The sequence below is a fragment of the Acidobacteriota bacterium genome (assembly GCA_020853395.1).
In the GTDB taxonomy this organism is placed as follows: Bacteria; Acidobacteriota; Vicinamibacteria; order Vicinamibacterales; family SCN-69-37; genus JADYYY01.
In genome coordinates this window covers 1-56,928 of sequence record JADYYY010000021.1, presented here as the reverse complement: position 1 = coordinate 56,928, position 56,928 = coordinate 1, and the positions used below count along the sequence as shown (strand labels likewise).

56 protein-coding genes and 1 tRNA gene (1 of these 57 only partly in view) are annotated in these 56,928 nt (G+C 69.5%); 42 read left to right on the top strand and 15 right to left on the bottom strand.

Translation table 11 applies throughout. The annotated features are described in order from the left end of the window. The 4 genes from IT184_18885 to IT184_18870 form a co-directional block, all read left to right on the top strand. Positions 1-1,127 carry the 3' portion of a carbohydrate binding family 9 domain-containing protein gene (locus IT184_18885; protein ID MCC7010885.1) on the top strand. 1,489 nt of this gene lie to the left of the window's left edge, so the window shows 1,127 of its 2,616 coding nt (coding positions 1,490-2,616); its start codon lies beyond the left edge, outside the window; it ends in the stop codon at positions 1,125-1,127. 198 nt (positions 1,128-1,325) lie between these two features. After that, the gene (locus tag IT184_18880; protein MCC7010884.1) at positions 1,326-2,213 is read left to right on the top strand and encodes a dienelactone hydrolase family protein; all 888 of its coding nucleotides are present in this window, start codon (positions 1,326-1,328) and stop codon (positions 2,211-2,213) included. Between the two features lie 182 nt (positions 2,214-2,395). Then, positions 2,396-3,085, top strand: coding sequence for a hypothetical protein (locus IT184_18875; GenBank protein MCC7010883.1), 690 nt, complete (start codon positions 2,396-2,398; stop codon positions 3,083-3,085). 48 nt (positions 3,086-3,133) lie between these two features. Continuing rightward, on the top strand, positions 3,134-3,931 hold the full coding sequence (locus IT184_18870; protein ID MCC7010882.1) for a class I SAM-dependent methyltransferase: 798 nt from the start codon (positions 3,134-3,136) through the stop codon (positions 3,929-3,931). A 146-nt stretch (positions 3,932-4,077) separates the two neighbouring features. Here the strand turns inward: IT184_18870 and IT184_18865 are convergent, their stop codons facing one another. From IT184_18865 to IT184_18850, 4 genes are read right to left on the bottom strand one after another with little or no spacing between them, the layout of a single operon-like run. Continuing rightward, positions 4,078-6,162 (bottom strand): VWA domain-containing protein, encoded by a 2,085-nt coding sequence (locus IT184_18865; GenBank protein MCC7010881.1) that lies wholly within the window; start codon positions 6,160-6,162, stop codon positions 4,078-4,080. Between the two features lie 48 nt (positions 6,163-6,210). Further along, entirely contained in the window at positions 6,211-6,618 is a 408-nt protein-coding gene (locus IT184_18860) for a PIN domain-containing protein (GenBank protein MCC7010880.1), read from the bottom strand. After that, on the bottom strand, positions 6,618-6,935 hold the full coding sequence (locus IT184_18855; protein MCC7010879.1) for a hypothetical protein: 318 nt from the start codon (positions 6,933-6,935) through the stop codon (positions 6,618-6,620). Before IT184_18855 ends, IT184_18860 begins: the two co-directional genes overlap by 1 nt. Continuing rightward, positions 6,932-7,195: a hypothetical protein gene (locus IT184_18850; GenBank protein MCC7010878.1), complete on the bottom strand. Its 264-nt coding sequence runs from the start codon at positions 7,193-7,195 to the stop codon at positions 6,932-6,934. Before IT184_18850 ends, IT184_18855 begins: the two co-directional genes overlap by 4 nt. 411 nt (positions 7,196-7,606) lie before the next feature. Here IT184_18850 and IT184_18845 point away from each other — a divergent pair, with 411 nt between their 5' ends. From IT184_18845 to IT184_18820, 6 genes are read left to right on the top strand one after another with little or no spacing between them, the layout of a single operon-like run. After that, complete coding sequence (locus tag IT184_18845; protein ID MCC7010877.1) at positions 7,607-8,356, top strand: YebC/PmpR family DNA-binding transcriptional regulator; 750 nt, start codon at positions 7,607-7,609, stop codon at positions 8,354-8,356. Next, positions 8,353-8,913, top strand: a complete 561-nt coding sequence (ruvC, locus tag IT184_18840; protein ID MCC7010876.1) for a crossover junction endodeoxyribonuclease RuvC — start codon at positions 8,353-8,355, stop codon at positions 8,911-8,913. Before IT184_18845 ends, ruvC begins: the two co-directional genes overlap by 4 nt. Further along, a complete protein-coding gene (gene ruvA, locus IT184_18835; GenBank protein ID MCC7010875.1) occupies positions 8,910-9,506 on the top strand; it encodes a Holliday junction branch migration protein RuvA in 597 nt (198 codons plus the stop codon). The genes ruvC and ruvA overlap by 4 nt, the downstream gene beginning before the upstream one ends. Positions 9,507-9,508: 2 nt before the next feature. Further along, positions 9,509-10,531 (top strand): Holliday junction branch migration DNA helicase RuvB, encoded by a 1,023-nt coding sequence (gene ruvB, locus IT184_18830; GenBank protein MCC7010874.1) that lies wholly within the window; start codon positions 9,509-9,511, stop codon positions 10,529-10,531. Continuing rightward, the gene (locus IT184_18825) at positions 10,528-11,526 is read left to right on the top strand and encodes a ketoacyl-ACP synthase III (GenBank protein MCC7010873.1); all 999 of its coding nucleotides are present in this window, start codon (positions 10,528-10,530) and stop codon (positions 11,524-11,526) included. Before ruvB ends, IT184_18825 begins: the two co-directional genes overlap by 4 nt. 56 nt (positions 11,527-11,582) lie before the next feature. Next, the gene (locus IT184_18820) at positions 11,583-12,032 is read left to right on the top strand and encodes a transposase (protein ID MCC7010872.1); all 450 of its coding nucleotides are present in this window, start codon (positions 11,583-11,585) and stop codon (positions 12,030-12,032) included. A 283-nt stretch (positions 12,033-12,315) separates the two neighbouring features. Here the strand turns inward: IT184_18820 and IT184_18815 are convergent, their stop codons facing one another. Together IT184_18815 and glgX are read right to left on the bottom strand one after the other, a co-directional pair. After that, positions 12,316-14,757, bottom strand: coding sequence for an ABC transporter permease (locus IT184_18815; protein MCC7010871.1), 2,442 nt, complete (start codon positions 14,755-14,757; stop codon positions 12,316-12,318). Positions 14,758-15,059: 302 nt separating this feature from the next. Further along, the gene (glgX, locus tag IT184_18810) at positions 15,060-17,168 is read right to left on the bottom strand and encodes a glycogen debranching protein GlgX (GenBank protein ID MCC7010870.1); all 2,109 of its coding nucleotides are present in this window, start codon (positions 17,166-17,168) and stop codon (positions 15,060-15,062) included. A 100-nt stretch (positions 17,169-17,268) separates the two neighbouring features. Between glgX and IT184_18805 the strand changes: the two genes are divergently transcribed. After that, positions 17,269-17,724, top strand: coding sequence for a DUF4112 domain-containing protein (locus IT184_18805; GenBank protein MCC7010869.1), 456 nt, complete (start codon positions 17,269-17,271; stop codon positions 17,722-17,724). 35 nt (positions 17,725-17,759) lie between these two features. Then, positions 17,760-18,824, top strand: coding sequence for a tRNA preQ1(34) S-adenosylmethionine ribosyltransferase-isomerase QueA (gene queA / locus IT184_18800; GenBank protein ID MCC7010868.1), 1,065 nt, complete (start codon positions 17,760-17,762; stop codon positions 18,822-18,824). A gap of 123 nt (positions 18,825-18,947) precedes the next feature. On the opposite strand, the gene IT184_18795 is transcribed toward queA, so the two are convergent. Then, positions 18,948-19,024, bottom strand: a tRNA-Met gene (locus IT184_18795). A 114-nt stretch (positions 19,025-19,138) separates the two neighbouring features. On the opposite strand from IT184_18795, the gene tilS reads away from it, so the two are divergent. The 18 genes from tilS to IT184_18705 all read left to right on the top strand — a co-directional run bounded on the left by tilS (position 19,139) and on the right by IT184_18705 (position 32,292). Beyond that, on the top strand, positions 19,139-20,539 hold the full coding sequence (gene tilS, locus IT184_18790; GenBank protein MCC7010867.1) for a tRNA lysidine(34) synthetase TilS: 1,401 nt from the start codon (positions 19,139-19,141) through the stop codon (positions 20,537-20,539). Between the two features lie 29 nt (positions 20,540-20,568). Then, entirely contained in the window at positions 20,569-22,467 is a 1,899-nt protein-coding gene (ftsH, locus tag IT184_18785; GenBank protein ID MCC7010866.1) for an ATP-dependent zinc metalloprotease FtsH, read from the top strand. A gap of 124 nt (positions 22,468-22,591) precedes the next feature. Then, positions 22,592-23,392, top strand: coding sequence for a dihydropteroate synthase (gene folP, locus IT184_18780; GenBank protein ID MCC7010865.1), 801 nt, complete (start codon positions 22,592-22,594; stop codon positions 23,390-23,392). Next, positions 23,389-24,048: a histidine phosphatase family protein gene (locus tag IT184_18775; GenBank protein MCC7010864.1), complete on the top strand. Its 660-nt coding sequence runs from the start codon at positions 23,389-23,391 to the stop codon at positions 24,046-24,048. The genes folP and IT184_18775 overlap by 4 nt, the downstream gene beginning before the upstream one ends. Before the next feature lie 30 nt (positions 24,049-24,078). Next, a complete protein-coding gene (locus IT184_18770; GenBank protein ID MCC7010863.1) occupies positions 24,079-24,897 on the top strand; it encodes a TIGR00159 family protein in 819 nt (272 codons plus the stop codon). Continuing rightward, a complete protein-coding gene (locus tag IT184_18765) occupies positions 24,898-25,545 on the top strand; it encodes a hypothetical protein (GenBank protein MCC7010862.1) in 648 nt (215 codons plus the stop codon). It abuts the gene before it with no gap. Further along, entirely contained in the window at positions 25,542-26,879 is a 1,338-nt protein-coding gene (glmM, locus tag IT184_18760; protein MCC7010861.1) for a phosphoglucosamine mutase, read from the top strand. Before IT184_18765 ends, glmM begins: the two co-directional genes overlap by 4 nt. Before the next feature lie 13 nt (positions 26,880-26,892). After that, entirely contained in the window at positions 26,893-27,648 is a 756-nt protein-coding gene (locus IT184_18755; protein ID MCC7010860.1) for a pyridoxine 5'-phosphate synthase, read from the top strand. A gap of 49 nt (positions 27,649-27,697) precedes the next feature. Continuing rightward, positions 27,698-28,315: a tetratricopeptide repeat protein gene (locus IT184_18750; protein MCC7010859.1), complete on the top strand. Its 618-nt coding sequence runs from the start codon at positions 27,698-27,700 to the stop codon at positions 28,313-28,315. Beyond that, positions 28,312-28,587 (top strand): hypothetical protein, encoded by a 276-nt coding sequence (locus tag IT184_18745; GenBank protein MCC7010858.1) that lies wholly within the window; start codon positions 28,312-28,314, stop codon positions 28,585-28,587. Before IT184_18750 ends, IT184_18745 begins: the two co-directional genes overlap by 4 nt. A 15-nt stretch (positions 28,588-28,602) precedes the next feature. After that, positions 28,603-29,475 carry a class II aldolase/adducin family protein gene (locus IT184_18740; protein ID MCC7010857.1) on the top strand — a complete coding sequence of 291 codons (873 nt, stop codon included), beginning with the start codon at positions 28,603-28,605 and terminating at the stop codon, positions 29,473-29,475. Positions 29,476-29,494: 19 nt separating this feature from the next. Beyond that, positions 29,495-29,779 carry an ethanolamine utilization microcompartment protein EutM gene (gene eutM / locus IT184_18735; protein MCC7010856.1) on the top strand — a complete coding sequence of 95 codons (285 nt, stop codon included), beginning with the start codon at positions 29,495-29,497 and terminating at the stop codon, positions 29,777-29,779. A 19-nt stretch (positions 29,780-29,798) separates the two neighbouring features. Next, on the top strand, positions 29,799-30,068 hold the full coding sequence (locus IT184_18730; protein ID MCC7010855.1) for a EutN/CcmL family microcompartment protein: 270 nt from the start codon (positions 29,799-29,801) through the stop codon (positions 30,066-30,068). A gap of 3 nt (positions 30,069-30,071) precedes the next feature. After that, positions 30,072-30,344 carry a EutN/CcmL family microcompartment protein gene (locus tag IT184_18725; GenBank protein MCC7010854.1) on the top strand — a complete coding sequence of 91 codons (273 nt, stop codon included), beginning with the start codon at positions 30,072-30,074 and terminating at the stop codon, positions 30,342-30,344. Between the two features lie 9 nt (positions 30,345-30,353). After that, entirely contained in the window at positions 30,354-30,638 is a 285-nt protein-coding gene (locus IT184_18720) for a EutN/CcmL family microcompartment protein (protein MCC7010853.1), read from the top strand. 74 nt (positions 30,639-30,712) lie between these two features. Further along, positions 30,713-30,958 (top strand): hypothetical protein, encoded by a 246-nt coding sequence (locus IT184_18715; GenBank protein ID MCC7010852.1) that lies wholly within the window; start codon positions 30,713-30,715, stop codon positions 30,956-30,958. Between the two features lie 93 nt (positions 30,959-31,051). Further along, complete coding sequence (locus IT184_18710; protein ID MCC7010851.1) at positions 31,052-31,741, top strand: endonuclease III; 690 nt, start codon at positions 31,052-31,054, stop codon at positions 31,739-31,741. Between the two features lie 2 nt (positions 31,742-31,743). Continuing rightward, positions 31,744-32,292, top strand: coding sequence for a peptidylprolyl isomerase (locus IT184_18705; protein MCC7010850.1), 549 nt, complete (start codon positions 31,744-31,746; stop codon positions 32,290-32,292). On the opposite strand, the gene IT184_18700 is transcribed toward IT184_18705, so the two are convergent. Further along, positions 32,270-33,190: a DUF72 domain-containing protein gene (locus tag IT184_18700; GenBank protein MCC7010849.1), complete on the bottom strand. Its 921-nt coding sequence runs from the start codon at positions 33,188-33,190 to the stop codon at positions 32,270-32,272. The genes IT184_18705 and IT184_18700 overlap by 23 nt on opposite strands. A gap of 61 nt (positions 33,191-33,251) precedes the next feature. On the opposite strand from IT184_18700, the gene IT184_18695 reads away from it, so the two are divergent. From IT184_18695 to IT184_18655, 9 genes are all read left to right on the top strand, one after another. Further along, entirely contained in the window at positions 33,252-33,893 is a 642-nt protein-coding gene (locus IT184_18695; GenBank protein MCC7010848.1) for a radical SAM protein, read from the top strand. Continuing rightward, the gene (gene queC / locus IT184_18690) at positions 33,893-34,594 is read left to right on the top strand and encodes a 7-cyano-7-deazaguanine synthase QueC (protein ID MCC7010847.1); all 702 of its coding nucleotides are present in this window, start codon (positions 33,893-33,895) and stop codon (positions 34,592-34,594) included. The genes IT184_18695 and queC overlap by 1 nt, the downstream gene beginning before the upstream one ends. Further along, entirely contained in the window at positions 34,591-35,814 is a 1,224-nt protein-coding gene (locus tag IT184_18685) for an alanyl-tRNA editing protein (protein ID MCC7010846.1), read from the top strand. The genes queC and IT184_18685 overlap by 4 nt, the downstream gene beginning before the upstream one ends. Before the next feature lie 15 nt (positions 35,815-35,829). Further along, on the top strand, positions 35,830-38,139 hold the full coding sequence (locus IT184_18680; protein ID MCC7010845.1) for a hypothetical protein: 2,310 nt from the start codon (positions 35,830-35,832) through the stop codon (positions 38,137-38,139). Continuing rightward, on the top strand, positions 38,136-38,921 hold the full coding sequence (locus IT184_18675) for a DUF4159 domain-containing protein (GenBank protein ID MCC7010844.1): 786 nt from the start codon (positions 38,136-38,138) through the stop codon (positions 38,919-38,921). The genes IT184_18680 and IT184_18675 overlap by 4 nt, the downstream gene beginning before the upstream one ends. A 70-nt stretch (positions 38,922-38,991) precedes the next feature. Continuing rightward, the gene (locus IT184_18670; protein MCC7010843.1) at positions 38,992-39,999 is read left to right on the top strand and encodes a MoxR family ATPase; all 1,008 of its coding nucleotides are present in this window, start codon (positions 38,992-38,994) and stop codon (positions 39,997-39,999) included. Next, a complete protein-coding gene (locus IT184_18665; GenBank protein MCC7010842.1) occupies positions 39,999-40,907 on the top strand; it encodes a DUF58 domain-containing protein in 909 nt (302 codons plus the stop codon). Before IT184_18670 ends, IT184_18665 begins: the two co-directional genes overlap by 1 nt. A gap of 2 nt (positions 40,908-40,909) precedes the next feature. Further along, positions 40,910-43,051: a BatA domain-containing protein gene (locus IT184_18660; protein MCC7010841.1), complete on the top strand. Its 2,142-nt coding sequence runs from the start codon at positions 40,910-40,912 to the stop codon at positions 43,049-43,051. Between the two features lie 61 nt (positions 43,052-43,112). Then, positions 43,113-46,961 (top strand): DUF4175 family protein, encoded by a 3,849-nt coding sequence (locus IT184_18655; GenBank protein ID MCC7010840.1) that lies wholly within the window; start codon positions 43,113-43,115, stop codon positions 46,959-46,961. A gap of 21 nt (positions 46,962-46,982) precedes the next feature. Here IT184_18655 and dacB read toward each other — a convergent pair whose 3' ends face one another. The 6 genes from dacB to IT184_18625 form a co-directional block, all read right to left on the bottom strand. Beyond that, complete coding sequence (gene dacB / locus IT184_18650; protein MCC7010839.1) at positions 46,983-48,512, bottom strand: D-alanyl-D-alanine carboxypeptidase/D-alanyl-D-alanine-endopeptidase; 1,530 nt, start codon at positions 48,510-48,512, stop codon at positions 46,983-46,985. Beyond that, positions 48,509-49,876: a DUF4340 domain-containing protein gene (locus IT184_18645; GenBank protein MCC7010838.1), complete on the bottom strand. Its 1,368-nt coding sequence runs from the start codon at positions 49,874-49,876 to the stop codon at positions 48,509-48,511. The genes dacB and IT184_18645 overlap by 4 nt, the downstream gene beginning before the upstream one ends. Before the next feature lie 19 nt (positions 49,877-49,895). Next, positions 49,896-51,470 carry a GldG family protein gene (locus tag IT184_18640; GenBank protein ID MCC7010837.1) on the bottom strand — a complete coding sequence of 525 codons (1,575 nt, stop codon included), beginning with the start codon at positions 51,468-51,470 and terminating at the stop codon, positions 49,896-49,898. A 2-nt stretch (positions 51,471-51,472) separates the two neighbouring features. Next, the gene (locus IT184_18635; protein MCC7010836.1) at positions 51,473-52,249 is read right to left on the bottom strand and encodes an ABC transporter permease subunit; all 777 of its coding nucleotides are present in this window, start codon (positions 52,247-52,249) and stop codon (positions 51,473-51,475) included. Further along, positions 52,242-53,204 (bottom strand): ABC transporter ATP-binding protein, encoded by a 963-nt coding sequence (locus IT184_18630; protein ID MCC7010835.1) that lies wholly within the window; start codon positions 53,202-53,204, stop codon positions 52,242-52,244. Before IT184_18630 ends, IT184_18635 begins: the two co-directional genes overlap by 8 nt. Positions 53,205-53,364: 160 nt before the next feature. Further along, positions 53,365-54,033, bottom strand: a complete 669-nt coding sequence (locus IT184_18625; GenBank protein MCC7010834.1) for a PilZ domain-containing protein — start codon at positions 54,031-54,033, stop codon at positions 53,365-53,367. A 116-nt stretch (positions 54,034-54,149) separates the two neighbouring features. On the opposite strand from IT184_18625, the gene IT184_18620 reads away from it, so the two are divergent. Continuing rightward, a complete protein-coding gene (locus IT184_18620) occupies positions 54,150-54,416 on the top strand; it encodes a hypothetical protein (GenBank protein MCC7010833.1) in 267 nt (88 codons plus the stop codon). Beyond that, complete coding sequence (gene larE / locus IT184_18615) at positions 54,416-55,261, top strand: ATP-dependent sacrificial sulfur transferase LarE (protein ID MCC7010832.1); 846 nt, start codon at positions 54,416-54,418, stop codon at positions 55,259-55,261. The genes IT184_18620 and larE overlap by 1 nt, the downstream gene beginning before the upstream one ends. Positions 55,262-55,388: 127 nt before the next feature. Here the strand turns inward: larE and IT184_18610 are convergent, their stop codons facing one another. Then, positions 55,389-56,126 carry a methyltransferase domain-containing protein gene (locus IT184_18610; protein MCC7010831.1) on the bottom strand — a complete coding sequence of 246 codons (738 nt, stop codon included), beginning with the start codon at positions 56,124-56,126 and terminating at the stop codon, positions 55,389-55,391. 164 nt (positions 56,127-56,290) lie between these two features. On the opposite strand from IT184_18610, the gene IT184_18605 reads away from it, so the two are divergent. Continuing rightward, a complete protein-coding gene (locus IT184_18605; protein MCC7010830.1) occupies positions 56,291-56,869 on the top strand; it encodes an OmpA family protein in 579 nt (192 codons plus the stop codon). Positions 56,870-56,928: the final 59 nt, after the last annotated feature.

Below are 56,928 nucleotides of genomic sequence, written 5' to 3'. Positions count from 1 at the left end.
CGTCGTTCGGGCTCGATCCGTTCCGAACGTCGCTGAACGGCTTCGCCGCGTCGGTGCAGTTCCGGAAGGTGTCGGGCACGCACTGGACCGGCGACGGCTGGGTCGCGACGACCTCGCCCGGCTTCGAGATGAACGACGCCGGGTTCCAGCAGCGCGCCGACCGGCACGCGGCCGGCGGCGGAATCCGCTATCAGCAACTGCAGCCGGGATCGTTCTTTCGATCGTGGAACGTCTTCACGGGCAACGATTTCTCCGTCAACTGGGACGGTGACCTCGTCGATGCGCGCAACTTCGTGCGCGGGCAGTTCCAGCACCTCAGCTACTGGACGGTGTCGGCGATGATCCGCTATGAACCGAAGCGCATGGACGACCGGTTCACCCGCGGCGGGCCGCTCGCGGTGTCGCCGAGGGCGCTCTACGGCGAAGTCAGCGTCACGTCCGATCCGCGGAAGACGGTCGGCGGCAACCTGCTGCTGAGCCGATGGCGCAACCGCGTGGGCGGCCGCATCGACCGGGCCGATCTGTCGGTGTCGCTCCGGACGTCGCCGCAATGGAACCTGACGTTCGGCCCGTCGCTGACCCGGGCGCGGCAGGACGCGCAATACGTCACGAGCATTCCCGACGCGGCGGCGCGCGAGACGTTCGGAACACGATACGTGTTCGCGCCGCTCGATCAACGGGAGCTCGGCCTCGTGACGCGGCTGAACTACACGTTCACGCGCGACCTCACCCTCGAGCTGTACATGCAGCCGCTCGTATCCCACGCGGTGTACGGCGCGCCGAAGGAGTTCCTTCGGCCGTCGGCGTACGACTTCGCCACCTACGGCCAGGATCTCGGGACGGTCGAGCGCGACGGCCGCGCGTACGCCGTCACCGTTCCCCGATCCGGCGGCGTCAGCACGTTCGCCGTGCCCGATCGCAGCTTCACGACGCGATCGCTGCGCGGCAACGCCGTCGTCCGCTGGGAGTACCGGCCCGGCAGCACGCTGTTCTTCGTCTGGCAACAGGAGCGCGCGAACCGGGAGCTGATGGACGACTTCGGCTTCGACCGCGCGCTGGGCAGCCTGTTCGAGGCCCGGTCGAACAACGTCTTCGTCGTGAAGTGGTCGTACTGGTTCAACCCCTGATCCGGCGCCGGCGATTGCCCGGTCCAGCATTCGCCGGTATCATCACTGACTCACACAGGCTGACGACACTCGATCCGATCGCGGCACGGGCGGCCTCCGGCCATCACGGGGAGCGCCGGCAACGGCGTGCCGTCGACGAGGAGGACGCGAGGCGATCGCCTCGCGCGGGGATCGATGCGTCGGCGCGAGGAGATCACCATGGAACGGAAGACCGCACACGACTTCGATCAAGAGCTGCTGATCCTTTTCGACGCCTACGTGCACGGTCTCATCGACCGGCGCGGCTTCCTCGACAAGGCCGCCAAGTACACCGTTGGCGGCGTCACGGCGGCGATGCTCCTCGATCAGCTCAGCCCGAAGTTCCTCGAGGCGCAGGTCATCAAGCCGGAGGATTCGCGCATCAAGGCGGAGCACGTCGAGTACGCGTCTCCCAACGGCTACGGCAAGATGCGCGGGTACCTGGCGCAGCCGGCCAAGGCGGCCGGCCGGCTACCGGCCGTGCTGGTCATCCACGAGAACCGCGGGCTCAATCCGCACATCGAGGACATCGCGCGCCGCCTGGCGGTCGACAACTTCGTCGCCTTCGCGCCGGACGCGCTGTTCCCGCTCGGCGGCTATCCCGGCGACGAGGACAAGGCGCGCGACCTGTTTCCAAAGCTCGATCAGGCCAAGACGCGTGAGGACTTCGTCGCGGCGTTCGGCTGGCTGAAAGCGCGGCCCGAGACGAATGGCAAGGTCGGCGCCGTCGGGTTCTGCTACGGCGGCGGCATGGTGAATCTCCTGGCCACCCGCGTGCCCGACCTCGTGGCCGGCGTGCCGTTCTACGGCAGCGCGCCGAACCTCGAGGACGTGCCGAAGATCAAGGCGGCGATGCTGATTCAGTCCGCGGAGGTGGACGAGCGCATCAACGCGAGCTGGCCGGCCTACGAAGCAGCGCTGAAGGCCGCCAACGTCCGCCACGAGCGCTACCTGTACAAGGGCACCCAGCACGGCTTCAACAACGACACGACGCCGCGATTCGACGCCGCCGCCGCGAAGCTCGCCTGGGAACGGACGCTCGCGCTGTTCAACACGACGCTGCGATGAACGACCGGGGCGGACGGTCTCGCCGGCCGGCCCGCCCCGCTTCGTGACCGATCTCGCGGATTGCGATGCGCCGCGCGTCCTGTCGACTCGCCGCGCGAGTCCGGTAGACTAGCTGCGCTTTGCCGCGTTCTCTGCTCCCCCCGTCGTACCGCAGGAAGGTCGGACACGCAGAATGGGTCGAGCTGGCCAACGATCGCCAGCTCCGATCGCGCAACAAGATCAGCTATCGCGTGGCGCACTGGCCGATCTGGATCTGGGTGTTCTTCATCGCGCCTGGACCGATCACGTTCAACCTCTTCGCGCACGGGCCCGACCCCACGATCCTGACGTGGCTCGCCGTCGTCCTCGCCGGCACCGGGATTGCCGGGTACGTCGGCCAGTTGCCCGGCGTCGAGCCGTCGCCGTACATCCTGCGGTTCAACGAAGACCGGCCGAATCCTCTCTACCGCCGCATCTGCTACACGCTCGCCTGGAGCGAGGTCGTGAGCTACGCCGTGCTCAACATCGCGGGGCTCGTGGACGCGATCGTGAACGGCACGTGGCGGATGCGAGCGATCTACGACGCCGGGTACCTGCCGCTGGCGGGCACGCTTTGGGTGCTCGGCGCGCTCGGATGGCTGCCGCGCGTGCGGCGATCGACGAAGGGCGAGGGGCAGGAGCGGCGGTACTTCTACGGCTCGGTGTGGGCCGCCTGCATCGCGCAGCCGGTGCTCTGGCTGCTGTGGAAGGTGCTTCCGCTGACGCGCACGTCCGACGTCTTCAAGCTCGTCGTCTTTCTCTCCGTCCTGGCGTTCGTCGGCAATCTCGCTCGACGCGGCGTGCTGCCGCGCACGCGTCCCATCCTGCCGGGCGAGCTCATCGTCGCGGACTGACGGGGGCTTGCGGCTTACGGGCTCATGGCTGTCGAAAGGTCCGGAGTAGTGAAGCCTTCCGGAAGATCTCCACACGGCTGGCAGGGCTGGGACGAGTACGCCGCCTTCTACGATTGGGAGAACGCGCGCACGTTCGGGCGCCGTGACGTTGCGTTCTGGAAGACGATCGCGCGTCAGGCCGTTCCGCCGGTGCTCGAGCTTGGCTGCGGCACGGGCCGAGTCCTCGTGCCGATCGCGCGCGCCGGTGTTCCCGTCGTCGGCATCGATCGGTCGGCTCCGATGCTCGAACGCGCCCGCGTCCGCGCGCGGCGGCTGGAGCGCGGCCGGCGACCGGCGATCGTCCGCGGCGATATCCGGACGCTGCCGTACGCCGCGAACACGTTCGGCGCCGTGATCGCCGCGTATGGACTGCTGCAATCGTTGCTCCACGATCGCGACCTCGACGCGCTTGTGGCCGAGGTCGCGCGCGTCCTGAAGCGCGGCGGCACGTTCGGTATCGATCTCGTGCCGGACCTGCCAGCGTGGAAGGAGTACCGGCAGCAGGTGCGGCTGCGTGGTCGGAGCGAGCGAGGCACGCACGTCACGCTCGTCGAGACGGTGCGACAGGATCGGCGGCGCGGCCTCACGATCTTCGACGAGGAGTTCATCGAACGGCGCGGCCGCCGCAAGCTCGTGCGCGTGTTCTCTCTCACGTTCCGCACGGTCTCGGTGCAACAGATCGCCGCGCGACTGTCGGCCGCCGGCTTCCGCGTCGAGGCCGTGCTGGGCGACTATCGCGGCCGAGCGTGGACACCCGACGCCGAGGCCTGGGTAATCCTCGCGAAGAAGCTCATCCGCAAGCCGTAGCCGGGAGCCCTACGCCAGTCGGCGAGCGCGGGGCCTGTCGCCGGACAGCCCTGCGGGTGCTCCGCACCACGCGTGATCATGGGCGTCGCCTGCGCCGGCCCCGTCCGGCGCCACCCGCGCCGCACCGTGAGCCATGAGCGCAAGCCCTACCTTGCCCTGAACACCACGTCACGCCGGGCGGAGGTGGTATCGAACCTCGCCGTCAGGCTCAGCAGGTGAAGACCCGAGGGGAGCTCGGCGAGCGGCAGGTCGAGCCGGTAGTCGGCCCAGCCGGTGGCGGCGAACGCGTCGGCGCGAATCATCGAGCTCGGCAACGCCAGCACCTCGCGGCCGTCGCTGCCGACGATGGTGCCGGTGACGTGCACGTCGTGTTCGGGCGCCCCGCCGGGCGCGAACAGCCGCATCACGGCGGTGATGCGATCGCTCCTCGCGAACTCACGGCTCGTCGTGGGCGCCACCGGCAGGAGGCTCGGGAACGGATCGGCGCGGCCCTCGCTCGCGTCCTTCCCGAGCACGATCGGCCCGGCGGCCGGCGTCCTGGCCGGCGCGGGAACCGTCACCTCCGCGTGAACGCTTCCGCTCGCGTCCGCGAGGCGGCTCGTCGCGTTGAAGCGCACGTCGTATCGCCCGGGCGGAAGGCTGAACCGCGACCAGACGTCGTACTCCGCGGCCTCGCCGGGGCCCGGTTCGATCCGGCGCGTCGCGGTTTCGAGGACGGGCGGGCTCGCGCGACCGTTGGCGTCGTACACCGTGCGGACGAGCGTGAGCGTCTCGTCGAGCGGCCTCACGACCGGCGGCAGCCGGACGGTGATGACCGCGGCGATCTCGGTCGTCGAGCCGTCGCGCGCGGCGGCGACCGGTACGGCCAGCGCGCGAAGCGGCAGCGGTTCGTACGGGCTCAGCCCGGTGAGCTGCACCTCGCTCGGCTTCGGCGGCAGATACCAGCAATCGAAGACGCACGTGACGCGGCGCGGGCCGGCGCCGGTCGCGGTGAGGTCTGTCGCGTTCGGCGCCCAGCGGCCTCGCCGGGCCCGCACCTCGACGTCGCGGCGGTTGACCGTGACGGCGATCTGCCTGAAGCGCCCGTCGAAGTTCGGAGCCGTCTCGTAGCCGACGAGGTAGTACGAGCCGTACTCCTCGAACACGGCCGCGATCGCGCCCTGCAGATCGTCGGTCGCGACGATCGGCCGGCCGCCCGTCTGCTCGCCCAGCGTCTCGAGGAAGTCGTGCCGGAGGTGCGCGGCCTGGCTCGCTTGCGCGGCCGTCAGGCCCGGCACGATGCGCGCGTTGCGAAGCCGCGGTTGCTGGATGAAGCGCATGTACCCGGCCGCGCCGGCCGGATCGATCGGATGGATGTTGACGTTGAAGCGCTGTGCCGTTTCGAACGTGCGGCGCAGCTCGTCGTAGAGCAGGCCCTGACAGCGCGTGTTCCCGGGGGTGAACCTGAACGGCAGGCCGACGCTGACGAAGAAGAGCGCCTTGCGCCGCTGCGGCACGGTGGCGAGCGCGGCGGTCACGGCGCGCAGCGTGGGAATCACCGGCTGCGCTTGAAAGCAGGGATCCCGCCCGAGCGCCGGGCTGTCGCGCTGGATGTCGCCCCCGACCGATCCGGACACTCGCTCCCGAATCACCATGAACTCCGGCTGCTCCGCGTCGAACCGATCGATCGCGTCGAGCAGCTTCGCCCGATCCCGCGTGAAGTCCTGCGTGCGGCCGGGCTTGAAGGGATGGACCACCGCGGCCAGATCCGACGGCCCGAGGTGGTCCACGATGAACCGGGCGACCTCGCGCGTGCCGACCGCCATGTCGGTGCTGTCGTCGGGCGTATGGAAATCGTCGAGCACGATCGCCACGGCCTGGCCGTCGCCGAGATCGTCGGCGAGCCGATTCGACGCGACGTCGCGCGGCGCGTACCGCATCCAGGCGCTCGGCGGGCTGTCGACGTCGGCCGCGCGGATCTCGTCGAGCGCGACGATGCGCTGCGGTCGGCCGTTTTCCTTGATCGTGAAGTCGGCGGGCGTCAGACCGCGGACGGGCCTGTGCTGCTCGTCCAGGACCGTGACGTCGATGCGGACGAGATCGACGCCGGCGCGGAAGGTCTGCGGCGGCGCCGGCGGATCCTGTGCGGCGGGCTGCGCAGCCAGCACGAGCGCGGCCGCGACGAGCGCGAGCACGCGGCGGCTCGGAGCTGGCTCAGCGAGCCGGCTCCCCGGTTCGTCGCTGCGGGGCATCGGGCGAGCATAGCAGCTCACCTGCGCGGCCGCACCGCGCCACGCGCGTCAGGGCACGAGCGCCAGCGCCGAGACGTGCGCGGGCCGTACGGCGTGGAAATGTCTCCTGTCGGTGGTGGCGAGCGTTCTGAGCTTCAGGCGTTCGCAGATGGCCACGATCGACGCATCCACCATCCCGAGGAATCCGTACGTCGCCATCAGCGTCTCGATTCGCGTCCAGTCTCGCCGCGTGAGCCCTTCGACCGCCACCTCGCCGTCCGCTACCGAGCGCACGAACGCCTGCTCGGCTTCTGGCCCGATGCGCTCGCGCAGGAGGTACGCGACTTCCGGCAGCACGGTGATCGGCGCAAGCATGGGCTGGCGGGATGCTTCGACGTATTCGATCACGCGCTGGTGCCAGGCGTCGCGCCGGTCGGCCAGCGCGTAGAGGATGCCCGTATCGACGAGCAGCGGCATCAGCGCGGCCCGCGGACGCGCCGTCGCCGCGGCGCCTTGCGATCGCCGGCGGGAGCGTTACGGCGGCGGGGACGCGTGTCGTCGCCGTGCGGCGCCAGTCCCCGGAAGACCAGCTCATCTTGACGCTCGGCCGTGTCCGAATGGCGGCTGTCGAACGCGCGGGCGAACGACGGCAGGACGCGCGCGCCGGGCGTTTCGGCAATGTACGCGGCAATGGCTTCGCGGACGACGAACGCGACCGGCTTACCGACGCGGCCGGCGTAAATCTGCAGCCCGCGTTCGAGCTCCTCCGGGATGAAGATCGTCGTCCGCTTCATATGTATATGCCATCATACGCCCACAGCGGCGAGGGGACGCCTACCCGGGTCGCGATGAAGTCCGGTGTGTCCTCGCCGCGCGCGGCGAACCCGGCTCGCTGCAGCCGTTCGATCGCGTCCGCCGTGCCGATGGTGCCGAGCTGCACCGTCACGTCGATGTCCTCGGTGAGACGAGGCCGTCCCCAGTGCACCACGGCCTGCGCGCCGAAGACGTACCATCCGACGCCGAGGTCGGCGAGCGCGCGCGACAGCGCGGCCAAGAGTTCAGCGGACGGAGGAAGTGACGGCACGCAAGGCGCGCCCGACGCGACCATGCGTCTCGAGATCCGCGAGCCGGTCGGCCAGCGACGAGGTTCGCGGGCGGGCGGCATCCCGCGCCTGACCGCGCAGGTCGTCAGCCGCGCGGCAGGCGTCGGACGCCACCCGGCTGCGCTTCTGCCGAAGCCAGTGCTGATCCTTGGCTCGAGCGACCCTCGCCCAGTCGCGCCTCACGAATCGGATCAGATCCTCGCGGGACACACGGTCATTGTACGCGGCGCTGCGGGTGGCGGACGACGATGCGATGCCGCCGGGACGGCCGCCGCTGAGGTCTCGCACGGCAGGCTGAAACGGTCCTGACCGCATGCTAAAATTCGCGGTCCGTCTTCGATATCTGGGAAAGCGAGCGAGCAATGTCCGGCCATTCCAAGTGGCACACGATCAAGCACAAGAAGGGCGCCGCCGACGCCAAGCGCGGCAAGGTGTTCACGCGGATCATCAAGGAGCTGACCGTCGCGGCCCGCAACGGCGGCGGCGACCCGGATACCAATCCGCGGCTTCGCACCGTGATCGCGGACGCGAAACAGGTCAACATGCCCGCCGACAACATCAAGCGCGCGATCCGCCGCGGCACGGGTGAGGAGGAGGGCGTCAGCTACGACGAGGTGACCTACGAAGGCTACGGTCCCGGCGGCGTGGCGCTCATCGTCGAGGCGCTCACCGACAACAAGAACCGCACCGTCAGCGAGATCCGGCACATCTTCGGCAAGTACGGCGGGAACCTCGGCGAGTCGAACAGTGTGGCCTGGATGTTCGAGAAGAAGGGGCACATCGTCGTCGACAAGTCCAAGGCGAGCGAGGATGCGCTGATGAACGTCGTTCTCGACGCCGGCGCCGACGACATGCGAGACGACGGCGAGGCCTGGGAGATCATCAGCGCGCCGGAGGCGCACGGGGCGGTGCTCGAGGCGGTGAAGAAGCTCGGCATCGAGCCCGACACGAGCGAGATCGCCATGCTGCCGCAGAACTACATCAAGCTCGAAGGCAAGCCGGCCCAGCAGATGATCAAGCTGATGGAGATGCTCGAGGAGCACGACGACACGAAGAACGTGTGGTCGAACGTCGATCTCGACGAGAAGGAAATCGAGGCCTCCCTGGCGTGAGGATCTTCGGGATCGATCCGGGATCCGTCCGCACCGGCTACGGCTGCGTGGAGTCGGACGGCACCCGGCATCGGCTCGTCGCCTGCGGTGCGGTGTCGCCGCCGCTCGCGTCGACGCTTCCCGAACGGCTGCGCGTGATCCACGACGGCCTTCGCGAACTGCTGCGCGCGCACGCGCCGGATTGCGTGGCCATCGAAACGCTCTTTCACGCCCGCAACGTGCGCAGCGCGCTCGTCCTCGGCCAGGCTCGCGGCGTCGCCGTGCTCGCGGTGATCGAGGCCGGCCTCCGGCCGTACGAGTACGCGCCCGCTGAAATCAAGGTCGCGGTGACCGGCTACGGCCGCGCGGAGAAGACGCAGATGCAGCAGATGGTCAAGCTGCTGCTCGGTCTGGAGGTACCTCCCGCGCCGCACGATGCCGCCGATGCGCTCGCCGTCGCGCTCTGCCACGCGCAGTCGGCCGGCTCGGCGCATGCCACGCCGGCGCGCGTGCCGCGCCATCTCCGGAGCTGGCGGCACGCCCAGTTGCCGGCCGGCGCCCGACGACAGGCGCCGTGATCGCGCATCTGTCCGGCACGCTGCTCGAGAAACAGGTCCCTCGACTGGTGGTGGACGTCGGTGGCGTGGGCTACGAGGTCCTCGTGCCGCTCTCGACGTTCTACGCCGTCGGCGATCGCGGCGAGCGGGTCGCGCTCGGCGTCTACACGCGGGTGACCGACGAGGCCATTCAACTGTACGGTTTCCACACGGCGTTGGAACGCACGCTGTTCGAGCGGCTGATCGGCGTGAACGGCGTCGGGCCGAAGCTGGCGCTCGCCGTGCTGTCCGGGATCGAGCCTGCCGAGCTCGTGCGCGCGGTGCGCCACGGCGACGTGGCGCGTCTCACGCGGACGCCGGGGATCGGCCGCAAGACGGCGGAGCGGCTCGTGCTCGAGCTGAAGGATCGGCTGCCGGCCGCCGTGGACGAGGCGGCCGACGCGCCACGGCGGGCGGGCGGCGACGAGGTCAGGGACGACATCCTCTCGGCGCTCGTCAACCTCGGCTACCAGCGCCACGCGGTCGAGAAGACGGTCGACACCGTCATCGGCCGCAGCGAGGCGCGCGCGTTCGAACCGCTCCTGCGCGAGACGCTGCGGGAGCTCGCGCGCTGATCATGACGGCCGACGCCCGGCTCACGACCGCATCCCGCGTGGACGACGACGCCCAGTACGAGACCGGGCTCCGTCCGCGGACGCTCGACGACTACATCGGGCAGGAACGCGTGCGCGCCAACCTGCAGGTCTCGATCGCCGCCGCGAAGCAGCGTCACGAAGCGCTCGATCACGTCCTGCTGTACGGCCCGCCCGGTCTCGGCAAGACCACGCTCGCGTACGTCATCGGCAACGAGCTCGGCGTGCCGGTGCGATCGACGTCCGGGCCCGTGCTCGAGCGGCCGGGCGACCTCGCGGCGATTCTCACGAACCTGCAGGCGCGCGACGTGCTCTTCATCGACGAAGTGCACCGGATGAGCGCGGCCATCGAGGAGATCCTCTATCCGGCGATGGAGGACTTCGAGCTGGACATCATGATCGGGCAGGGCCCTGGCGCCCGCTCGGTCAAGGTGCCGCTGCAGCCGTTCACGCTCGTCGGCGCGACGACGCGCGCCGGCCTGCTCACGTCCCCGTTGCGCGCGCGGTTCGGCATCGTGCATCGGCTCGATTTCTACGAGGAGTCGGACGTCACGACGATCCTCACGCGGTCGGCCCGGATCCTGGGTGTCGCGATCGCGTCCGAGGCGGCCGCCGAGATCGCCCGCCGGTCGCGCGGCACGCCGCGCATCGCGAACCGCTTGCTGCGCCGCGTGCGCGACTTCGCGGAAGTGCGGGCCGACGGGCGGATTACCGCGGCCGTCTGTCTCGACGCGCTGCGGCTGCTCGAGGTCGACGCGCACGGGTTCGACGAGGCGGATCGGCGGCTGCTCCGCACGATCATCGACAAGTTCTCGGGCGGGCCGGTCGGCCTCAACAGCCTCGCCGCGGCGATCGGCGAAGAGAAGGACGCCATCGAGGACATCTACGAGCCGTATCTGATCCAGATCGGCTTCCTGGATCGCACGCCGCGCGGGCGGGTCGCCACCGCGCGCGCGTACGAGTACTTCGGGCTGATCGCGCCCGGGAAGGACAACCGGCTGTGGTGAAGACCGTGCGGCGCGTGAAGATCTCGGGGCTGGGTACCTACGTCCCTCCGCGCGTCCTGACGAACGACGACCTCGAGAAGATGGTCGAGACGACGAACGAGTGGATCGTCCAGCGCACCGGAATCCGCGAGCGGCACATCGTCGAGCCTGGCGTCGGCACGTCGGAGATCGCGGAGCCGGCGGCGGTTGCGGCGATCCGCGACGCCGGGCTCACGCCCGCCGACATCGGCTTCATCGTCGTCGGCACGACGACGCCCGATACGATGTTCCCGAGCACGGCGTGCCTCCTGCAGGCGAAGCTCGCGGCGCCGCACGCCTGGGGGTTCGATCTCGGCGCCGCCTGCTCCGGCTTCACGTACTCGCTGAGCGTCGGCTGGACGATGGTCGCGACCGGCGCCGTCGAGCACGCGCTCGTCGTCGGCGCCGACGTGATGTCGAGCATCATCGACTACACCGATCGGGCCACGTGCATCCTGTTCGGCGACGGCGCCGGCGCCGTCGTGCTGTCGCCGGCGGCCGCCGACGAGCCCGCCATCATCGACTTCGTGCACGAGATCGACGGCAAGGGCGGCGAGGTGCTGTGCATGCCGGCCGGCGGCAGCCGGCGGCCCGCGTCGCACGAGACGGTGGAGCAGCGGCTCCACTACGTGAAGCAGGACGGTCAGGCCGTCTTCCGGTTCGCCGTCAAGAAGAGCCAGGAGATGGCGCTCAAGATGCTCGAGCGCAACAACCTGACCGGCGCCGACATCGACCTCTACGTCTCGCATCAGGCCAACCGGCGCATCATCGAGGGCACCGCGGAGCGCCTCGGCCTGCCGCCCGAGAAGATCGTGATCAACCTCGATCGGTTCGGCAACACGACGGCCGCGACGATCCCCCTCGCGCTCGCCGACGCGCGCTGTCAGGGGCGGCTGAAGAAAGGCGATCTCGTGCTGCTCGGATCGGTCGGCGCCGGGTTCACGGCAGGATCGGTGCTGCTGCGGTGGAGCCTGTAGAGCGGCTCCCGCCGACCGGTGGCAGCCCGTCGTGGGGCCAAGGCACGAAGGGCCCGTTGACCGGTCAGTTCCTCGCGTTGCGCGTGAGGCCCACTCGGGCGCGCGGTGAGCGCTGGCTGCTCTGCGAGCAAGCGCCCGATGGCACCGACCGGAAGTACTACTTGCTCAATCTCGATGCCGACGCCACGCTGCAAGACCTCGTCACGCTCGCCCGCAGCCGGTGGCCGATTGAACAGCAGTATCGCGAACTAAAAGATGACCTCGGCTTCGACCACTTCGAAGGCCGGCGCTATCGTGGGTGGACGCATCATGCGGTCCTCGTCGCCGTGGCCCACACCTTCCTGCAGACCGAACGCCTCCGCACGCCCGACCTCGACGCCCCCACGCTACCGACCGTCCGCTTGTGGATCCGCGAAATCTTCGGCTTGCTCTACGTGATTCACACGCCCCGGCTCCTCGCGATGCTCGATAGCTTTCGGCAGACTCCCCCACCCTTACGAAGGTGACAAAGTAGTGGCAATCGGAGCGACCGGACGGAGGTGCTCAATGCGCACCTCTTCGAATCGATCGCCGAACTCCGCACGCTCACGACCGCGTGGCTGCGGATCTACAACCAGGAGCGGCCGCACGACAGCCTCGGCCGGGTGCTGCCCCTGACCTTTTTGCCGAGGCCCACGGCAGCCAGTCAGTCTCCTTGGGAGCTGTCGGCTGGACGAGGAAGCTCACGGAAGCAACACCATAGACGGGCGCTCGCGCTCCGCTCGAGGTTCATTGACGCGACGTGCCGGTTCAATCCTGGCGCAGTGCGTGGGCCGGGGCGATCGCTGCCGCGCGCCGCGCTGGTAGCCAGCACGCGGCAGCCCCGACGATGGTCAGGATCGACGCGACGACGGCAATCGTCACTGGGTCGTGAGCCGCCACACCGAAGAACATACTGCCGATGATCCGTCCGACCCAGAGGGCGGCGAATACACCGAGCACGAGTCCACCAATGACCGGTGACATGCCCTGAAGCAGCACCTGCCGTAGGATGGTGGATTGTTGAGCACCGAGCGCCATCCGGAGTCCGATCTCGCGCGTGCGGCACGCCACCGAATATTCGGTCGCGCCATACACACCGAGGCAGGCGAGCACCAGCGTCGCGGCGGCGAAGATGCCGGCGAGCAGCGTGTTGAATTGCCGCGTCGCGACCGACGCTCGCGCGACGTCTTCCATGGTCCGCAGGTCCGCCAGGGGAAGCGCTGCGTCGAGTTCCCGGACGGCGCGACGGAGCGAGCCAGCCAGCGCGGCAGGATCGTGCGGCGTGCGGAGCACGTACGTTGCGTTCCCCCACACATTGCCCTGGTGCAGGACTCCGTCCCAATAGGGCACGTAGACCATGAGGGGCGGCGCCTCCTCGAGCCCCACGGTGCGCACGTCGGCAACGACGCCAACGACATCGACCCATCGCGGATCCGTGCCGTTGCCGCTGTCTGCTCGAATGCGCTTGCCCACCGGACTCTCGCCGGGCCACGCTCGTGCGGCCGCGCTTGCGGAGACCACCGCCACGGGGCGCCCGTGATCGTCATCCGACATCACGCGTCCCTCGCGCACGCCGATGCCCATCGTCTCGAAATAGCGAGGGCTCACGAACCGGAAGTGGGCCAACGGATGTTCGAGCAGCGGCCGCGCATCTCCTTCTTTTCTGATCACGGTTCGCCAGCTTTGCGCTTTCAATGGGAGTGAGCTGACGAGGCCGGCCGATGTGACGCCCGGCAGCGTATTCAGGGCGTCGAGCATCCGGTGATGAAACTGTTCGCGGTCGTCACTGCCCGGATACCGTGCGGCTGGCAACGTGATGTCTGCCGTGAGCACCTGGTTCACGTCGAAGCCGCGATCGACGTTCATGACGCTGAGGAAGCTCATGCCGAGCAGGGCTGCCACGATCACCAGAACGGTAGTCAGTGTGACTTCGGCGGCCACCAGCCCTTCCCGCATCCGGCGAGCGCCTCGTGTTTCCGTGGTACGTTGCGAGACTTCCCTGAGCACCGCGATCGATGTCGCTCGGCTCAGCCGGATCGCGGGCCAGAGGCCGCAGATGACGCCGCACGCCAGGGAAATGCCGGCGGCGAACATCAGTGCCGGTGCGTTGACGGCAATCTCATCCAGCCGCGGGACGTCCGTTGGCGCCATGTTCACGAACAACCGCACGCCAACGAACGCGAGCGCCGCGCCGCTGATGCCGCCAATGGCCGCGACGGCGCCGCTTATCGACATCGTTTCGACGAAGAGACTCAGGCTTCGTGCGCCGAGCGCCCGACGAATGACCGCGTCGCGCGTGCGGCGGGACGCTCTGATGACCATCATGTGACCGAGATTCGCGCACACGATCAGCAGCAGCGCACCGACACCACCAAATAGCAGCCACAAGGCATCGCGAGACGCGCCGGTCATGCGCTCGTGAAGGGGACTGAGGAGCGCCCGAAGCTCCGTCTTCATCTTCACGCCCGCGTCCGCGACGGCCGCCGTCATCTCCGCTTGCGCGCGCTCGGGCGTGGCGCCAGGGCGCAGCCGCATCACGCCCGCGAAGTTGAAGCCTCCGACATCCGACAGATTGGCCCACCGCAGACGAAGCGGCCGGAACACCTCGGTGCGGTCGGGCAATGCCATGACCGAGTGGAGCTGTCGGCCGACGGGGAACCGGAAGTTCGGGGCCAGGACGCCGACGACGACATGGGCCTGGTCGTTGAGCTGAATCGTCCGGCCGACGATGCTTGGATCCGCAGCAAAGCGGCGGCGCCACAGCGCGTCGGTCATTACCACGTGCGCGGGACTTCCTGGCACGTCATCGTCTTCGACGAACGTCCGCCCCAGTTGCGGGCGCACGCCGAGAAGCTGGAACAACTGCCACGTCGTTTCCACGCCCTCGAGACGCTCGGGCTCGCCGTCTCCGGTGAGGTCGAATGAGCTGCTGAGAATCAGCGCGCCTGACTCGCACGACGCGCATTGCCGCTGCCATCGGTTGAAGTGCGCCGCGTTGACCGGCAGGCTGGGATACTCCTTCGCAAACTGGGATGCGAACTCGGCGATCGCATAGAGACGTCCCGGTTCTGCGTATCGGAGCGGCTTGAGAAGCACGCCATAGACGATCGCGAACGCTGTGGTCAGTGCGCCGATACCGATGGCCAACGTGACGATGGCAAAGTCCGCGAACCGCTTTTCTCGGCTGAGGAGGCGGAGCGCAGGCGCCATGAGCGACATCAGAAAGGCCGAAACGGAGAAGGATGTTGTTGACACAGGCGCTTAGACGAGGGCGTCGGGGCAGGCGTTGCTCACCGTGCCAAATCGTGTCACCGATAGCGCCGATGTCCCGACGAGAGATCGTCGAACGACACCAGTCCTCGTTTCAGCGCCTGGCCGACGGCCAGGGGACTCGTGGGGCGTACGGCTTAGGTCTTACGGCTTGCGCCTCACGCCCTACGCTTCACGGCTTGGGCCTTGCCGCTTACGCCTCAGGCCATGAGTCGTAAGCCGTAAGCCCTAGGCCCCAATTATTAAGCCGTAAGCTTCTGTAACACGACCAGGCTGCCGGCCGGCACGGCGAGCGTTCGTTGATCGCCAATCGGCTGCGCCGGCCGCGTGGGCTCGGCCGTGTCGAGCACGAGGATCCAGGAGCCGGCAGCGTCCGCGGCCGGCAGCTCGAACGCGAGGTCGGCGTCACTCGCGTTGAACAGCACGAGCAGCGTGGCGCCGACGATGGGCTCGCCGCGCGCCGTGCGCTGCGGGATCGTGCGGCCGTCGAGCAGCATCCCGAGCGCGCGCCGATCGCCGGCGGCCCAGTCGGCCGGCGTCATCTCGCCGCCTTCCGGCCGGAGCCAGCGCACGTCCGCGGCGGCGTGACCCGCGCCGTTCAGGAACGTGCTGCGCCGGAACACCGGATGCGACATCCGGAACGTGACGAGCCGGCGCACGAACGCCAGGAAGTCGCGGTCGCGATCCTGGAGACGCCACGGCGTCCAGCTCAACGGCGAGTCGTGGCAGTACGCGTTGTTGTTGCCCTGCTGCGATCGCCCGACCTCGTCGCCGCCCGAGATCATCGGCACCCCGATCGAGACGATCAGCGTCGTCATCAGATTGCGCCGGTGCCGATCCCGCTGCTCGAGCACGGTCGCGTCGTCGGTGGGGCCTTCGACACCGCAGTTCCAACTGAAGTTGTTCGTCTCGCCGTCGCGGTTCCCCTCGCCGTTCGCGTCGTTGTGCTTCTCGCGATACGAGACGAGATCGGCCAGCGTGAACCCGTCGTGGGCGATGACGTAGTTGATGCTCGCGGTGGGGCCGCGCCGGGCGGTGCCGAACAGATCGCTGCTGCCCGAAAGGCGATACGCGAGCTTCGACAGCATGCCGGCATCGCCGCGCCAGAAGCGCCGGACGTCGTCTCGGAAGTAGGCGTTCCATTCCGACCAGCCCGCGGGGAACTGGCCGAGCCGGAATCCGCCGGGCCCGACATCCCACGGCTCGGCGATGAGCTTGACGCCGGCGAGCATCGGATCCTGGGCGATCGCCTGGAGCAGCGGCGCGCGAGGCGTGAACTCGGGCGAGTCGCGCGCCAGCACGGTGGTGAGGTCGAACCGGAACCCGTCGACGTGCATCTCCGTGACCCAGAACCGGAGACTGTCCATCACGAGCTGCAGCCCCCGCGGATGCCGCAGGTCGAGCGTATTGCCGCAGCCGGTGAAGTCTTCGTAGCGCGACGGCCGGCCGGGATCGAGGCGGTAGTAGCTGCGGTTGTCGATGCCGCGCCACGAGAGCGTCGGGCCGAGATGCCCGCCTTCCGCCGTGTGGTTGTAGACCACGTCGAGGATGACCTCGAGGCCGGCCTCGTGCAGCGCCCGCACCATCATCTTGAACTCGCGCGTGCGCGTCGCGGAGGACGTGGCGAAGCGCGCATCGGGCACGAAGAAGGAGAGCGTGTTGTAGCCCCAGTAGTTCGTTCGGGCCGTCTCGGCGATTTCCCACTCGTCGGCGTGAGCGTGGACCGGGAGCAGCTCGACCGCCGTCACGCCGAGCCCGAGCAGGTGCTCGATGAACGGAGGGCACGCCAGCCCAAGGAACGTTCCGCGCAGCGCGGGCGGAATCGATTCGTGGCGCGCCGTGGCGCCCTTCACGTGCGCCTCGTAGATGACCGTATCGGACCACGGGCGCACCGGCCGGCGATCGCCCAGCCAGTCGAACGGCTCGTGGCCGGAGACCACGGCGAGCGTGGCGAACGGGGCGCTGTCCGACATGTCGGGCGGGCCGTCGCCGTCGGTGCCGCGCTCGAAGCCGAAGAGCGCCGTGTCCCAGTCGAGCTCCCGGCCGAACGCCCGCGCGTACGGATCGAGGACGAGCTTGGCCGGATTGAATCGGTGGCCGAGCGCCGGATCCCAGGGGCCGTGGACGCGGTAGCCGTACAACTGGCCGGGACGCACGTCGGGCAGGTACGCGTGCCACACGCCGTTCGTCCGTTCCGCGAACGGTACCCGCCGCTGTTCGACGCGCGCGCCGGGCCGATCGAACAGGCACAGTTCCACCTTCGTCGCGTGGTCGGAGAACAACGCGAAGTTGGTTCCGTTGCCGTCGAAGGTTGCACCGAGGGGAGCAGGGGAGCCCGGCCAGACGCGCACGCGCAGATCTTACGCCAGCGTTCGCCATCGCCCTGGCCTCCCGCATCACGACGAGCCGCGGTAAGGTGAGGGGACCGTGCCGATCGCGCCGGACCACACGATGCGACTGCTGCGCCGCTGGGCCGTGCTGCTCGACGCGCGCTTCCGGATTCCCGGCACGAACATCCGGTTCGGGTTGGATCCGCTGCTCTCGCTGGTGCCGGGCCTCGGCGATCTGGCGAGCCCCGTGTTCGCGCTCGCCGTCATCTCCCACGGCCTCCTGCTCGGCGTTCCGAAGATCGTCGTCGCCCGCATGCTCGTCAACGCGCTGATCGACGCGGCGATTGGCGCGGTGCCGGTCGCCGGCAACGTCGCCGACCTGTTCTGGCGCGCGAACACGGCGAATCTCGCGCTGCTCGAACGGTTCGCGCACCCGGGCCGGCGCCCGACGCGTGGCGACTACGCGTTCGTCTTCACGATCGCCGGCCTGTTCGGCGTCATCGTGTTCGGCGTGATGCTGGCCGCGATCTGGATGGCGCTCTCGCTCTGGCGCCTGCTCGAGGGACGGCTGCCGTAGCGCCGGCGCGTGGTCTAGAATCCAGGAGCCATCCGGTGTCGCCGCTCTCGGTTTCCGCTTTCGACTTCGACCTGCCTCCGGAACTCATCGCGCAGCATCCAAGCGAACGCGGAGCGTCGCGCCTGCTGGTCGTCCATCGCGACGCCGGTTGCTGGGAGGAGGCGACCATCCGGGAGCTGCCGAGCAGGCTTCGCCGCAACGATCTGCTCGTGGCGAACGACACCCGCGTGTTCCCGGCACGGCTGCTCGGGCGTCGCGATCCGAGCGGCGGGGCGGTCGAGTGTCTGCTGCTCGAGCAGACCGCGGAGCGCGAGTGGCAGGCGCTCGTGCACCCCGGCCAGAAGCTGAAGCCTGGCGCGCGCCTGGTGTTCGACGATCCGACGCGCGCGCCCGGCGTGCGCCTCACGGGCGAGGTGCTCGAGCGGCACTTCTTCGGCCGGCGCACGATCCGCCTCGACGTGGCCGGTGCCGATAGCGTCGACGAGGCGATCGACGCGCTGGGACACGTGCCGCTGCCGCCCTACATCCATCGGCCGGACAGCGCGGAGGATCGCGAGCGCTATCAGACCGTGTTCGCCGTTCGCCGCGGGTCGATCGCGGCGCCCACCGCGGGACTGCACTTCGACGAGGCGCTCCTCCAGTCGCTTCGCGACGCCGGGATCGGATGGGCCACGGTGACGCTGCACGTCGGGTACGGCACCTTCAAGCCCGTCCGCGTCGAACAGGTCGAGGCGCACCGCGTCGACGCGGAGCGCTATGCCATCTCGTCGGCCGCCGCGCGGGCGATCGCCGATGCCCGCGCAGCCGGCGGCCGCGTGATCGCGGTCGGCACGACCACGACGCGGGCGCTGGAAAGCGCGGCGACGGCCCCGGCCAACGATGTGCCGGCCGGCTCTGGCGTGACCGACCTCTTCATCCACCCCGGCTACCGGTTCCGCGCCATCGACGGGCTGCTGACCAATTTCCACCTGCCACGCTCGTCGCTCCTGATGCTCGTCGCTGCGTTTGGCGGCGTCGACCTCATCATGGCCGCCTATCGCCACGCGGTCTCGCGCGGATTCCGGTTCTACAGCTACGGCGATGCCATGCTCGTGCTCTGAGAAGACCGGCTCACGACTTGGAGCCCATGGCTTACGCCTTGCGGCTCATGGCCAAGGCTCGAGCCTCGCGGTTCACGCCTACGGGGGAGAAAGCCCGGGGGGCGGGTCCCCCGGGAGGAGAGGTGGTGCCGGTGCAGGGACTTGAACCCCGGACACTGCGGATATGAGCCGCATGCTCTAACCAGCTGAGCTACACCGGCAGATTCTGTCAATCGTAGTCAAGTTCCAGACAAGACGCCAGCCGGAAGCCGCGAATGGCTCACCGCCTGTGTCTTGGCCGTAAGCCCAAGCCGTAAGCCCGCTAGACTACGACCTTGTCTCCCTTGCTGCGGCGCGTCAGGCGGACGATCCGGGCCCGCGCCCTCATCGGCTCCGGCGACCGCGTGGCGGTCGCCGTCTCCGGCGGAGCCGACTCGGTGGCGCTGGCGTGGGCGCTGAGCGACCTCGCGGCAAAGGCCGCGTGGTCGCTGGTTGGACTCCTCCACGTTCATCACGGGCTCCGGCCAGGCGACGCCGACGCGGACGAGCAGTTCGTGCGCGGGCTGGCGGCGCAACTGGGTCTCTCATGCCATGCGATCCGGTCGGACGTCCGGTCGAGAGCCGACGCCGGGCGGTTGTCCGTGGAAGCGGCGGCGCGGCTCGTCAGATACGAGGCGCTCGACGCGGGCGCGAGGGCGCTCGGCGCGACGCTCGTCGCCACCGGCCACACGCGGGACGACCAGGCCGAAACGGTCCTGCTGCGGCTCTTGCGCGGCGCCGGCAGCCGCGGCGTCTCGGCCGTCCGGCCCAGGCGGGGCCCGTACGTCCGGCCCTTGATCGACTGCCGCAGGGCGGACGTCCTCGCCGACCTCGAGGCTCGAGGCGCGGCGTGGCGCGAGGATCGCACGAACGAGGACGTGTCGATTCCGCGCAACTATCTCCGCCATCAGGTGCTGCCCGTCATCGTGCGAGAGTGGCCCGGCGCCGTCGCCGCCCTGGCCCGCTTCGCCGAGATCGCGGATGACGATGAGCAGTTCCTGACGCGTACGGCGGCGGAGCTGACCCCTGCGGTGACGCTTTCTTCGCCGGCTGGTGTCCAAGTACTCGACGTGCGAGGTCTGCGCGAGCTTCCGCCTGCGCTGGCCCGCCGGATCGTGCGGCAGGCGATCGAGCGGGCAGACGGCTCCGCGTCGTTTCGAGACATCGAAGCCGTCCGCCGGCTCGCCGGATCGGGTCGGCTGGCGGGACACCTCGACTTGTCCGGCCTGACGGTCGAGCGGACTGGCCCGGCGTTGCGGTTCACCGGGGCAGGCCACGAGCGACCGGTCCGCATCGCGTTCGCGTACGAGCTGCCGATTCCAGGAAGGGTGCAGATCGGTGAAACCGGAGCGGTGGTTCAGGCGTCCTTCGAACAGGACGCCTCCTCATTCCGCACGTTCGGCGACGGCGAGACCCGGGCTGTCGTCCAGGCCAGCGCGTTGTCTCTCCCGCTGACGGTGCGAAACCGCCGCTTCGGGGATCGATTTCGCCCGTTCGGCGCGCCCGGGCGCCGCAAGTTGCAGGACGTGTTCGTCGACCGCAAAGTCCCACGGACAGAGCGGGATCGCGTGCCGCTCGTCGCCGACGCCGCGGGCCGCATCGTGTGGGTCGCGGGCGTGGGAATCGCGGAGGAGTGCCGCGTGACCTCGCCCGGATCAGGCGTGGTAATCTTGGATTTCAAGAAGGGCAACCAGTGAATTCAACCTTGAAGAGCCTCCTGTTCTGGATGGTCCTGGTGGTCATCCTGGCGCTCATCTGGAACTTCTCGACCTTCCAGGGGGGCAGCACAGAGATCGCCTTCTCGGACTTCATGCAGAAAGTGAACAAGCAGGAGGTTCTGGAAGTCACCTTCATCGGCAACGAGATCACCGGCAAGCTGACGAGCCAGGCCACGGACGCCGCCGGCAGCCCCCGCACGTTCCGCACGACGTCGCCCACGTCCTACGAAGGGCTGGCCAATCAGCTCATGGAGAAGGGGGTCGCCGTCTCGGCCCGCCGCGAGACGGCGGGCGCGTGGACGACCATCCTCCTGTCGTGGGCGCCGATCCTGCTGATGATCGGCTTCTGGGTGTTCATCATGCGGCAGATGCAGAGCGGCGGGAACAAGGCCCTGTCGTTCGGCAAGAGCCGCGCGCGCCTGTCGTCGAGCACGCAGAAGAAGGTCACGTTCAAGGACGTCGCGGGCGCGGACGAAGCCAAGGAAGAGCTGCAGGAGATCATCGAGTTCCTGCGCGAGCCCCAGAAGTTCCAGAAGCTCGGCGGGCGCATCCCGAAGGGCGTGCTGCTCATGGGCCCTCCGGGCACCGGCAAGACGCTGCTCGCCCGCGCGGTCGCCGGTGAGGCGAACGTCCCGTTCTTCTCGATCAGCGGGTCCGACTTCGTCGAGATGTTCGTCGGCGTCGGCGCGTCGCGCGTGCGCGACCTGTTCGAGCAGGGCAAGAAGAACGCGCCGTGCATCGTGTTCATCGACGAGATCGACGCGGTCGGCCGGCACCGCGGCGCAGGCCTCGGCGGCGGCCACGACGAGCGCGAGCAGACGCTGAACCAGTTGCTCGTCGAGATGGACGGCTTCGAGTCCAACGAGGGCGTCATCCTCATCGCCGCGACCAACCGGCCCGACGTCCTCGACCCGGCGCTCCTGCGGCCCGGCCGCTTCGACCGCCGCATCGTCGTCAATCGTCCGGACGTGAAGGGGCGCGAGGGGATCCTCGCGGTGCACACGAAGAAGATCCCGCTGTCCGACGACGTCGACGTGAAGGTGCTCGCCCGGGGCACGTCAGGGTTCTGCGGCGCGGATCTGGCGAACCTGGTGAACGAGGCGGCGCTCAGCGCCGCACGCTTCAACCAGAAGGTCGTCCGGATGAGCGACTTCGAGTACGCGAAGGACAAGGTGATGATGGGATCCGAGCGCCGCTCGATGATCATCACCGACGACGAGAAGAAGGTCACCGCCGTGCACGAAGCCGGCCACGCCCTGCTCGCCGTGATGCTGCCGCACGCCGATCCGGTGCACAAGGTCACGATCATCCCGCGCGGGATGGCGCTCGGCGTGACGATGCAATTGCCGGTCGACGACAAGCACAACTACTCGCGCGACTACCTCATGGACCAGATCGCGATCCTGCTCGGCGGCCGCATCGCCGAGGAGATCACGAACGGCCGGCTCACGACCGGCGCCGGCAACGACCTCGAGCGCGTGACCGATCTCGCCCGCAAGATGGTCTGCGAGTGGGGCATGAGCGACCAGATGGGGCCGCTCACGTTCGGCAAGCGCGACGAGCAGATCTTCCTCGGCCGCGAGATCTCGCGGGCGCAGGACTACAGCGAGGGCACCGCCGTTTCGATCGACCAGGAAGTCAAGCGCATCGTGATCGGCAATTACGATCGCGCCCGGGCGGTCCTCGTCGAGCACAAGGCCGCCCTCTTGAAGATGGCCGACGAGCTGCTCGCCCGCGAAGTGCTCGACGGCGAGCAAATCGTGCGGCTGGCCAAGGGGCTGGAGCTCGAGACGCCGCCGCCCGCGCCTGCGGCGCCCGCGGCCGTGCCGGAAGAGCCTCGTCGCGAGCACGCGCCGGAGCGCCCGGCGATCGTGCCGTCGCTCAACAAGCCCGTCGGTCAGGAGTAGCCAACGCCGGACGGGTCGCGCGCCTGCGCACCCGTCCCCCCTTCGCGTGATCTCGCCTCGCGCCAGATTCTCCGTGCCGCTGCCGCGCGGCCGCGTGCTGCCGCTCGGCGATCGCACTGCGGTCATGGCCATCCTCAACGTCACGCCCGACTCGTTCGCGGACGGTGGCCGGTATGCCGATCCCGAGACGGCGATCGCGCAGGCCGCCCGCGCGATCGAGAGCGGCGCCGGCCTGATCGACATCGGCGGCGAGTCCACCCGCCCCGGCGCGCAGCCGGTGGCGGTCGACGAGGAGTGGGCGCGCGTCGGGCCCGTGATCGAGGGCGTGCGCCGGCGCGCCGATATCCCGATCTCGGTCGATACCTACAAGGCTGAAGTCGCCCGCCGGGCGATCGACTGCGGCGCCGACATCGTCAACGACATCAGCGCCCTCACGTACGACCCGGAACTCGCGGGCGTCGTGGCGCGCACGGGCGTGGCGCTGATCCTCATGCACACGCGCGGCCGTTCGAGCGACATGTACGCGCACGCCCGGTACGCGGACGTGGCCGCGGAGGTCACGGCCGAACTGCAGGCACGAGATGCCGCGGCCCGCGAGGCGGGGATTGCCGCGGATCGGCTCCTCGTCGATCCGGGTCTCGGGTTCGCCAAGCAGGCGCCGCATTCGCTGGCGGCGCTCGCGGGTCTGCCGCGATTGTCGAGCCTCGGCCGGCCGATCGTGTCGGGGCCGTCCCGCAAGTCTTTTCTGACGCACGCGCTCGGCCCGCGCAAGCCGGACGAGCGTGTCTGGGGCACGGCTGCGGCCGTGGCCGCCTCCGTGCTGCTCGGCGCGCACGTCGTCCGCGTCCATGACGTCGCCGAGATGGTGGAGGTCGTGAGAGTGGCCGACGACCTTCGGGCAGCCGCCGAGGGCCAGGCCGGATGACCGAGGCGTGGCCCGAGATCGTCCTCATCCGCCACGGTCAGACCGACTCGAACGCGGCTGGCGTGCTGCAGGGGCATCTGCCGACGACGCTCAACGCGGTCGGTCGCCATCAGGCAGCGAGGCTCGCGGATCGGCTGCGCACCTTCGTGCCGCCAATCGAGCACCTCATCTCGTCCGATCTCCGTCGCGCCCTCGAGACGGCGGCGCCGATCGCCGCGGCCCTGGGTCTCGTCGCGGAGCTGTCGGCCGCCTGGCGTGAGCGCGGATTCGGATCGCTCGAGGGCCAGACGCTCGGTGAGCTCGACATCTGGCGCGCGGCGGCGGGCGGCGGGGATCCGCCGGGCGGCGAGCGCCGAACGGAGTTCGAGCGGCGCGTCTCTGCCGCGCTCTCGGACGTCGCGGACGCGCACCGGGAGCGCCGGGCCGTGGCGGTCGTGACCCACGGTGGGCCGATCCGCTTGCTGCTCGATCTGATGGCGGCGGGGCGCGTGCCGCTGGCTGCCGGCGTCAGCCTGCCGGCCGTCGCCGGAATCGCGAACAGCTCGCTGCTCCGCGTGGTGCCCGAGCGGTCGGCCGGGCGCCTCGCATGGCGCGTCCTCGCCGTCAACGACGTCGCGCACCTCGAGGGGTTCGTCACGACCAGCGATCCCGGCTGACGCCCCGTCGTTTGATACGCTTTGAGGTCCATGCGTGAGCTGGCTGCCTTGCTCAACCCGCCTCAGGTCTCCGCATGGGACGTCGTCGACATCCTGATCGTCTCGTTCCTGATCTACGAGGCGCTCACGCTCATTCGCGGCACGCGCGCCACGCAGATGGCGATCGGCTCGGTCGTCGTGGTGCTGCTCTTCTATCTGTCGCAGGCCTTCCCGCTCAAGACCGTCGGGTGGCTGATTCGCAGCCTGCTGGCGTACGGCGCCTTCGCGGCGATCGTGCTGTTCCAATCGGACATCCGCCGCGCGCTGTCGAACCTCGGGCGCGCGCCGTTCTTCCGGTATCTCCGGCAGTCGGAGCACGTGACCGAGATGATCGAGGAGATCATCACGGCCACCGCCATGCTCGCCAAGGATCGCGTCGGCGCGATCATCGTCATCGAACGCGAGATCGGGCTGCGCAACTACGTCGAGAGCGGCATCCCGATCGACGCGGCCGTCAGCTACGATCTGCTGACGACGATCTTCCAGCCGACGACGCCGCTCCACGACGGCGCGGTGATCGTCTCGGAGGGCCGCATCGCGGCCGCCGCCTGCTTCCTGCCGTTGACCGTGAACCCCAAGCTCGACCGCGATCTCGGCACACGCCACCGCGCGGCCATCGGGCTCACGGAGGAATCCGATGCGATCGCCGTCGTCGTCTCGGAAGAGCGCGGGGAGGTGTCGCTGTCGCGCCACGGTCAGATCTCGCGCGGGTTGACCACGGACGACCTCCGTCATCGGCTGCAGCGGCTGATCCTGGCCGGCCGGCGGTCCGGCGACGAGGGGACCGGCCGGCGCGACGTGGACGCATAGATGGCCTGGCACCCCTTCCGGCATTTCGGGCTCAAGCTGCTCTCGCTCGCGCTGGGCGTGCTGCTCTGGCTGACAATCAGCGGCCATCAGATCACGCGCAGCCTGCGGGTGGACGTGTCGTTCAGCAACCTGCCCGGGCGATACGAGATGACGAGCGAATCGGATCAGGTGCGTGTCGTCGTCCGCGGCGACGATCGCGTCGTCGGCGCGCTCGCGCCGGGCGACCTGCGGCTCGTCGTGAATCTGAACAACGCTCACGAAGGCGACAACTTGTACTCGCTGAGCACCGAACAGGTGCTCGCGCCCGTGAACATCGAGGTGTTGATGGTGGATCCCGGCGCGATCACCGTGCGGCTGGAGCAGTCGGGCCGCCGCGAAGTCGAGATCCATCCGACCATCGACGGCTCGCCCGCGGCCGGGTTCGTCGTCGGCGAGCCGCGCGTGGAGCCGCCGACGCTCACGGTCGTGGGGCCGGAACGCCGGCTGGCGCACGGCGTCTCGGTCGTCACCGAACGCGTGTCGGTGCAGGGCCGGAGCGCGACCGTGAACGAAGTGGTGAGCGTCGTGGTGGTGGACGCGCAGGTTCGGCCGGTCGAGCCGCGCCGCGTCCGCGTGATCGTTCCGATCCTGCCGGCGAGGTCCCGATGACGCCCCGGCTGTTCGGCACCGACGGCGTACGTGGTGTGGCGGGGCGCTGGCCGCTCGATCCTCCGACGCTCGCGCGCCTCGGAGCAGCGCTGGTTCGGGCGCTGCCGAAAGGGCGGCCGCGCCACCTGGTGGTGGGCCGCGACACGCGTGAATCCGGCGAGTGGATCGAACGCGAGCTGGCGCGAGGCGCGGCGGCTGAAGGCGCGATCGTCTCGACCGCAGGCGTCGTCCCGACGCCGGCGGTGGCGTACGTCGCCGGTGCCTTCGATTTCGACCTGGGCCTCGTGATCTCGGCGTCGCACAACCCGCATCCCGACAACGGGGTCAAGGTCTTCTCTGGACGAGGCGAGAAGTTCGACGAGGCCGAGGAGCGCGCGGTCGAAGAGGTCATGGCGGACGAGAGCTGGGGAGTGCCGGGCCGTGACGGATCACCACAGCCGCGACCCGACCTCGTCGACGCCTACCTGCAGCACGTCGCGCGTCTGCTCCCCGACGCCGGATCGCTCGCCGGTTCGCGCATTGCGATCGACATGGCGAACGGCGCGACGACGAGAACGGCGGCGCGGCTGTTGGAAGCGATGGGGTTCGAGGTGGTGGCCCTGGGCGACCAGCCGGACGGGCGGAACATCAATCTCGACTGCGGGTCGACGCACCCGCAACGGATCGCCGACACGGTCGTGCGCGAACGCTGCCGCCTCGGCGTGGCGTTCGACGGCGACGGCGACCGCGCGATCTTCGTGGACGCGCACGGCCGTACCGTGGACGGCGACGCCGTGCTCCTGATGCTGGCGCTGGACTACCAGCGCGACGGCCGGCTCACCGGCGACACCGTGGTGGCGACGGTGATGAGCAATGCCGGCCTCGAGCTGGCGCTGCGGCAGCGCGGCATCCGCATGTTGCGGACCCCGGTGGGCGACAAGCACGTGATGGACGAGATGCGCCGGGGCGGGTTCGCGCTGGGCGGCGAGCAGTCCGGGCACATCGTGCTCGCCGAGCACCTGCCGACGGGCGATGGGCTGGCGACGACGCTGGCCGTGTTGCGGGTGATGGCGCGGACGGGCCGCGAGCTGACGGAGCTGGCCGGCGAGCTCGTGGTGCTTCCCCAGACCTTGAAGAACGTGCGCGTCAGCACGCGCACGCCGATCGACGACCTGCCGCTCGTGCAGGCCGAGATCGAGCGCGTGACGGCCGCGATCGCCGGCCGCGGCCGCGTGCTGGTCCGGTATTCCGGCACGGAGCCGCTGCTCCGCGTCATGATCGAAGGCGAGGACCAGGCCCGCGTCGAACGCTGGGCCGACGACATCGTCGACGCGGTGCGGAAGGCGCTGGGATAGCGGCTCGTTCGTCATGGTGAAGCTGTCGGTCAACGTCAACAAGGTCGCGACGCTGCGCAACTCGCGCGGTGGCGCGATCCCGAGCGTGCTCCAGGCCGTCGACGTGTGCCTGGCGGCCGGGGCGCCCGGCATCACGGTGCACCCGCGCGCCGACGAACGCCACATCCGGCCCGGCGACGTCGTCGCCATCGCCGAACGGCTCGCGGATCGGGTGAGAGCCGGGCAGCCCGCCGCGGAGTTCAACATCGAGGGCGATCCGCGTCCCGATCTGATCGCCCTCGTGCGGCGCGTGCGGGCCGATCAGTGCACGCTCGTACCCGTGACGCCCGGCGAGATCACGAGCCACGCCGGCTGGCCGCCGGACACGCGCGCCGACGATCTGCGCGGCATCGTTCGCGACCTCCGTCGTGACGGCATCCGCGTGAGCCTGTTCATCGATCCCATTCTCGAAGCGGTCGCATGGGCCGCACGCCTCGGCGCGGATCGGGTGGAGCTCTACACCGAACCGTTCGCGCGCGCCTACGCGTCGGGCGAGGCCGCGGGCCTCGCGAGCTTCGAGCAGTACCGTGCCGTCGCCGAGGCGGCGCATGCGGCCGGGCTCGGGATCAACGCCGGGCACGATCTCGACCTCGACAACCTCCGTCTGTTCCGCGAGCTGCCGTACCTCGACGAGGTCTCGATCGGGCACGCGCTGATCAGCCACGCGTTGTGGGTCGGCCTCGACCGTGCGGTGCGCGACTACTTGGACGGCTTGAGCCGCAAGCCTTGAGCCGTACGCCTCAGGCCCTAAGCCGTACGCCACTATGATGGACGTCTAGATGAAGCGAGACTCCCTGGCCTTCGCGGTCTCCGGCGTGCTCTTCGGCTTGCTCGTCGGCTGGATCCTTGGCAGTCAGCAGAGCGGCGCGCCGGTTCCGGCCGCGCCGGCTCCACAGGCCGCTGTTCCGGCGGGTGGTGCGGCGTCGGGAACGTCGCAGCCGCCGCCGTTCGATGCCGCCAGGGCGGCGGAGCTCGAGCGGCAGGCGAACGCGGATCCGAAGAACGCCGCCGTGCGCACCGAGCTGGGCAACCTGTACTTCGACGCCGAGCGGTACGATCGCGCCATCACCTGGTACGAAGCAGCGCTCCAGCTCGACGAGAAGAACGTGAACGTCAGCACCGACCTGGCCGTGGCGTACTACTACTCGAACCAGGCGGATCGCGCGCTCGCGCAGATCGACTACTCGCTCAAGCTCGATCCGCGGCACCTCAAGACGCTGCTCAACCAGGGCATCATCCGGGCGTTCGGCAAGTCCGATCTGGCGGGCGCGCAGCGATCGTGGGAGCAGGTCGTCGCCATCGCGCCGGCGAGCGAGGAGGGCCGCCGCGCGCAGCAGGGGCTCGACGGCCTGCGATCGGCGCACGCCGCCGACACCGCCGGAGGTTCGGGGCGATGATGATGGGCCTGCTCTGGGCCGTCCGGATCCTGATCATCCTGCTGATCGTCCGGATCGTGCTCCGCTGGTTCGCCGAGCGTCAGATCGCGGCGACGCGTCGGACTCGCGTGTCGGGCGGCGAGCGTAGCGGCGGTCAGCTCGTGCGCGACCCGCAGTGCGGCACGTTCGTGGCCGAGCGTCTGGCGGTGAAGGCCGGAGGCCACGCGTTCTGCTCGACGACGTGCCGCGACCAGTGGCTGGCGGCAGCCGACCGGACGGCGCGTTCGTCGTGATCTCGACGGGAGGGAATCGTGAGCGCTGACGAGCTCGAGTCACTGCGCGCCGACATCGTCGAGGTCGGCCGCCGGCTGTGGGAACGCGGGTTCGTCGCGTCGAACGACGGGAACATCAGCGTCCGTCTCGGGCCCGACCGCCTGTTGATGACGCCGTCGAGCGTGTCGAAAGGGTTCATGACGCGCGAGATGATGGTCGTGACCGATCTCGACGGCACGCTCGTGTCGGGCGCGCCCGGCCGCAAGCCGTCCTCCGAGATCCTGATGCACCTCGTCGTCTACCGGCAGCGCGCGGACGTCGGCGCCGTGGTGCACGCACATCCGCCGCTCTCGACGGGCTTTGCCGTCGCCGGTATCCCGCTGGATCGCGCGGTGCTGGCGGAGGTGGTCACGACGCTCGGCAGCATCCCGATTGCCGAGTACGGGACGCCGTCGACGACGGAGCTGGCCGATGCCGTGGCGCCCTACGTCAAGGCGCACGACGGCCTGCTGCTCGCCAACCACGGCGCGCTGGCGCTCGGCCGCGACCTGTTCGCCGCGTACTACAAGATGGAGACGATCGAGCACTTCGCGAAGATCAGCCTCGTCGCGCGGCAGCTCGGCCGCGAGCGCCTGCTCTCGCGCGAGGAGGTCCAGCGGCTGCAGGACCTTCGCGGGCGCTACGGCATCGCGGCACCGGCGCCGATCTGTCCCGCGCCTGCGCCAGACGCCCCTGCGCGCGATCTGGCCTGCCAGACGCTCGTCGCGCCGTCCGCCCCCGGTGCGCGGCTCGTCCCCTCGCGACCGGCAGCCGCCGGCGAAGCAGACGACAACCGCGAGATTCGGCTAACATACGCGCAACTGACGGCGCTCATCGACGAGGTCGTCGACGAGTTGATCAAGGCGTAGGTGCGTGTGGAGGCCGGCAATGGGTGAGGCACTGGGAATGGTCGAGACGAAAGGGCTGGTCGCGATGATCGAAGCGGCCGACGCCATGGTCAAGGCCGCGAAAGTCACATTGGTCGGCTGGGAGAAGATCGGGGCCGGGTACGTCACGGCGATCGTGCGCGGCGACGTCGCGGCGGTGAAGGCGGCCACCGACGCCGGAGCGGCGGCGGCTCGCCGCGTCGGCGAGCTCGTGTCCGTGCACGTGATCCCGCGCCCGCACGTCAACCTCGAGGACGTGCTGCCCATCGGCAAAGCCGCGAAGTAGCCGCTCGGCCCTCGCGTTCATGATTCTCGCGAAGGTGGTCGGGACGGTCGTGGCGACGCGCAAGGACGAACGCCTCGTCAGCAGCAAGCTGCTCCTGGCCAGACCGGTCGACCCGGCGGGCAACCTCGACGGCGCCTATCTCGTCGCGGTCGACACCGTCGACGCCGGCGTCGGCGAGACCGTGCTGATCGTCAGCGGAAGCTCGGCGAGGATGGCAGCCGGCCTCAAGGACTGTCCGGTCGACGCCGCCATCGTCGGCGTCATCGATCAGGTCCACCTGAAGGACTGACCCGTGCAAATTGCGCGCGTCGTCGGCGACGTCGTGTCCACCGTGAAGCAGCCCGCGCTCTCCGGCCACAAGCTGCTGGTGCTCCAGCCCGTGCGGCCCGACCGCACGCCGATCGGCCGCGCGCTCGTCGCGGTGGACGCGGCGGGCGCGGGCGCCGGCGAGCACGTCTTCTTCGTGCGGGGACGCGAGGCGTCCTACCCGTTCCTCCCGGCGGAGACGCCCGTGGACGCCTGCGTGATCGGGATCGTCGATCACTGGGACGTCGAGGCGAGCTGAGGAGGCCGCGTGCAGATTGGCCGCGTCATCGGCACGCTCGTCTCGACCCAGAAACACCGCGCGCTCGTCGGCGCGAAGTTGCTGCTCGTGCAGCCGCTCGCCGCCGATGACGCGCCGCGCGGCGCGCCGCTGCTCGCCATCGACTCGGTGGGTGCCGGCGTCAGCGAGAGAGTGCTGCTCGTCCTCGAAGGACGCGCGGCCGGGGAGGCGCTCCGGAAGAAGGCTGCGCCAGTCGACGCCGCGGTGATCGGTATCGTCGACCGGGTGGACCTCGCGCCCCCCGCGGCGGATTGATCGCGCAAGCTGGGCTCGACGTGTCCCCGCTTCGGGCGCGGCGACTCGAGCGGCTTTCGGTGCAGGTGGCGTGAATGAACGATCAGGAACTTCGCGCGCTCGTTCGCGACCTCGTCACGCGCCGGCTCGCCGAGCGCACGTCTCGTCCGCCCGACGTCCGCGAGCCTGCCGAAGCGGCTGTGCACGTGGGACCCGCGGATCGCGCGGGCCATCCCAGCCAGGACGTGTACATCACGCTCGTGAACACTGGCGACGCCTGCGTCATCGAACCGGGTGCATCCTGTAACCACTGCAACTACTGCCGAAGCCACGGGCACTGATCGGCCGATGGCGACGCGTCGCTTGGCGATGCGGTCGCTCCGGCACGCCCGGACGGCCCGAACCGCCGGTTCGATCCGCGAGCCACTGTTCGAATGACCCTTGTCGAATCGTCCACGCGTCCGAGCGCGAGTCCCGCCACCGTCCTGGCGGCCATTGGCCGCGCGATCCGCGGCATGGACGATCTGGCCGTCGAGAAGATCAGCGACGACAGTCGACGCGACCCCTTCCGGGTGCTCGTGGCGACGATGCTGTCGGCGCAGACGAGGGATGCAGTGACGCACGCCGCGTCGACGCGGCTCTTCGAGGTGGCGCGCACGCCGGCCGCCCTGGCGCAGTTGCCGGTGCCGGCGATTCGCCGCCTGATCTACCCGGTGAGCTTCTATCGCATCAAGGCGAGGCACGTCCGCGAGGCGAGCCGGCAGATCGTGGAGCGATTCGGCGGCCGCGTGCCGGAGCGGATGGAGGACTTGCTGACGCTGCCCGGCGTGGGCCGCAAAACCGCGAACCTCGTGCTGATCCTGGCGCACGCCAGCCGGGACAACATCTGCGTCGACACCCACGTCCATCGGCTCGCGAACCGCCTCGGATGGGTGCGGACGCGTACCCCCGACGAGACAGAGCGCGCGTTGTATCGGGTCGTGCCGCGCCGGCTGTGGGCCGACGTCAACCTGCGTCTGGTCACGTGGGGCCAGAACGTCTGCCGCCCCGTGTACCCCCGCTGCGGCGCGTGTGTCGTGCGCCGCGATTGTCCTAGAATCGGCGTCACACGGGAGGGACGATGATCATGCGGAAATCTCTGACGTTCGCGATCGGAGTACTCGTGTTGGTGGCCACCGTCGCGCACGCCCAGGCCGGGCGCGGCGCTGCCGCCGGTCCGGTGCTGGTGCTCGACACCGTGAAAGGCCCCATCGAGATCCAGTTGTTCGCCAGCGACGCGCCGAAGAGCGTCGAGCACATCGTCGGGCTCGTGAAGCGCAGCTTCTATCGGAGCCAGCGGTTCCATCGCGTCGAGCCGACGCTCGTCCAGTTCGGCGATCCGCAGTCGCGCGACATGACGAAGCAGGGATCGTGGGGTACCGGATCGAGCTACAACCCGATCGGCGTCGCGGAGCTGTCGAAGCGCACGCACGTGCGCGGCACGGTGGGGCTCGCCAACAGCGGCAATCCGAAGACGGCCGACAGCCAGCTCTACATCATGAAGGCCCCCAGCCCCTCGCTGAACGGCAAGCACGTCATCGTCGGCCAGGTGATCAAGGGCATGGACGTCGTCGACAAGCTCCAGTACGCCGACATGATCAAGCTCGTGGCGATCAAAGAGGCAGGCCAGAAGTAGCGACGATTCCGGCGAGCTCGGGATACCGCTCGACGATCTGCCGGGGGTACTCGCCCGTGACGAGCTGGCCGAGCTGGGATTTCAGGACGGCGGCGTTCGCGACCGCCTTTGCCGAGAAGTGGTTGTTCAGGTACATCAACACCCGACGACCACCCGTGGCGGCTCGCCGCGCGGCGTCGGCGAACGGCCGAAGCTCGTCCGGGCGATACAGGTAGTCGTACCGGTCGTCCGCCTGCTCGTGCGTCCACCAGGCTGCCGCGTTGCGCCCGTGCAGCCGCACGTAGACGAGCGAGGATCCGTGCTGCTCCCAGGCGAGCGACTGCTCGATCGAGCCGGCGAACTTGGGCTCGTCGATCTGGACCCAGGCCGCACCGTGCGCCGCGAGCCTGGCCGCGGTGTCGGCACCGCGATCGCTCCACGAGCGATGGCGCAGCTCGACGGCCAGCGGATAGGCGCTGAACGCATCCGCGAGCCAGCCGACGTAGTCGAGCGACTCGGTGCCGCATTGGAAGCTCGGCGGGAACTGGACGAGGAGCGCCAGGAGCCGGCCGGCGGCGGCGAGCGGGTCGATCGCGATCCGGAATTCATCCACGTCGCCGGGCGTGACGTGCCAGTCCGAGGCGCCGCCGCGCGCGGCGTAGAGCTCCGGGTGCGTGAACTTCTGGTTGAGCTTGACGGAGAAGCCGAACGACGGCGGCGTACGCTGCCGCCACTGTTCGACGTGCGCCGCGGGGGGCACGCGATAGAACGTCGAGTTCACCTCGACGGTATCGAAGTGCTCGGCGTAGTAGGCCAGCTCGTCGAACCCGCGCGTCCGCTTCGCCGGGTAGAACACCCCGTTCCACGTGCCGCGGCCCTGAGGGTAGTTCCACCCGGAGGTCCCGACGCGCACCGGCATCACCGCGCGATCGTACGACACCGCCCGAGGCGCTGGCGCCGGGGCCGTAGAATTGGACGGAGTGCTGACCGTCCACGAGATCTACCAGTCGATTCAGGGCGAATCGACCCACACGGGCCGGCCGTGCGTGTTCGTGCGGCTCACGGCGTGTGACCTGCGCTGCGCCTGGTGCGACACGCCGTATGCCTTCACCGGCGGGCGCAAGATGTCGATCGACGACGTGCTGGCCGCGGTGGCGGCGTACGGCTGCCGGCTCGTGGAAGTCACGGGAGGCGAACCGCTGCTCCAGCCCGATGCGCCGGCGCTCCTGTCGCGTCTCGTCGCCGAGGGCTACGAGGTGCTGCTCGAGACGGGCGGCCATCGGCCGATCGACGAGGTTCCGGACGCCGTCGTCGCGATCCTCGACGTGAAGTGTCCGGGCAGCGGCGAAGCCGCACGGATGCACTGGGCGAATCTCGACCAGTTGTCTCGCCATGACGAGGTGAAGTTCGTGATCGCCGACCGGACGGACTTCGAGTACGCCGCGGACGTCTTGCGGCGCCATGATCTGGCCGCGCGTGTCGCGGCCGTGCACTTCTCGCCGGTGCACGGCGTGCTGGCGCCGGACCTGCTCGCGCGGTGGATGCTCGACGCCCGCGTGCCGGCGCGGCTCCAGCTCCAGGCGCACAAGTACATCTGGAGTCCCGAGACGCGAGGCGTGTGATGGCCGGTTCAGCCGTAGTGCTCCTCTCCGGCGGCCTGGATTCGACGACGGCGGCCGCGTTGGCCAGGCGTGAGGGCTGGACGCTGTACGCGCTCACGGTCCGGTACGGGCAGACCCACGCGCAGGAGATCGAGGCGGCGCGTCGGGTCGCGGGAGCGCTCGGGTGTGCGAAGCACGTCGAGCTCGACGTGAACCTCGCCGCGTTCGGCGGATCCGCCCTGCTGGGCACGAGCGAGGTGCCCAAGGATCGCTCTCTCGACGCCACCGACATCCCGTCCACCTACGTGCCGGCGAGAAACACCGTCCTCCTGTCGCTCGCGATGGCATGGGCCGAAGTGCTGTCGGCCGAGCGGATCGTGATCGGCGTCAACGCCCTGGACTACTCGGGCTATCCGGACTGCCGCCCGGAGTTCATCGCGGCGTTCGAGTATCTGGCGAGCCTCGCGACCCGGGCTGGCGTGAGCGGTCGCCCGCTGCGAGTGTGGGCGCCGCTGCAGCACTTGACCAAAGCGGGCATCATCCGCCTTGGGCAGGAGCTGGGCGTGGACTACAGTGTGACCCATAGCTGCTACGACCCGCGTCCCGACGGCACGCCTTGCGGCCGGTGCGACAGTTGTCAGCTTAGGGCGCGGGGGTTCGCGGACGCCGGCATCCCGGATCCGCTGATCGTGAACGGGGTGCAGTCCGGAGCCGGGCGATGACGACTCGTCTCTACTACGGCGAGCAGACGCTTCGATCGTTCGACGCGATCGTGCGGGAGTGCGAGCGCGCCGCGGATGGCCGCATGCTCGCGCGCCTCGACCAGTCGGCGTTCTATCCGGCGTCCGGAGGCCAGCCGTTCGACATGGGGCGGCTGGGCGACGCGGCGGTGCTGGAGGTCGGCGAGACGGACGACGGCGACGTCGTGCACGTCGTCGATCGGTTGCTCAAGCCCGGACGCACCGTGCGCGGGGAGATCGACTGGCCGCGGCGCCTCGACCACATGCAGCAGCACACGGGCCAGCACGTGCTGTCGGCGGCATTCGACCGGCTCGCTGGCGTGCGCACGGTCAGCTTCCACATGGGCACGATGGTTTCGACGATCGATCTGGCGCGCGACGTCACCGTCGAGGAGTGCGCCCGCGCCGAGATGGAAGCGAACGCGGTGATCTGGGACGACCGGCCCGTGACGGTGCGGTTCGCGACGGCCGAGGAGGCCGCGAGGCTGCCGCTGCGCAAGGAGCCGGTGCGCACCGGCCTGCTGAGGCTCGTGGAGGTCGAGGATTTCGACCTGTCGGCGTGCGGCGGGACGCACGTCGCGCGAACCGGCATGGTGGGGCAGATTGCGATCGCGCAGACAGAACGGTTCAAGGGTGCCACGCGCGTGACGTTCATCTGCGGCATCCGGGCGCTCGCATCGCATCGGCGATCGCGCGACGTCGTCGGCGCCGCCACGCGCACCCTCTCGGTGCCGGTCGAGGAGATCGGCACGGCGATCGAGCGCATGCACGCGGAGCTCAGGGAGGCGACGCGGGCGCTGCGGAGCGCGCACGAGGAGCTGGCGGCGTTCCGCGCGGCCGAGCTGCGGCGATCCGCCGAGATCATCGGCGCGTGTCGTGTCGTCCTGAGGAGCGAGCCGGGCCTGGAAGGCGCGGCGCTGAAAGGTCTGGCCTCCGCTGTCGTATCAGAATCGGGAACCATTGCCGCGCTCGCCGGCCGCGGCACGCCGACGCCGGTCGTGGTGGCGTCGAGCGCGGGGACGGCGCTCGACGCGGCGGCGTTGCTGAAGGACGTCTTGAGCCGATCGGGCGGCCGGGGCGGAGGCACGCCGGCGATGGCGCAGGGCGCCATCGCCGTGGCGCCCGACGTGTTCTTGAACGAAATCGCGCACCGGCTGCGCGCGGCGCTGACGTCGCCGGGGCCCACAGGATCAATCGAGTAGAATCGGATTTCTCCCGTGCTCGACACTCTGTTCCGCGCTCTGTTCAAGTACGAACGGCTCGTGTTCGAGCAGGGACAGTTTGTACTGGGCGCCACGCGATCGATGTGGTTCACGGCCGCGATCGTGCTGGCCGCCGCGGCCGTCGTGCTCTGGACCTACTGGCAGGTCGCGGTGCTGCGCGGACGGGACCGGGCCGTGCTGCTCGCGCTGCGCACTGGCCTCGTCGCGGTGGCGCTGTTCGCGCTGCTGCGGCCCGTGCTGCTGCTCAAGGTCGCCGTGCCGCAGCAGAACTTCGTCGGGATCGTGCTGGACGATTCGCGGAGCATGCGCGTCACCGACGAGGGCGGCCGGCCTCGCAGCCAGTACGTGATCGACCAGTTCGGCACGAACGAGAGTCCGCTCGTCAAAGCGCTGGCGCAGCGGTTCAACCTCCGCGTCTTCCGGTTCTCGACGGTGGCCGAACGGCTGCAGTCCACCGTCGAGCTCGGGTTCCAGGGGACGTCGACGCGCGTCGCCGATGCGCTCGAACGCGTGCGGAACGAGATGACCGGCCTGCCGGTCGCCGGCCTGGTGGTCGTCAGCGACGGGGCCGACAACGCCGATCGCACGCTCGATCAGGCCATTGCCGGGCTCAAGGCGCAGGGCATGCCCGTGTTCGCGGTGGGCGTCGGGAAAGAGCGGCTCTCGCGCGACGTGCAGGTGAGCCGTGCCGAGACGCCGCGGCGTGTGCTGCAGGGCGCCTCGCTCGTGGTCGACGTCGTCGTCACGCAGTCGGGATACGCCGGGACCAAGGTGCCGCTCGTCGTCGAAGACGAAGGGCGTGTGCTCAGCACGCAGGACATCACGCTGCCGGCCGACGGCGAGGCGATGACGGTGAAGGTCCGCTTCAAGGCCGGCGACGCCGGCGCGCGGTCGATCCGGTTCCGCGTTCCCGTGCAGTCGAACGAAGAGGTCGTCGAGAACAACCAGCGCGATACGCTCGTCGACGTCTACAGCCGGCGCGAGAAGATCCTCTACGTCGAGGGCGAGCCGCGGCCCGAAGCCAAGTTCGTGGACCTCGCCACGCGCGACGACCCGAACGTGCAGGTCGTGATTCTCCAGCGGACCGCGGAAGCCACGGTCAGCGCGCCCGACAAGTACTACCGGAAGAACGTGGACGGCCCGGAGGAGCTCGCGGACGGCTTTCCGGCGTCGGCCGCGGATCTGTTCACGTATCGGGGTCTCGTGCTGGGCAGCATCGAGGCCGCGGCATTCACGCCCGAGCAACTGCGCCTGCTCGAGGAGTTCGTCGCGGTGCGCGGCGGCGGGTTGATGGCGCTCGGCGGATTCCGATCCTTCGCGCAGGGCGGGTGGGCAGGAACGCCGCTGGCCGACGCGCTGCCGATCGCGTTCGAACGCGGGACGCCGGCGGCGGTGCTGCCGCCGCTCGAGCTGATGGTCCGTCCCACGCGCCTCGGCGAAGGCCATCCCGTCGCGCAGATCACCGAGCGCCCCGAGGCGGCCGCGGCCAAATGGGCGGCGCTGCCGGCGCTGACGGCGGTGAACGCCGTGTCGACGCGAGACGTCAAGCCCGGGGCGCAGACCCTGCTCTCGGCCCCGCTGTCGGGCGGGCGCGATCAGGTCGTGCTCGCCGCGCAGCGCTACGGGCGCGGCAAGGCGCTGGCGCTGCCGGTGCAGGACACCTGGATGTGGCGCATGCACGCCACGATGGCCGTGGACGACACGACGCACCGCGACTTCTGGCAGCGGCTCGCGCGCTGGCTGATCGATGGCGTGCCGGACCGGGTGATGCCGACCGTCGCGCCCGAGCGTGTCCAGCGCGGCGAGCCGGTGACGATCGGCGCGGACGTCTTCGATCGCGAGTACAAGGGCGTGAACGAGGGGCGCATCGTCGCCACGATCACGTCGCCGTCGGGGCGCGTCGAGGACGTGCCGATGGAGTGGAACATCGAGCACGACGGCGAGTACCACGGACGGTTCACGCCCTCGGAGGACGGCCTCTATCGCGTGGCGATCGGCGGCACGGCCAAGGACGGCGCCGACGTCGGCCGCGGCACCGTCGCGTGGCGAGTGGCGCCGAGCGATGCGGAGTTCTTCGATGCCGGCATGCGCGCGCCGCTGCTGCAGCGGATCGCCGAGGACACCGAGGGCCGGTTCTTCCGGGCGGCGGACGCTGCGGCGCTGCCCGAGGCAATCAGCTACAGCGGCAAGGGCATCACGGTCGTGCAGGAACGCGAGCTCTGGGACATGCCGATCGTGCTCGCCCTGCTGCTGGGGTTGATGGGCGGCGAGTGGCTGTACCGCCGTGCCCGGGGGCTCGCATGATCGCCGGACGGGTGCGCTCGATGCCGGAGGCGCGCGGCCGCTGGATCGTGTCCGTGCTGGTGCTGCTCGGCCTGGCGGCCTCCGTGTTCGCCCAGCGCGGCGAGCGCGGGTTCGGCGCCAGCCGGTTCAGCGAGACCAACGTTCCGTACGACGGCAAGTTCACGTTCGTCCGCATGAGCTACCCGACCGGGTTCGGCCGCGGCGGTCCGGCCTGGGCGCACGACTACCCGACGGGCGAAGTGCACTTCATGAAGATCCTCACGGCGGTGAGCAACGTGACGGCGCACGTCGAGGAGACGAACATCCTCGACTTCGGCGATCCGGAAACGTTCAAGTACCCGGTGATCTATCTCGTGGAGCCCGGCTACTGGCAGATGACCCCCGAGCAGGTGCAGACGCTGCACGACTACCTGCTGAAGGGCGGCTTCATGATCGTGGACGACTTCCCGAGCTGGGCGTGGCAGCAGTTCGAAACGCAGATGAGCCAGGTGCTCCCAGAGAGCCAGTGGATCGACCTCGACATCACTCACCCGGTCTGGCACTCGTTCTTCGAGATCAAGTCCCTCGAGATCGCGACGCAGTACAACCTCGGCGGGCGTCCGATCTTTCGCGCGTTGTTCGAGGACAACGACCCGTCGAAGCGGATGTACGTCATCGCGAACTTCCAGAACGACCTGTCCGAGTACTGGGAGTACTCGGAAACCGGGACCTCGCCGATCGAGGAAAGCAACGAGGCGTACAAGTTCGGGGTCAACGAGTTCGTTTACGGGCTCACGCATTAGCCTTACGGCTCGAGCCCAAGCCTTCGGAGATGCACCCATGACCGTTCAGGACCAAGAGAAGACCGTGACGATGAGCTCGCCGGAGGACATCGCGCTGGCCGACCGCATGAACGCGGGGCGCCGGCGCATCGAAGAAGAGCTGGGCAAGCTGATCGTCGGGCAGCAGAACATCATCGACCAGGTGCTCCTGACCCTCTTCGTCGGCGGCAACAGCCTCATCGTCGGCGTGCCCGGCCTCGCGAAGACGCTGCTCATCCGCACGCTCGCGCAGGTGCTGGACCTCAAGTTCAACCGGATCCAGTTCACGCCCGACCTCATGCCGTCGGACATCACCGGCACGGACATCATCCAGGAGGATCCGGTCACCGGGGCGCGCAAGATGGTCTTCGCGCCGGGGCCGATCTTCGCGAACATCGTGCTCGCCGACGAGATCAACCGCACCCCGCCGAAGACGCAGGCAGCGCTGCTCGAGGCGATGCAGGAGCACCGCGTGACCATCCAGGGGCGCACCTACACGCTCGACGAGCCGTTCTACGTGTTCGCCACGCAGAACCCGATCGAGCTCGAGGGCACCTATCCGCTGCCCGAGGCCCAGTTGGACCGGTTCATGTTCCACATCGTGATCGAGCACCCGCCCGAGGACGAGGAGTTCGACGTCGTACGCACGACCACGGCGATCCTCGATCCGAAGTTCGAGCGGCCGGTGTCGGGCGAGGATCTGATCGCGTTCCAGCGGCTCGTGCGGCGCGTGCCCGTCGCCGAGCCGGTCATGCGCTACGCGCTCCGGATCGTGCGGACGAGCCGGCCCAAGGCGGACAACGCGCCGGAGCTCGTCCGGAAGTACGTCGCGTTCGGCGCGAGCGTGCGCGCCGCCCAGTTCCTCATTCTCGGCGCCAAGGCCAAGGCGCTCACCGAAGGCCGGTACCACGTGAGCTTCGACGACATCCGGGCGCTGGCCCACCCGGTGCTGCGCCATCGCGTGCTCACCAACTTCCGAGCCGAGTCGGAAGGCGTGACGAGCGACGCGCTCATCGACGAGCTGCTCAAGACCGTGCCGCTGCCGAAGTCGGGGATGTAGTGGAGACGCACCTCGTTCCCGGCGCCCGCTTCGTCGACCCGACGGTCCTCTCACGCGTCAAGGACCTCGAGCTCGTGGCGCGGTCGGTCGTGGACGGGTTCATCAACGGCCTCCATCGCGCGCCCCATTTCGGCGCGTCGATCGACTTCGCCGAGCACCGCGGCTACGTGCCGGGCGACGACATCCGCCGCGTGGACTGGCGGCTGTACGCGCGAACCGACCGCTACTTCGTCAAACAGTACGAAGCGGACACGAACGCGAACTTCTCGGTGCTGTTCGACACGTCGCGGTCGATGGCGTTCAGCAGCCACGGCGTGACCAAGCTGGAATACGGCAAGTTCCTGGCGGCGTGCCTCGCGTACCTCTCGCACCGGCAACGCGATCGCGTCGGCATCGTGACGTTCGACCAGCAAATCGTGACGCACGTGCCGCCGTCGGCCAAGCACTTCAACGTGCTGCTCCACACGCTCGACCGCGCGACCGCCGATCGGCCGGGCCGGCTCGTGCCCATGCTCGAGGTGATGGCGGAGCACTTCAAGCGGCGGAGCATCATCGCGCTCGTGTCCGACTTGTACGAGCCGCCGGAGGACCTGCTCGATGCCCTGAAGCCCTACAGCTTCCTCGGGAACGACCTCGTGGTGTTCCACGTGCTCGATCCCGCCGAGGTGTCGTTTCCGTACTCCGAGCCGTCGAGGTTCCAGGACCTCGAGAGCGGCGAGGACGTGCCGGTCGTGCCGGAAGGTTTCGCCGAGCAGTACCGGAAGCTCGTGCGCGAGCACATCGAGGCGATCCGCAGCAAGTGCTCCGAGGCGCGGATCGACTACGTGCTGCTCGACACGTCGAAGCCGCTCGACGAGGCGCTGCACGGCTACCTCGGCAACCGCGAGCGGCTCATGCGGGTGCGCTAGCCATGTCGTTCCTTGCGCCGTTGTTCTTCGGCGGGCTCGCGGCGATTGCCGTGCCGATCTTCGTCCACCTGATTCAACGCGAGCGGAAGCAGGTCGTCGAGTTTCCGTCGCTGATGTTCCTCCGGCGGATTCCGTACGAGTCGGTCGAGCGGCGCCGGATCCACAACTGGCCGCTGCTCCTGCTGCGCGCCGGCGCCATGGCGCTCATCGTCGCGGCGTTCGCGCGTCCGTTCTTCACGGAGAGCGCGGCGGCGGCCGTGGCCGCGACGACCGGCTCGCGCGAGGTCGTCATCCTGCTGGATCGGTCGGCCAGCATGGCCTACGGCGATCACTGGACGCGGGCCCAGGCCGAGGCTCAGCGTGTCGCGAGCGGCCTCAGCGGGCAGGATCGCGCGACGCTGATCCTGTTCGACGACGGCGTGGAAGAGGCGGTGCGGGCGACGTCGCTCGGCAGCGAGTTGCAGGTGGCGATCCGCGCGGCGATGCCGTCGGCGCGCGGCACGAAGTACGCGCCGGCCCTGCGGCAGGCGCAGACCATCCTGAGCCGATCGGACCGGACGCGGCGGGAGGCCGTGCTGATCAGCGACTTCCAGCGGACCGGATGGGAACGGCAGGAAGACATCCGGCTCCCCGACGGCGCGACGATCACTCCGGTCTCGGTGGCCGATCCCCAGACCGCCAATCTGACCGTGACGTCGGTGGCCGTGCAACGGCAGTCGTTCTCCGGTCAGGAGCGCGCGACGCTGACGGCCGGGCTCACGAACCGCAGCGCCAATCCCGTGGCCAACCAGGCGGTCCGCCTGGAGGTCGACGGCCGGCTGATTCAGACGCAGACGATCTCGCTCGCGCCGAACGCGTCCGGGACCGTGAGCTTCGATCCGATCACCGTCGCCGAGGCCAACGTGCAGGGCGCCATCCGCGCCGGCACCGACGCGCTGCCGAAGGACAACGACTTCTACTTCGTGCTTTCGCCCAGCCGCAGCGTCTCGGTGCTGATCCTGCACGCGGATGGCGCATCGAGCGACGCGAGCCTGTATCTGACGACCGGGCTGGGCCTGAGCCGGACGCCGCCGATCGCCGCCGAGGCGGTGGCGGTGTCTCGCTTCACGCCCGCCATGCTCGACGGCCGATCCGTCGTCATCCTCAACAACGCGTCGGCGCTGTCGTCGGTCGCGGCCGGCGCGATCGCGAAGTTCGTGGACCAGGGCGGCGGCCTGTTCATCGTGCTCGGCAGCAACACGCCGGTGTCCGGCGACTGGCCGCTGATGCCCGGCGCGCTCGGCGCACCGGTGGATCGCACGGGCCTGCGCGGCGGCACGCTCGGCGCCATGGACTCGAGCCACCCGATCTTCCAGCAGTTCAAGGGCGCCCGGACGGCCAACGTGGCGAGCACGCGCTTCTTCCGATACCGGCGCATCGCCGTCGGTCCGAACGATCGCGTGCTCGCGCGGTTCGACGACGGCGCGACCGCGATGGCCGAGCGCCGGGTCGGCAACGGCCGCGTCGTCGTGTTCACCTCGACGTTGGACGCGGACTGGAACGACTTCCCGACGCACGGCATGTTCCTGCCGATCCTGCAGGAGACGACGCGGTATCTGGCGCAGTACACGCCGGCTGAGCCGTGGCACACGGTCGGCCGCATGCTCGACATCTCGGCGCCGGTCGCCGCTATCGTCCGCGAGGGGCAAGCCAGCCGCACGCCGGGCGGCGGCAGCGGCATGACGGGTGTGGCCGTGTCGCCGTCAGGGCGGCAGTTGACGCTCGGCGGGACGAGCGGCGCCCAGTCGATCGAGCTCGCCGAGCAGGGCTTCTACGCCGTGCGGCTCGCCGGGATGGGCAACCAGCGGCCGTTCGCCGTCGCCGTCAACCTCGACCCGCCGGAGTCGGACCTCGCCACGATCTCGCCGGCCGACCTGCTCGCGGGGATGACGAACACGGCCGGCACGGCGGTCGCCGGGCCGTCGCTGGAACAGCAGGAGCCGACGGCGGCCGACATGGAGAAGAAGCAGTCGCTCTGGTGGTTCCTCCTCGTTGGCGGGATTGCCTTGCTCCTCGCCGAAGCCATCGCGGCGAACCGGTTGTCGCGGCAACTGCGGCCCGGTCTGACGCAGCCGGGTGCTGCCGCCGCTCGATCGATCGTGTGACAGGACGAAGGCAGGTGCCGGCGGTTGCCGGTGGTAAGCTCGAACCATCGCAGGTGAATTCATGGAAGACGCCCTGAAGCGCGGAACCGACCGTCGGGAGCTCGTCGACGCCATCCGTCAGGTGCGCAATCGCTGGCGCACCCGGCTGCTCTTGCGTGGCGCGATCGTCTTCGTCGTGGGGGCGCTCGCTGCGGTCTGGCTCGCGTCCTGGGGCCTGCAGGCGTATCGATTCAGCCCGACCTCGGTCACGGGATTCCGGTTGGCCGTGCTGGCCGTGTTCGTCGCGCTCATCGCCGTCTGGCTGATCCGGCCGATGCGGCGTCGGGTGACCGACCAGCAGGTCGCGCTCTACGTCGAGGAGCAGGAGCCGTCGCTCCAGGCTGCGATCCTCAGCGCGGTCGACGTTGGCGCCACGGGCGCGGCGCAGGTGCCCGACGTGCCGCCGGTGATTCTCGAACGGATGATCGAGCAGGCGGTCGAGAAGTGCCGGGCGATCGAGGGCGGCAAGACCATCGGGCAGACCGCGCTGCGCCGGCAGACCGTGGCGCTCGGCAGCCTCGTCGCGCTCGCGGCGCTGCTGCTCGCCATCGGTCCGGAGTTCTTTCGCCAGGGCGCGTCGGCGCTGCTCGTGCTGTCGAGGAGTGCCGAGGCCGCGAGCCCCTACGCGATCAGGGTCGCGCCGGGCGACGTGACGGTGCCGAAAGGATCCGATCAGAGCATCACCGCGAACCTCACGGGCTTCCGATCGAGCGACGTCGTGATGATGGTCAAGGCGGCGGGAGAGAACAGCCCGCAGCGGATGCCGCTCGTCGCCTCCGTCGAGTCCGGGACGTACGAGGGCATGCTGTTCGATCTGAAGAACGACATCGAGTACTGGGTCGAGGCCGACGGCGTGCGCTCGCCCGTGTACAAGATGACGCTCGTCGAGCTGCCGGCCGTCGAGTCGATGGAGCTGGAGCTGGTCTTCCCCGCGTACACGGGGCTGGCGCCGCAGCGCGTCGAAGCGGGCGGGGACGTGGCCGCGCTGCGCGGCACCGAAGTTCGCGTCCGCATCAAGCCGACGATGAGCACGCCGGGCGGGTCGCTCGCCGTGGAGCCAGGGGCCGCCGCGGCATTGTCGGCGCAGCCCGACGGGACGCTCGCCGGCAGCTTCCGGATCGCCGACGACGGGTTCTACCACGTCGAGCTCACCGGCCCGCGCGGCGAGCGCGTCACGGCGTCGCCGAAGTACACGATCGACGCGATGGACGATCAGCCGCCCACCGTCTCGTTCGACAAGCCGAAGCGCGACATCAAGGCGAGCCCGGTCGAGGAAGTCTTTCTCCAGGCGCGAGCCGACGACGACTTCGGCGTGAAGCAACTGGAGCTGATCTACTCGGTGAACGGCGGCGAGGAGAAGACGATCGGTCTCTACGCTCGGAGCGAGAAGTCGCTCACGGAGGTGAGCGGCAGCCACACCGTCTACCTCGAAGAGATGGGCGTGAAGCCCGGCGACTTCGTCTCGTACTACGCGAAGGCGACCGACACCGACACGGTGAAGGGGCCGAAGAGCGTGTCGAGCGACATGTACTTCATCGAGGTTCGGCCGTTCCGGCAGGACTTCCGCCGCGCACAGTCCCAGGCTGGCGGAGGTGGCGGGGGCGGGGGCGGCGGACAGCAGAACCAGGCCGGCGCGCTGTCCGAGCAGCAGCGGCAGATCATTTCGGCCACGTTCAACGTCGAGCGCGACCGACCGAAGATGACCGCCGAGAAGTTCAAGGAGGACACGGTCTTCGTCGGGTTGTCGCAGTCGAAGCTGCGCGAGCAGGTCGACGAGCTCGTCGACCAGATGCGGCAGCGCGTCGGGATCGGCGGCTCGGAGAACATGCGGAAGATCGGCGAGCTGTTGCCGAGGGCAGCCGCGGAGATGAAGGCGGCCGAAGGGCAGTTGAGCGCGCAGAAGCCGAAGGAGGCGCTCGCGCCAGAAGGGCGCGCCCTCAAGATCCTCCAGGAGGCCGAGCAACTGTACGACTTGGAGGTGCAGCAGGGCGGCGGAGGCGGCGGCGGTGGAGGCGGCGGCGGCCAGCAGAACGCCAGCGAGCTGGCGGACCTCTTCCAGCTCGAGCTCGACCGGATGGCCAACCAGTACGAGACGCAGCAGCGCGCGCAACAGCAGCAGACCGAACGCCAGATCGACGAGCTGGCCGAACGCCTCCGCGAGCTGGCGCGACGCCAGCTCCAGGCGGAAGAGCAGGCACAGCGTGGCCGTGCCCAGTCGTCGCAGGGCGGCGGCGGAGGCGGCTCGTCGCAACGGGCGCTCGCCGACGAGCTCGAGCAGGCGGCCCGGCAGCTCGAGCAGCTTCGCCGCGACGCGGAACGGCAGGGGCTCGACACGCAGGCGATGGCTGACGCGCAGCGCCGGCTGCAGGAGTCGGCGAGCTCGCTCCGGCAGTCGGCAGCCGGCGGTGCTGCCGCTGGCGCCAGCGCCCAGCAGGCGACGCAACGTCTCCAGGAGGCACAGCGGCTTCTCGAGCAGCAGCAGGCAGGACAGACCGGCCAAGCCGGCCAGACCCCGCGCGATGCCCTCGCGCGCGCGCAGGATCTCGAGCGCCGGCAGCGGGAGATCTCGGCTGGCGTGCAAGCCGCGAACCGCGCGGCGGCGAGTGCCGCGCGCGACGAGCAGTTCCGCCAGCTCGGCCAGCAGAAGGATCAACTGCGTCAGGACGTCGCCGGCCTCGAACAGCAGGTGGATTCGATGGCGCGGCAGTCGCTGAACAACGGGCAGCGGGATGCCGCCCGGAAACTCCAGGAGGCCGCGGGCACCATTCGCAACCGGCAGGTGAAGGAGATCATCGACTACTCGAAGCAGTTGATGGCCGGCGAGAACGCCGCGGCGGCGGAGTCGCGGATCTCGTCCGATCTCGAGACCGTCCGGCAGCGGTTGGGCGAGGCGGCGTCAGCGGCCGACAATGCGGCCCAGGGACGCGGACTCGATCGCGCACGTCAGCAGGCGGGCAACCTCGTCCGCGGGCTGTCGTCGTTGAGCGACCAGATGCAGCAGCAGCTCGGCGCAGGTCAGCGCGGGCAGCAGGGCCAGGGCCAACAAGGCCAGGGCCAGCAGGGTCAAGGTCAGCAGGGTCAGCAAGGTCAGGGTCAGCAAGGACAAGGTCAGCAAGGTCAGGGTCGACAGGGGCAGGGCCAAGGCCAGCAGGCGCAGGGTCAAGGGCAGGGCCAAGGGCAGGGCCAAGGGCAGGGCCAAGGGCAGGGTCAAGGGCAGGGCCAAGGGCAGGGTCAAGGCCAAGGGCAGGGCCAAGGGCAGGGTCAAGGCCAAGGGCAGGGTCAAGGCCAAGGCCAAGGGCAAGGCCAAGGTCAAGGCCAAGGTCAAGGGCAGGGCCAAGGTCAAGGGCAGGGCCAAGGTCAAGGTGACGGCCAGGGACAGGTCGGTGGCCGCGGGCAGGGCGGCAACCAGCGTCTCGGCTGGGGCAGCCCGAGCTTCGCGGGTCCGCTGACTGGCGGGGATGCCCGTCCCGGCATGAACTCGGGCGGCGCCGGCGGTTGGGACGCCCGGCAGTTCCGCAATCAGGCCGGCCAGATGCTCGCCGATCTCAACGAGCTGCGCCGGCAACTGCAGTCGTCGGGCGGCGACGCGCGCGATCTGCAGTCCGTCGACGACGTGGCGCGGGCGCTGCGTGAGATGACGAACGAACATCTCATCGGCGATCCCACCGGCTTGCAGCAACTGGCGCAGAGCGCCCTCGAAAAACTGCAGATGGTCGAGCGGGAGCTGCGCAAGCGCACCGACACGACGAACAACCAGCTCTACCTGTCGGGTGCGGACGAGGCGCCGGCGCAGTACCGGCCGCTCGTCGATGAATACTTCAGGGAGCTCTCCAAGAAGTCCGGGGCGGGCCGCACGAGCTCGTCACGCTGAGAGAGTCAGAGCGCGCCGCGCCTACGGGATCGCCGTGGGCGCGGCTGCCGCCAGCCGATTCAACGCCTCGTCCACGATCGCGTCGATCCTGCCGTTCGAGGCCGTGTAATGATTCGCCACGATCGCGAAGGCGAGCTTCTCTCCGGCACGGGTGGTGAGGATCCCTGAAAGCGCTCTCACATTGCTGATCGTGCCGGTCTTCGCCTGCACGCGGCCGGCGAGCGGCGTGCCGCGCATTCTCGTCTCGAGCGTCCCGCCGGCAGCCCCGCCGATCGGCAGCCACGAGACGAACGGTCCCCGCAGCCGTTCGTCCTCCCACACGTGCCTGAGCACCCGGACGATCGCGAGCGCGGTCAGGTAGTTGTACCTCGAGAGACCGGATCCGTCGTGCAGGACGAGTGCATCGGCCGGCAGGCCCCAAGCGGTGAGCGTCTCGACGACGGCCCGTCGCCCGGCCTCCGTGCTGCCGTCCGCGGCGGCCGCGCGGCCGAGCGCCTTGAGGAACACCTCCGCGTACTGGTTCTGGCTCACGTTCATCGCGTATCCGGCCAGCGCCGAGAGCGGCGGCGACGCATGTCGTGCGACGAGCTGCCTGGGCCGTGGGGCAGCCGCCGGCGGAAGATCGTCGATGTCCCACGCGCCGCCGTCGACCGCGATTCCTCGAGATGCCAATGCGAGCCGCAGCGCCTCGACGAAGAAGCGCGTCGGGTTGTCCACCGCGGCTGTGCGCGAGATGGCCGCGCCGGATCGAGGCACGCTGCCTCGGACGAGGAGCGTCGGGCGGCCAGGGAACCGTTCGAGGACGATCGTCGGGGCCGATCCGCTGGCCGTCGTCGTGACGTCCGCCCGGACGTCCAGCGGGTGCCCTGGCGGACCGGCGCGAACGCTCGCCGGCCGGCCTTCGGCGGCGCCGGCGGTGATTCGCAGCACGGCCGCGTTCTCGTTGTAGTTGAGCGCGCCGGCTGGCGCCGCGTATCCGTACGCCAGGTAGTCCCACGCCCATCCCGGACCGAGCTCGCGATCGTCGAACGCGTTGTCGTCGCCGACGATGCGGCCGGCCACGTGGTGGATGCCCGCGCGGTGCAGCGCCTCTGCCCACTCCAGGAACACTGCCGCGTGCCCATCGTCGGGTGACCCGATGGAAGGGTCGCCCGTGCCGGTGACGACGAGGTCACCGCGGAGCGTGCCGTCGACGATCTCGCCTTCGGCGTCCAGTCGCGTCTCGAAGCGGTACGACAGGCCCAGTCGCTCCGCCGCGACGGCGACCGTCAGGATCTTCATGTTCGAGCCGGGTACGACGAGCGTATCGGCGTGGCGGCTGTACAGGACGCGCCCGTCGACGAGCGATTCGACGCGGGCGGCCACGAGCGCGCGCGACAGTTCCGGCGCGTCGAGCACGCGGTCGAGATCGGCGGTGAGCGTCGTGTCCGGCTGCTGAGGGTACGCGTCTGCGAGGCGCGAGGCTTTCGGCGCCGTCGCGCTGGCCGGCGCGTGCGGCAGGCCTGCGAGTGCCAGCACGACCGCCGCGCCGGCGATCGCGCGGCGCGTCACTTCGTGCCCGTCAGCTCGTTGAACTGGATGAGGGCCTTCTGGTACTCGGCGACCGGGATCACGGCGGCGCCGGGTTCGCCGGCACGGAGCGCGTGTACCACGTCCCCGGACTTGCGGAACGTGACCCGTTCCGCGTCAGGGGGCGTGGCGTCGCCGAACGTGACGCCCACGACGACGTCCTCGCCGCTCGCGAGCGGGCGATCCGTGAACGATTCGGCGCGCAGGCTCGACCACGCGTTCAGCAGGTCGGTCACGCCGGTGGTGTTCATGTCCTTCGCGGCCGGTTTCGTCTGCTTCCACGAATCCGCTGCGGCCTCCGTCCCCTGAGCCGCCGTGGTCTTCTCGAAGGCATACGTCGCGCCGCCGCGCGTCAGCTCGAAGCTCCGCGCATTGAACGACTTGAACTCGAACACGTCCTTCACGCGCAGGTCCGCCGGCGTCTTCTTCATGTCCGTCAGCACGCTGGCGTCCACGGTGAACACGAGGGGCCTCGAGAGGTCGCGCGCGTACACGCTGCCGCCGTCTTGATTGGCGCCGATCGCGAGCGCCGCCTTGTTGGATCCGGCGCCGAAGGTCGCCACGAGCTGCGGCCGATCGAGGCCGAACTTCTTCAGATCGGCGGCGGACGGCGGGGCCGCGTCGCCCGCCACGATCGCCTTCATCTGTCCCTGCGAGACGCGGTTCAGGATGGCGTCGACCGCGAGGAAGTCTGCGCGCACGTCGACCGGCTGGCTCACGCGCCAGTCCGTGCCCTTACGCGCGAGCGTCACGGCGGGCCCGGCGGCCGGCTCGAGCCGGATCGTGTCGACCGCATCGCGGGAGAACTTCAGCACCGACTTGTCGCGGAGATCGAACGTCGATCGGCTGAACGTGTCCTCGAGATAGGCCGAGATCAGAAAGACCGCGGGCGAGCCTTCCACCTGCGCGTACAGATCGGCGCCCGTGGGCGTCTTGTTGCCGATGAGCAGCCGGCGCGGGCTGCTGTCGCCCGCGACCCTGAACGTCACGGTGATCCGCGCCGGCTGCAGCCCGAACGGCGTCACCGACGAGGGATGCTCCTCGAGCGTCTTCTGCTTCTCGAGGGTCTCGAGGCTCGACACGAGCGACGACACCGTGCCGGCATCGGCGGCGGTCGATACCGGCGCGGCCATCTGCCAGTCGTCGCCGTTCTTCTTCAGCGTCGTGATCTCGCCGGACGCCGCGTGGATCTCGACCTCGTCGATCTTTCCCGGCTCCAGGGCGAAGACCTTGTCCCGTTTCAGCGACGGGTCGGTCGTGTCCCGCTTCGACTCGACGAAGTAGATGTAGGCGCCGAGTCCGAGCGCGACGACCAGCAGCACCAGCAGCGAACGCGATCCGCGCATCGTCGTCTACCCTCGTCCGTTACCGCTTCTTCCACCAGACCCGCACGCCGTTGCCGATGAGCAGCAACGGCACGATCACCATCGTGAACCAGAACACCATCGCCTGCTGATCCGCGGTCATCGTCAGCGGGCGGCTCTCCGGGCTGCGCGGGCGGATCGCGATGAGATCCTCCTGCTGGGCCAGCCAATTCGCCATGTTCAGGAACAGGTCGCGGTTGCCCTGGATACCGAGCGCACGGTTCGACGCGAAGTCGCTGTCGCCGACGACGACGACGCGCGTCTCGGGCTTGGGCGCGTCGGGCGCGGCATCAGCCGGCGCGGCCGGGGCATTGGTCGCGGCCGCCGACACGGCCGCGGCGATCGACACGGGGCCCGCCTTGTCGCCCTTGTCCGGATCGCGCGACGGCCGCCCCGTCGAGTACAGGCTCTCGAGATCCGATTCGGCCCAGCTCTGCGGGCTGGTCTCGAGCACCTTCTGCGGCACGTGGCCGCCTCGGCCGCCCTCGACCGGCGCGACCGATCGCGCGAGCGGAAACGCCGTCATCACCCGGAAGTTCTCGGTGATCGGGTGCGCGACCGGCATCGCGATCGGCACCGACGCGTCCGTTCCGATCAGTTGGCCCAGCCCGCTCGCGTCGACGACGAGATCGTTGCCGACGTCCACGCCCCACTCCTCCGCGAGCGCGATGAGCCGGCTCACGTCGGGCGCCGTGCCTTTGTCCGGCGGATCGATGAGCAGCGCCACCTTGCCGCCACGCGCGAGGAACGCCTTCACGGCGTCGATTTCGCCCTGCAGCAGATCCGTCTTCGGGCCCGCGATTACCAGGAGCGTCGCGTCGTCCGGCACGCTGCCTTGCTGCGCGAGCGTGAGCGGCGCCACGTCGAAGTTGTCGGTCTTCAGCGCATCGGCGATCCCGCTGTAGCCGTTCGGATCGGACGCGGTCGGGTCCTTCTCGCCGTGCCCCTGGACGAAGTAGGCCTTCTTGGCCTTGCCCTCGATGACCTTCTTCAACGCGTTCGTCAGGCTCTGCTCGTCGTCCGACGAGGCGCGCTCGGTGCGGCCGGCGTACTCGATCAGGAAGGTCGGGACGGTCGTGATCTCCCGCTTCTGCGCCTCGAGCGGATTCCGCTCGGCGTCGATGAACTCCGTGCTGACCTGCGACGAGGCGTACTCGTACTCCTTCAGCCGATCCCGGTACTGATCGGCGACGCCCGTGTAGAATGCGCGGATCGTCAGGGGCTGCTTCAGCTCGGCGAGGATCTTCTTCGTCTGGTCGGACAGCGAGAACTGTCCGGCCGCCGTGAGGTCCCACCGCTTGTTCTGGCGTGACGCGATCCAGTTCAGCCCGACGAGGATGCCCAGCACCAGGACGACGCTCGACGCCGCGATCGAGCCGTACTTGACGTTGCGCCCCTGGAACGAGCGCGCGATGTCGCGCCATTGCGTGAGCCCGTACAGCAGCGTCACGACCAGGCCGGCCAGGGCCAGGCGCTGGGACCACTGCGGCGCCTCCGGGCGCACGACGCGCAGGACGACGGCGGCGACGACGAGCACGACGCCGAGCCAGCCGATGGCTCCGAAGAGTCGTTTCACGGCTAACCTCTCCACCGCTCGGTGTCCACCGACTTCAGCGTCAGGAACAGCCCGAACAGAATGAAACTCAGGTAGTACACCACGTGCGACGTGTCGATCACGCCCTTGCCGAAGTCGTCGAAGTGCTGCGTGACGGACAGGTAGTTCAGGATTGGACCGAGCGTGGGACCGGCGCTGTCGGCGAACCAACTGATGATCCAGAACATCAGCGAGACGACGAACGTCGCGGCGCCCGCCACCATCTGGTTCTTCGTCGTGCTCGAGATGAACAGGCCCGCCGAGATGAAGCACCCGCCGAGCAGCAGCAGGCCGAGGTAGCCGGAGATGAGCGGCCGCCACTCGGGCGATCCCACGCCGAACAGCAGCAGCACGTAGAGCAGCGTGACGCCCAGCAGGCCGAGGTACAGGCCGACCACGCCGAGGAACTTGCCGAGAATGATCTCGACGTCGGTCACCGGCGCCGTGAGGAGCAGCTCGATCGTCCCCGAGCGCTTCTCCTCCGAGTAGGTCCGCATCGTGATCATCGGCAGGAGGAAGAGCATGAGCACGCTGGCGTTCTGCAGCAGCGGCCGAATCATGTCGTTGTTGACGTTCTGCGGCGGCGGCGGGCCGAACTGCGTGCGCATCGCCGCCCGCGCGAAGTAGTCGAGGTGCACGTTGTAGAACCAGCCGAACAGCACCGCGAACAGCCCCATCGTCACCCAGGCGACGGGTGAGGCGAAGTAGCCGCGCAGCTCCTTGCCGGCAATCGTGACGACGTTGGTCAGCGACCTACGCATGGGCGGCCTCCTCGGGCTGTTCCTCGGTCGTCAACTGGAGGAAGATCTCCTCGAGGCTCATCCGCATCGGACGCAGCTCGAGCAGGCCCCAGCCGCGGTTGACGATGGCTCGGGCGATCTCGCGGCGGATGTCATGGTTCGGCGCGGCCTCGACTTCGTAGCCGACGAGCGTCCCGTGTCGATCGGCGACCGAGACCGACAGCACGCCCGGCACCTGCGTCAGCGTCTCGACGGCGCCGCCGTCCGGGGCGTCGACCTGCACGTACAGCGTCGCCGCGCCCTTCAACTGGTGGGTCAGGTTCTCCGGCGAATCGACCGCGACGACCCGGCCCTTGTTGATGATGACGACGCGCTGGCAGGTCTGGGCGACCTCGGGAAGGATGTGCGTGCTCAGCACGATCGTGTGATCGCCGGCCAGGCCACGGATGAGGTCCCGCGTCTCGATGATCTGCTTCGGGTCGAGCCCGGCCGTGGGCTCGTCGAGGATCAGCACCTCCGGATCGTGGATCAGCGCTTGGGCCAGCCCGACGCGCTGGCGGTAGCCCTTGGAGAGCTTGGCGCAGTGGCGGTTCGCCATGTCGTCCACGTGCGTCTTCCGCATCGCGGACTCGACCCGGGCGTTCCGCTCGGCCTTGGACGTGCGGCCCAGCTTCAGGCGCGCGACGAACGTCAGGTACTCGCGCACCGTCATGTCGGGATAGAGCGGCGGCGTCTCGGGAAGATACCCGGTTCGTCGCTTGGCCTCGAGCGGCTGCTCGAACACGTCGTATCCGGCGACGACCGCTTTGCCCTCGGTGGCCGGCATGTAGCCGGTCAGCACGCGCATCGTCGTCGTCTTGCCCGCCCCGTTGGGCCCGAGGAATCCGAGGATCTCGCCCTTTTCGACTCGAAAGCTGACGTCGTCGACGGCCGTGAACGGCCCGTATCGCTTCGTGAGGTGTTGGACCTCGATCATGCGTGCGTCCCCCGGCAGGGATGAACCGCGGACCCGGAAGAGGCCCGCAAGGATGGGTGTAAACCTTGGAAAACGGCTTGGTTACAACCTCGGATCGTAGTGCCTGCCGAAAAGACGTGTCAACTTGACGAATAGTCGGCGCCGGAGGTTCCGCCGGCGCTCACCGCGTTTGCGCCTCGACGAACCCTTCGATCGTTCGCTGGTCGGTCGCCGAGACGCGATCGAACTGGACGCCCATCCCGACCCTGATGTCGCTCCAGGCGACCAGACCGCTCGCGTCGATCTCCTGGGGGACGCCGGGCAGCCGGAACCGGACCTGGATCGGCGTGCCCTTGGCGAGCGGCGTCATCGTCCGGATGGCGACGCCGCCGCGGCCGAGGTCGAGCGTGACGGCGCCGGCGACGAGATCGCCGGCACGGTAGGTGACCGGCACGCCGATCGCGGCCCGGACGTTCACGCGGCGGTTGAAGCTGTCGGGGAAGAGGCGCGGCGCGAGCGCGGGAAGGATCTGCGCGGTGCTCGCGTACTCGTTCACGTAGCTCACGTTCAGCGCCGCGAGCGGCGGGATCTCGGCGGCGGTCGGCACGCTGCCCGAGAAGACCATGACCGGCACCGCGCGGCCCGCCAGCCGGCGCACGAACGCCACGGGCGTGGCGGAGAGCCCGAGATCGACGACCGCCAAGTCGAACGGCTGGTGCGCGGCGGCCTCCATCGCCGCGTCCTCCGAGTCGGTCAGCACGCAGCCGTGCCGCGCGTCGGCGAGCGCCACCGCGAAGCGATCGCGCACGGCCGCCTGCCGGTGCGCGATCAGAACCGTCTTCGTTGACATCGCACTTGACGCCGCTTTCTCCGTGGTCACTATAATCGACTGAAGTACGACGGCGAGCGATTTCAGCAGCAGGGGGACGAACCGCTGATTCGTCACGGCCCCACGAAGGAGATCGAATGGCGACCTGCCCCGAATGCGACGTGGAACTGGAGATCGACGACGACGATCTCGACGAGATGGAGGTCGGTGATCCGTGGGACTGTGAAGAGTGCGGCAGCCGCCTGCGCGTCGCCAGCACCAGCCCGCTCGAGTTCGAGAGCGACGACGAAGAAGAAGACGACGAAGACGAGGACGACGAAGAGGCCGGTGAGGACGTCGAGGACGAGGAGTTCGACGACGACGAGGACACCGAGGACGAGAAGGACGACGACTGGGAAGAGTGATGGGTGATTTCGATCCGGCTGCCGGCGACGAACTGCGTGAACGTGAGGCCGCGCTGGATCGCCTGCTGCGGGCGCTGCCGTCGCTCGTCGTGGCTTACAGCGGCGGCGTCGACTCGGCATTCCTGGCCTGGGCGGCGACGCGTGCGCTCGGCGATCGCGCGCTCTCGATCACCGCCGACAGCGACAGTTATCCCGAACGGCACCGCGCCATGGCGCTGGCGATCGCGCGGGACTTCGGGTTGCGCCACGAGGTGATCCGGACGGCGGAGCTCGAGCGCCCCGAGTACCGCGCCAACCATCCGGATCGCTGCTATCACTGCAAGACGGAGTTGTATTCGCACCTGGCGAGGCTCGCGGCCGACCGGGGCTTCGCTGCCGTCGCCGACGGCAGCAACGCCGACGACCGCGGCGACTACAGGCCCGGCCGGCGCGCCGCGCAGGAGTTCGGCGTCATCAGCCCGCTCGACGAAGCGGGCCTCACCAAAGAGGACATCCGCCGGCTCTCGCGCGAAGCCGGGCTGCCGACGTGGGACGAGCCGGCCTCGGCATGCCTGTCCTCGCGGATTCCGTACTACTCGGAAGTCACCCCCGACAAGCTTCGCGTCATCGAGCAGGCCGAAGATGCACTGCGAGGCTTGGGCTTCCGGATCCTTCGCGTCCGACACCATGGCGAGGTCGCCCGGCTCGAGATCGGACGTGACGAGATGCCTCGGGCGCTCGACCCCGAGGTTGCCGGCGCCATCGACGAGGCGCTGCGGGCGCTCGGCTTCCGATACGTCGCGCTCGACCTGCGCGGCTATCGGCTCGGCAGCCTGAACGAAGGGCTGAAGCTCCGTCCGGTGTAGCGGCGCAGGCTGGCCGCCAGCGTCGTCGGCGCGCCGACGGCGAGCAGCCGCCCGGCAGAGAGCGTCCGTTCACCGCGGCCCCACGGCCTGCCTCCGCTATCCGCCCGGTTCGTGGCGCTTGGACCGTTCAGGGTTTCCGCGCCACGGCCATGATCGACGTGCCGACCGGGAGGTCGGCGACACGCAGCCAGGCCGCCTCGGCGGCGAGCAGCCGATCGAGCAGCCAGTTGATCGGACGTGACGGCACCGTCAGGTCGGATTCCGACGGCGCCGCCGCGCGCCCGGTGAGCCGCTCCAGGCTGCGCGTGGCCAGCGCGGCCGGAAACAGCACGCAGTTCGTGTAGGTGAGCCGCTCGACGCGGAACCCCGCGGCGGTGAGCCGGCGCGACAGACGGGTTTTCGTGTAGCGCCGGCGCTCGTGCGTCAGCGCCGAGTGCGATCCGCGAAGGACGTCGAGCGCCGCGACGTTGAGGAGCGCGATCCCGCCCGGCCGCAGCACGCGCCACATCTCGGCGATCGCCCTCCGCTCGGTCTCGTCGTCGAGACAGTAGAGGACGTCGAACGACGTCACGAGATCGGCGCAGCCGTCGGAGAGCGGCAGGGCGGCCACGGATCCGCCGATCATCGAGCGGCCGCGCGCGCGGCCCGCGGACAATCCGAACCACGACCGCTCGATGCCGATCGCAGGCGCGTACCGGCGCAGCCAGTCCAGATTCCGTCCCGTGCCCGCGCCGCAGTCGACGATTCGCGTGAGCGTCGCCGATGCGCGCGCGTCGTCGAGGAGCCGCTGCGCTTGTCGCCGGAGCGCGCGAAACCAGAAGTGCGTGTCTTCGGCGCGCAGCGTCGCCGCGAGCATCCGCTCCATCGGAGCGCATTCTATCGTCGCGACTCGCCGCGATCCGATGCGCGCTCCGGTCGCAAGCTGATTGACAGGTACACTTTCAGCCCGTTAAGCTCGCCACAACTCACATCTGGAGAAAGAAGGTGCAGGGAATGGCCTCCAACAGAAGCCGGACGTCAAGAAGCCGGATGATCGCGCTCTCATTGCTCCTCATGGTGGGCTGTGCGGGTCTTGCGACGTTCTCGGCCGCGTGCCGCAAGCAGCCGCCGCCGGTCGTGCAGCCCCCGCCACCGCCGCCGCCCCCGCCTCCCGCGCCGGCGCCGCCGCCTCCACCTCCGCCACCGCCGCCGCCTCCGCCGCCGCCTCCACCGGCACCGCCGACGGAAGCCGAGCTGTTCGCGCGGCTGTCGCTCGCCGAGCTGAACGCGCAGAAGCCGCTCGACGACGTGTACTTCGACCTGGACAAGGCCGATCTGTCGGACGCCGCGCGTGCGAGCCTCCAGAAGAACTCGGACTGGATGAAGAAGTGGACGACGACCATGGTGACGGTCGAAGGGCACGCCGATTCGCGCGGGACGAGCGAGTACAACCTGGCGCTCGGCGAGCGCCGCGCCTCGGCCGTCCGCGACTACCTGGCCAGCCTCGGCGTCCCGACGACGCGTATCACGATCGTCACGATGGGCGAGGAGCAGCCGGTCTGCACGGATGAGGCCGAGAGCTGCTGGTCGCTGAACCGCCGCGGCCACTTCGTCATCACGGCGAAGTAGACGCCGCCCGACGGCTTCGATCGCCGGGGCGCCGCGGCCGTGTCACGGCCGCGGCGCCC

Coding starts and splice junctions, on each gene's coding strand:
- eutM (MCC7010856.1), top strand. CDS start 29,495: ATGGGTGAGGCACTGGGAATGGTCGAGACGAAAGGGCTGGTCGCGATG.
- IT184_18745 (MCC7010858.1), top strand. CDS start 28,312: ATGATGATGGGCCTGCTCTGGGCCGTCCGGATCCTGATCATCCTGCTG.
- IT184_18670 (MCC7010843.1), top strand. CDS start 38,992: ATGAGCTCGCCGGAGGACATCGCGCTGGCCGACCGCATGAACGCGGGG.
- IT184_18770 (MCC7010863.1), top strand. CDS start 24,079: ATGCGTGAGCTGGCTGCCTTGCTCAACCCGCCTCAGGTCTCCGCATGG.
- IT184_18630 (MCC7010835.1), bottom strand. CDS start 53,204: ATGATCGAGGTCCAACACCTCACGAAGCGATACGGGCCGTTCACGGCC.
- IT184_18880 (MCC7010884.1), top strand. CDS start 1,326: ATGGAACGGAAGACCGCACACGACTTCGATCAAGAGCTGCTGATCCTT.
- IT184_18700 (MCC7010849.1), bottom strand. CDS start 33,190: ATGCCGGTGCGCGTCGGGACCTCCGGGTGGAACTACCCTCAGGGCCGC.
- IT184_18620 (MCC7010833.1), top strand. CDS start 54,150: ATGGCGACCTGCCCCGAATGCGACGTGGAACTGGAGATCGACGACGAC.
- queC (MCC7010847.1), top strand. CDS start 33,893: ATGGCCGGTTCAGCCGTAGTGCTCCTCTCCGGCGGCCTGGATTCGACG.
- IT184_18710 (MCC7010851.1), top strand. CDS start 31,052: ATGACCCTTGTCGAATCGTCCACGCGTCCGAGCGCGAGTCCCGCCACC.
- ruvB (MCC7010874.1), top strand. CDS start 9,509: ATGACGGCCGACGCCCGGCTCACGACCGCATCCCGCGTGGACGACGAC.
- IT184_18610 (MCC7010831.1), bottom strand. CDS start 56,126: ATGGAGCGGATGCTCGCGGCGACGCTGCGCGCCGAAGACACGCACTTC.
- IT184_18645 (MCC7010838.1), bottom strand. CDS start 49,876: ATGCGCGGATCGCGTTCGCTGCTGGTGCTGCTGGTCGTCGCGCTCGGA.
- larE (MCC7010832.1), top strand. CDS start 54,416: ATGGGTGATTTCGATCCGGCTGCCGGCGACGAACTGCGTGAACGTGAG.
- IT184_18685 (MCC7010846.1), top strand. CDS start 34,591: ATGACGACTCGTCTCTACTACGGCGAGCAGACGCTTCGATCGTTCGAC.
- IT184_18715 (MCC7010852.1), top strand. CDS start 30,713: ATGAACGATCAGGAACTTCGCGCGCTCGTTCGCGACCTCGTCACGCGC.
- IT184_18805 (MCC7010869.1), top strand. CDS start 17,269: ATGCGACTGCTGCGCCGCTGGGCCGTGCTGCTCGACGCGCGCTTCCGG.
- glmM (MCC7010861.1), top strand. CDS start 25,542: ATGACGCCCCGGCTGTTCGGCACCGACGGCGTACGTGGTGTGGCGGGG.
- IT184_18765 (MCC7010862.1), top strand. CDS start 24,898: ATGGCCTGGCACCCCTTCCGGCATTTCGGGCTCAAGCTGCTCTCGCTC.
- IT184_18750 (MCC7010859.1), top strand. CDS start 27,698: ATGAAGCGAGACTCCCTGGCCTTCGCGGTCTCCGGCGTGCTCTTCGGC.
- IT184_18730 (MCC7010855.1), top strand. CDS start 29,799: ATGATTCTCGCGAAGGTGGTCGGGACGGTCGTGGCGACGCGCAAGGAC.
- IT184_18635 (MCC7010836.1), bottom strand. CDS start 52,249: ATGCGTAGGTCGCTGACCAACGTCGTCACGATTGCCGGCAAGGAGCTG.
- IT184_18845 (MCC7010877.1), top strand. CDS start 7,607: ATGTCCGGCCATTCCAAGTGGCACACGATCAAGCACAAGAAGGGCGCC.
- folP (MCC7010865.1), top strand. CDS start 22,592: ATGGCCATCCTCAACGTCACGCCCGACTCGTTCGCGGACGGTGGCCGG.
- IT184_18605 (MCC7010830.1), top strand. CDS start 56,291: ATGATCGCGCTCTCATTGCTCCTCATGGTGGGCTGTGCGGGTCTTGCG.
- IT184_18755 (MCC7010860.1), top strand. CDS start 26,893: ATGGTGAAGCTGTCGGTCAACGTCAACAAGGTCGCGACGCTGCGCAAC.
- IT184_18660 (MCC7010841.1), top strand. CDS start 40,910: ATGTCGTTCCTTGCGCCGTTGTTCTTCGGCGGGCTCGCGGCGATTGCC.
- ftsH (MCC7010866.1), top strand. CDS start 20,569: ATGGTCCTGGTGGTCATCCTGGCGCTCATCTGGAACTTCTCGACCTTC.
- IT184_18775 (MCC7010864.1), top strand. CDS start 23,389: ATGACCGAGGCGTGGCCCGAGATCGTCCTCATCCGCCACGGTCAGACC.
- IT184_18675 (MCC7010844.1), top strand. CDS start 38,136: ATGATCGCCGGACGGGTGCGCTCGATGCCGGAGGCGCGCGGCCGCTGG.
- IT184_18815 (MCC7010871.1), bottom strand. CDS start 14,757: ATGGCGCCTGCGCTCCGCCTCCTCAGCCGAGAAAAGCGGTTCGCGGAC.
- IT184_18855 (MCC7010879.1), bottom strand. CDS start 6,935: ATGAAGCGGACGACGATCTTCATCCCGGAGGAGCTCGAACGCGGGCTG.
- IT184_18705 (MCC7010850.1), top strand. CDS start 31,744: ATGCGGAAATCTCTGACGTTCGCGATCGGAGTACTCGTGTTGGTGGCC.
- IT184_18655 (MCC7010840.1), top strand. CDS start 43,113: ATGGAAGACGCCCTGAAGCGCGGAACCGACCGTCGGGAGCTCGTCGAC.
- IT184_18625 (MCC7010834.1), bottom strand. CDS start 54,033: ATGTCAACGAAGACGGTTCTGATCGCGCACCGGCAGGCGGCCGTGCGC.
- IT184_18860 (MCC7010880.1), bottom strand. CDS start 6,618: ATGCCGCTGCTCGTCGATACGGGCATCCTCTACGCGCTGGCCGACCGG.
- IT184_18865 (MCC7010881.1), bottom strand. CDS start 6,162: ATGCCCCGCAGCGACGAACCGGGGAGCCGGCTCGCTGAGCCAGCTCCG.